Origin of the sequence: Anaerocolumna sp. AGMB13020 (assembly GCF_033100115.1) — a bacterium.
GTDB lineage: Bacteria > Bacillota > Clostridia > Lachnospirales > Lachnospiraceae > Anaerocolumna.
Window position 1 is genome coordinate 2,935,172 of the sequence record NZ_CP136910.1, and the last position, 57,671, is coordinate 2,992,842.

The 57,671-nt window shown below is 38.3% G+C and carries 40 protein-coding genes and 1 pseudogene (2 of these 41 running past the window's edge); 16 read left to right on the forward strand and 25 right to left on the reverse strand.

Annotated features, from left to right (window positions below; all coding sequences use genetic code 11):
- The 10 genes from R2R35_RS11930 to R2R35_RS11975 form a co-directional block, all read right to left on the reverse strand.
- Positions 1-605, reverse strand: the start of a protein-coding gene (locus R2R35_RS11930) for a glycoside hydrolase family 13 protein (protein WP_317730045.1). 1,015 nt of this gene lie to the left of the window's left edge; 605 of the gene's 1,620 nt are visible here — the first part of the coding sequence; it begins with the start codon at positions 603-605; its stop codon lies beyond the left edge, outside the window.
- A 255-nt stretch (positions 606-860) separates the two neighbouring features.
- Positions 861-2,810 (reverse strand): amylo-alpha-1,6-glucosidase, encoded by a 1,950-nt coding sequence (locus tag R2R35_RS11935; RefSeq protein WP_317730046.1) that lies wholly within the window; start codon positions 2,808-2,810, stop codon positions 861-863.
- Between the two features lie 82 nt (positions 2,811-2,892).
- Positions 2,893-4,620, reverse strand: coding sequence for an alpha-amylase family glycosyl hydrolase (locus tag R2R35_RS11940; protein WP_317730047.1), 1,728 nt, complete (start codon positions 4,618-4,620; stop codon positions 2,893-2,895).
- Positions 4,621-4,771: 151 nt separating this feature from the next.
- Complete coding sequence (locus R2R35_RS11945; protein ID WP_317730048.1) at positions 4,772-5,647, reverse strand: sugar ABC transporter permease; 876 nt, start codon at positions 5,645-5,647, stop codon at positions 4,772-4,774.
- The gene (locus R2R35_RS11950; RefSeq protein WP_317730049.1) at positions 5,647-7,041 is read right to left on the reverse strand and encodes a carbohydrate ABC transporter permease; all 1,395 of its coding nucleotides are present in this window, start codon (positions 7,039-7,041) and stop codon (positions 5,647-5,649) included. The genes R2R35_RS11945 and R2R35_RS11950 overlap by 1 nt, the downstream gene beginning before the upstream one ends.
- Before the next feature lie 450 nt (positions 7,042-7,491).
- Positions 7,492-8,781: an extracellular solute-binding protein gene (locus R2R35_RS11955; RefSeq protein WP_317730050.1), complete on the reverse strand. Its 1,290-nt coding sequence runs from the start codon at positions 8,779-8,781 to the stop codon at positions 7,492-7,494.
- Positions 8,782-8,912: 131 nt separating this feature from the next.
- Positions 8,913-11,162 carry a glycogen/starch/alpha-glucan phosphorylase gene (locus R2R35_RS11960; RefSeq protein WP_317730052.1) on the reverse strand — a complete coding sequence of 750 codons (2,250 nt, stop codon included), beginning with the start codon at positions 11,160-11,162 and terminating at the stop codon, positions 8,913-8,915.
- Positions 11,163-11,197: 35 nt separating this feature from the next.
- Positions 11,198-12,649 carry a 4-alpha-glucanotransferase gene (gene malQ, locus R2R35_RS11965; RefSeq protein WP_317730053.1) on the reverse strand — a complete coding sequence of 484 codons (1,452 nt, stop codon included), beginning with the start codon at positions 12,647-12,649 and terminating at the stop codon, positions 11,198-11,200.
- Between the two features lie 44 nt (positions 12,650-12,693).
- The gene (locus R2R35_RS11970) at positions 12,694-14,445 is read right to left on the reverse strand and encodes a glycoside hydrolase family 13 protein (RefSeq protein ID WP_317730054.1); all 1,752 of its coding nucleotides are present in this window, start codon (positions 14,443-14,445) and stop codon (positions 12,694-12,696) included.
- Between the two features lie 135 nt (positions 14,446-14,580).
- Positions 14,581-15,576 carry a LacI family DNA-binding transcriptional regulator gene (locus R2R35_RS11975; RefSeq protein ID WP_317730055.1) on the reverse strand — a complete coding sequence of 332 codons (996 nt, stop codon included), beginning with the start codon at positions 15,574-15,576 and terminating at the stop codon, positions 14,581-14,583.
- Between the two features lie 666 nt (positions 15,577-16,242).
- Here R2R35_RS11975 and R2R35_RS11980 point away from each other — a divergent pair.
- Entirely contained in the window at positions 16,243-17,256 is a 1,014-nt protein-coding gene (locus R2R35_RS11980; RefSeq protein WP_317730056.1) for a LacI family DNA-binding transcriptional regulator, read from the forward strand.
- A 57-nt stretch (positions 17,257-17,313) separates the two neighbouring features.
- Here R2R35_RS11980 and R2R35_RS11985 read toward each other — a convergent pair whose 3' ends face one another.
- From R2R35_RS11985 to R2R35_RS12000, 4 genes are all read right to left on the reverse strand, one after another.
- Complete coding sequence (locus R2R35_RS11985) at positions 17,314-17,793, reverse strand: flagellar export chaperone FliS (protein WP_317730057.1); 480 nt, start codon at positions 17,791-17,793, stop codon at positions 17,314-17,316.
- Positions 17,794-18,049: 256 nt separating this feature from the next.
- Positions 18,050-19,444 carry a flagellin N-terminal helical domain-containing protein gene (locus R2R35_RS11990; RefSeq protein ID WP_317730058.1) on the reverse strand — a complete coding sequence of 465 codons (1,395 nt, stop codon included), beginning with the start codon at positions 19,442-19,444 and terminating at the stop codon, positions 18,050-18,052.
- A gap of 16 nt (positions 19,445-19,460) precedes the next feature.
- Positions 19,461-22,676, reverse strand: coding sequence for a DUF6240 domain-containing protein (locus tag R2R35_RS11995; RefSeq protein WP_317730059.1), 3,216 nt, complete (start codon positions 22,674-22,676; stop codon positions 19,461-19,463).
- 883 nt (positions 22,677-23,559) lie between these two features.
- Positions 23,560-24,855, reverse strand: a complete 1,296-nt coding sequence (locus R2R35_RS12000; protein WP_317730060.1) for a M18 family aminopeptidase — start codon at positions 24,853-24,855, stop codon at positions 23,560-23,562.
- 138 nt (positions 24,856-24,993) lie between these two features.
- Between R2R35_RS12000 and R2R35_RS12005 the strand changes: the two genes are divergently transcribed.
- Complete coding sequence (locus tag R2R35_RS12005) at positions 24,994-25,731, forward strand: hypothetical protein (protein WP_317730061.1); 738 nt, start codon at positions 24,994-24,996, stop codon at positions 25,729-25,731.
- Between the two features lie 397 nt (positions 25,732-26,128).
- Positions 26,129-26,560, forward strand: a complete 432-nt coding sequence (locus R2R35_RS12010; protein ID WP_317730062.1) for a DUF3862 domain-containing protein — start codon at positions 26,129-26,131, stop codon at positions 26,558-26,560.
- Between the two features lie 336 nt (positions 26,561-26,896).
- Here R2R35_RS12010 and R2R35_RS12015 read toward each other — a convergent pair whose 3' ends face one another.
- Complete coding sequence (locus R2R35_RS12015; RefSeq protein WP_317730063.1) at positions 26,897-28,057, reverse strand: DUF3810 domain-containing protein; 1,161 nt, start codon at positions 28,055-28,057, stop codon at positions 26,897-26,899.
- Between the two features lie 21 nt (positions 28,058-28,078).
- A complete protein-coding gene (locus R2R35_RS12020) occupies positions 28,079-28,936 on the reverse strand; it encodes a sigma-70 domain-containing protein (protein ID WP_317730064.1) in 858 nt (285 codons plus the stop codon).
- A gap of 387 nt (positions 28,937-29,323) precedes the next feature.
- On the opposite strand from R2R35_RS12020, the gene R2R35_RS12025 reads away from it, so the two are divergent.
- Together R2R35_RS12025 and R2R35_RS12030 are read left to right on the forward strand one after the other, a co-directional pair.
- Complete coding sequence (locus R2R35_RS12025) at positions 29,324-30,301, forward strand: S1 RNA-binding domain-containing protein (RefSeq protein WP_317730065.1); 978 nt, start codon at positions 29,324-29,326, stop codon at positions 30,299-30,301.
- A gap of 129 nt (positions 30,302-30,430) precedes the next feature.
- Positions 30,431-31,444, forward strand: a complete 1,014-nt coding sequence (locus tag R2R35_RS12030; protein ID WP_317730066.1) for a substrate-binding domain-containing protein — start codon at positions 30,431-30,433, stop codon at positions 31,442-31,444.
- A gap of 3 nt (positions 31,445-31,447) precedes the next feature.
- On the opposite strand, the gene R2R35_RS12035 is transcribed toward R2R35_RS12030, so the two are convergent.
- Positions 31,448-32,335 (reverse strand): AraC family transcriptional regulator, encoded by an 888-nt coding sequence (locus R2R35_RS12035; RefSeq protein ID WP_317730068.1) that lies wholly within the window; start codon positions 32,333-32,335, stop codon positions 31,448-31,450.
- Positions 32,336-32,808: 473 nt separating this feature from the next.
- Between R2R35_RS12035 and R2R35_RS12040 the strand changes: the two genes are divergently transcribed.
- The 5 genes from R2R35_RS12040 to R2R35_RS12060 all read left to right on the forward strand — a co-directional run bounded on the left by R2R35_RS12040 (position 32,809) and on the right by R2R35_RS12060 (position 37,936).
- Positions 32,809-34,257: an ABC transporter substrate-binding protein gene (locus R2R35_RS12040; RefSeq protein ID WP_317730070.1), complete on the forward strand. Its 1,449-nt coding sequence runs from the start codon at positions 32,809-32,811 to the stop codon at positions 34,255-34,257.
- A 157-nt stretch (positions 34,258-34,414) separates the two neighbouring features.
- Positions 34,415-35,284, forward strand: coding sequence for a carbohydrate ABC transporter permease (locus R2R35_RS12045; protein ID WP_317730071.1), 870 nt, complete (start codon positions 34,415-34,417; stop codon positions 35,282-35,284).
- A complete protein-coding gene (locus R2R35_RS12050; protein ID WP_317730072.1) occupies positions 35,281-36,108 on the forward strand; it encodes a carbohydrate ABC transporter permease in 828 nt (275 codons plus the stop codon). The genes R2R35_RS12045 and R2R35_RS12050 overlap by 4 nt, the downstream gene beginning before the upstream one ends.
- Complete coding sequence (locus tag R2R35_RS12055; protein ID WP_317730073.1) at positions 36,105-36,755, forward strand: hypothetical protein; 651 nt, start codon at positions 36,105-36,107, stop codon at positions 36,753-36,755. Before R2R35_RS12050 ends, R2R35_RS12055 begins: the two co-directional genes overlap by 4 nt.
- Positions 36,756-36,913: 158 nt before the next feature.
- Positions 36,914-37,936 (forward strand): glycoside hydrolase family 130 protein, encoded by a 1,023-nt coding sequence (locus R2R35_RS12060; RefSeq protein ID WP_317730074.1) that lies wholly within the window; start codon positions 36,914-36,916, stop codon positions 37,934-37,936.
- 425 nt (positions 37,937-38,361) lie between these two features.
- Here R2R35_RS12060 and R2R35_RS12065 read toward each other — a convergent pair.
- The 3 genes and pseudogenes from R2R35_RS12065 to R2R35_RS12075 form a co-directional block, all read right to left on the reverse strand.
- A pseudogene (locus R2R35_RS12065) lies at positions 38,362-38,997 on the reverse strand (GTP pyrophosphokinase); the annotation flags it as partial.
- Between the two features lie 334 nt (positions 38,998-39,331).
- Positions 39,332-41,704 (reverse strand): YhgE/Pip domain-containing protein, encoded by a 2,373-nt coding sequence (locus R2R35_RS12070; protein WP_317730075.1) that lies wholly within the window; start codon positions 41,702-41,704, stop codon positions 39,332-39,334.
- On the reverse strand, positions 41,695-42,222 hold the full coding sequence (locus R2R35_RS12075; protein ID WP_317730076.1) for an Rrf2 family transcriptional regulator: 528 nt from the start codon (positions 42,220-42,222) through the stop codon (positions 41,695-41,697). Before R2R35_RS12075 ends, R2R35_RS12070 begins: the two co-directional genes overlap by 10 nt.
- 798 nt (positions 42,223-43,020) lie before the next feature.
- Here R2R35_RS12075 and R2R35_RS12080 point away from each other — a divergent pair.
- The 6 genes from R2R35_RS12080 (at position 43,021) to R2R35_RS12105 (ending at position 51,283) form a co-directional block, all read left to right on the forward strand.
- Positions 43,021-44,781 carry an ABC transporter ATP-binding protein gene (locus tag R2R35_RS12080; RefSeq protein ID WP_317730077.1) on the forward strand — a complete coding sequence of 587 codons (1,761 nt, stop codon included), beginning with the start codon at positions 43,021-43,023 and terminating at the stop codon, positions 44,779-44,781.
- 170 nt (positions 44,782-44,951) lie between these two features.
- Positions 44,952-46,727: an ABC transporter ATP-binding protein gene (locus tag R2R35_RS12085; protein WP_317730078.1), complete on the forward strand. Its 1,776-nt coding sequence runs from the start codon at positions 44,952-44,954 to the stop codon at positions 46,725-46,727.
- A gap of 361 nt (positions 46,728-47,088) precedes the next feature.
- Positions 47,089-47,766, forward strand: a complete 678-nt coding sequence (locus tag R2R35_RS12090; RefSeq protein ID WP_317730080.1) for a response regulator transcription factor — start codon at positions 47,089-47,091, stop codon at positions 47,764-47,766.
- Positions 47,767-47,774: 8 nt separating this feature from the next.
- Complete coding sequence (locus R2R35_RS12095) at positions 47,775-49,331, forward strand: HAMP domain-containing sensor histidine kinase (RefSeq protein WP_317730081.1); 1,557 nt, start codon at positions 47,775-47,777, stop codon at positions 49,329-49,331.
- 131 nt (positions 49,332-49,462) lie between these two features.
- Positions 49,463-50,329 carry an ABC transporter ATP-binding protein gene (locus R2R35_RS12100; RefSeq protein ID WP_317730082.1) on the forward strand — a complete coding sequence of 289 codons (867 nt, stop codon included), beginning with the start codon at positions 49,463-49,465 and terminating at the stop codon, positions 50,327-50,329.
- A gap of 177 nt (positions 50,330-50,506) precedes the next feature.
- Positions 50,507-51,283: an ABC transporter permease gene (locus R2R35_RS12105; protein WP_317730084.1), complete on the forward strand. Its 777-nt coding sequence runs from the start codon at positions 50,507-50,509 to the stop codon at positions 51,281-51,283.
- 195 nt (positions 51,284-51,478) lie between these two features.
- Here R2R35_RS12105 and R2R35_RS12110 read toward each other — a convergent pair whose 3' ends face one another.
- The 5 genes from R2R35_RS12110 to namA form a co-directional block, all read right to left on the reverse strand.
- Positions 51,479-52,924, reverse strand: coding sequence for a sensor histidine kinase (locus R2R35_RS12110; RefSeq protein WP_317730085.1), 1,446 nt, complete (start codon positions 52,922-52,924; stop codon positions 51,479-51,481).
- Positions 52,914-53,597: a response regulator transcription factor gene (locus R2R35_RS12115; protein ID WP_317730086.1), complete on the reverse strand. Its 684-nt coding sequence runs from the start codon at positions 53,595-53,597 to the stop codon at positions 52,914-52,916. The genes R2R35_RS12110 and R2R35_RS12115 overlap by 11 nt, the downstream gene beginning before the upstream one ends.
- Positions 53,598-54,010: 413 nt before the next feature.
- The gene (gene tkt / locus R2R35_RS12120; protein ID WP_317730087.1) at positions 54,011-55,996 is read right to left on the reverse strand and encodes a transketolase; all 1,986 of its coding nucleotides are present in this window, start codon (positions 55,994-55,996) and stop codon (positions 54,011-54,013) included.
- Between the two features lie 112 nt (positions 55,997-56,108).
- Positions 56,109-56,762: a fructose-6-phosphate aldolase gene (gene fsa, locus R2R35_RS12125; RefSeq protein WP_317730089.1), complete on the reverse strand. Its 654-nt coding sequence runs from the start codon at positions 56,760-56,762 to the stop codon at positions 56,109-56,111.
- A gap of 323 nt (positions 56,763-57,085) precedes the next feature.
- A protein-coding gene (gene namA / locus R2R35_RS12130; protein WP_317730090.1) for an NADPH dehydrogenase NamA crosses the window boundary here: on the reverse strand, positions 57,086-57,671 show its 3' portion. The gene runs 437 nt beyond the window's last position; the window shows 586 of its 1,023 coding nt (coding positions 438-1,023); the start codon falls outside the window, past its right edge; it ends in the stop codon at positions 57,086-57,088.

The following is a 57,671-nucleotide window of genomic DNA, read 5'->3' on the forward strand; positions in this document are numbered from 1 at the left end:
TCAATTACATCCATACGGAAGCCTCCAATTCCTTTCTCAATCCAGAAATTCATAAAGCTGTATACTTCTTGTCTTACCTTGGGATTCTCCCAATTTAAGTCCGGCTGCTTTTTACTGAATAAATGTAAATAATATTGCTTTGTTGACTCATCCCATTCCCAGGCACTTCCTGAGAAGATGGACCCTAAATCGTTAGGTTCCCCACCATTTGCTGCATCTCTCCATACATAATAGTCTCTGTAAGCATTATCCTTTGATTTCTTTGATTCAATAAACCATTTATGCTCATCAGAGGTATGATTCGCCACCAGGTCCATAAGAATCTTGATATTTCTTTTATTTCCTTCCTCCAGCAGCTTTTCCATATCAGAAAGTGTCCCAAAGTCTTCCATGATATCCTCATAATCACTTATATCATAGCCGTTATCATCATTGGGTGATTTAAATACAGGGCTTAACCATATAACATCAATTCCCAAATCAGATAAATAGTCCAATTTTTCTATGATACCTTGAATATCTCCTATTCCATCACCATTGGTATCATAGAAGCTTCTTGGATATATTTGATAAACAACTGAATTGTGCCACCATTTTTTATTCATACTGAATTCCTCATACTGTTTCGGTTTTATTATTTATAGTTACTCTTTTATTTGGGGTATATAAGACAACTTCTTATACCAGACTTATTTTCCTTTTACGTAAGTGAAAAGGAAAAGAGCCTTCCTATATTCCCTGTAATTATTCTTATATTTTCTACAACTGACAGCTTTCTAATTACAACTTTCTAATTACAGCTTTCTAATTACAACTTTCTAATTACAGCTTTCTATTTACAACTTTCTAATTACAGCTTTCTATTTACAGCTTTCTAGTTTTGCAAATACTCTTAAAAGCTCACTTACACTCCATGCTTGTGCAAAACACCCCTGTGAAATCGTGGGATTTAAACCATCATAGATTTCAGCTATTTGTCCGACACAGCCCTCCCTCATACAAGACTCTAACACCTCCAACTGTTCCCTTACTCTTGTCACCGCACTATCACTATACTCATTTACTTTTAGATAAGCCAGATAGTATGCCCCCAGGGGAAATGCCCAAACAGTACCCTGATGATAAGCCATATCCCTGTTAAAATGTGAACCACCGTAAACCGGTTTAAAGTCCTTATCATATTTGCTTAAGCTTCTTAAGCCATAAGGAGTATAGAGGGTTTCATAGACTTTATTTACTACCTGCTTCTCCTGCTCCTTCTCCAAAATAGAAAAGGGTTGTGATACGGCCCATATCTGATTACAACGTATCTGATAATCAGCCGCTTCACCTGATACAAGATCTTTCAGACAATTTTCTTTCTTATTCCAGAACTGTTCCGCAAAGCTTCTGCTTACCTGTTTGGCAAGCTCTTCATATGGGATGTCTTCCTTCTCTAAAAGCCTTGCGAAAACCCCCATAATCCTTAAGTCATTATACCAATAGGCATTGATTTCAACCGGTTTACCATGCCTTGGGGTAGGCAGAATCTCACCAAAGCGCACATCCATCCAGGTTACTTGTTCCAAGCCGCTGCCTGCCATGATCAGTCCATCCGTATCCATTTTAATATGATAATCCGTACCCTGTTTATACCACTTAATGATATCTTCCATAACAGGGTATGCTTCTTTTACAAAGTCAAGATCACCACTCTCCTGATAGTACTCATATACAGCAGCTATAAATAAAAGGGAGGCATCCACAGTATTATATAAGGGATCGTTTCCTCCTTCCGGAAACATATTTGGCATTAAACCATTTTTACTGTATAACATAAAGGTGCGGAATATACTCTTCGCTTCCTCAAACCGTTTAGTAGAAATACAGCATCCCACCATAGATATCATGGTATCCCGTCCCCAGTCTGCAAAGAAAGGATAACCAGCCATGAGGGTTCTACCTTTCGTAGATTCCCTGTTTACCAGATATTGATCAGCACTCTTTACCAGTTGTTTTCCTAACTCGTCTTTCATCTGAGACTGCTCTACAAGCTTGGTTTGCCTTGCCCTTTCTGTAGCCATTAGCTCCTCTATGGTATGGTTCGTATTTTCCAGACTATATATTAGGTCAAGGACCTTTTCTTCCTTTCCCTTCACTGTTATGGAAATATTATGATTATGGGCTGTTACGCCTATTGCATCTCTGCCATCTCTTGCATCATAGCTATAATATAGATCACTGATATATTCTGTAGCATAACTGCTCACCTTGCCGCTGGTTGCATATTGGAGGGTAATTCCATTGCTAATAATTTCCTTATCAGTAATGGAAAAAATCTGATTCTTATTTAAAATTTCACCTTTTTGAACAAATTGCAGCATAGGTGTAATGCTTAATTTTACGTTTTTACTGCCACTGTTGGTTATAAAATAGCGTATACCAATCGTATTTTCTCCATGAGCCATTACTGCTGACTTTCTAATCTCAACAGCATCAGCCTGATAAGTCCATACAGGATAATGCTCAAAGAAAAATTGATTCAGATATTTAAAACCGGTCTGGTCTTTAGCTTGATTAACATATGTTTGACTGGATAACTCTATTTTGTCTTCTTCTCCGATTTCAAGCTGCTCATCCAACCTTGTAACGAGATGATATCTGTGATTGGGTGCTATGGTGCATGCCATCAACAAAGCATGGTCATTACGAGTATTAGAACCAATAGCTGTTAACGAGGAATATCCTCCTAACCCGTTTGTTATAAGATAACAATTCTCCTGACCTCTCTCTAAGGTTTTCCAATCATTTTTACCATATATAAATTTCATTTCGTCCTCCTGCTAAACCGGTATCATTTCGTAATAAATTTCCTGCAAAAAATTGTGCTTACCTTTAGATATCTATCATTCTTTATTTTAATATAACGATAGAATACTTTGGCATGGTAACTTTATTTTCAGCCAGTGTAACTTCACTTCCATCCACAGATAAATATCCTCTGATAGTAAGGCCCTCAAGGCCGGCATCCCCTAAAGCTACTGTCTTTTCTTCCTTACTGATGTTATAAAGCAGCACTATTTCACTACCTTCATACACTTTTCTGACTGCACATATATCCGCACTGCCAAGCTCGTCAATTACGCTGACCTTGCCCCTTGCAAGCTCAGGATTCTCATTCCGAATTCTAACTGCTCTCTTATAATAATTATATATGGATAAAGGGTCCTTTCTTTGTTCATCTGCAGGAGGAAATTTCTGTGTCACTTTCTCTGCTGCTTCCGGTGCATCCGGCATTCCCGTTGTATCCGTTACCGACCATAGCATTGGCAATCGTTTGTTTTCATCCTTGCTGCCCATACTGTTCATACCGATCTCTTCCCCATAATATACATAAGGGCTTCCATTCATGGTGAGCAAAATACCTGCTGCCATTTTCATCTGGTCTTCGTTGTTTACACATTGGGCAGAAATTCTTGTGGTATCATGATTGCTTATAAAAGGTGCATCTATAAAGTCTTTATTACCTTCACTATATTTATCATAAAGACTTACCAGGGACCTGGCAAAGCTTTTAGCAGTTGAAGTACCTAATTTTCGAACGGTGGACGTAATGAGTCCATTATGCTGAGACAGGGGGAAGTTAAACAAACTGGGAATACCGCTTTCATAATAAGTACTGATGGCAGCCTCTTCTTCCCATACCTCTGCTACTATATAAGCATCTTCTTTCTCACTCTTTACATAATCCGTGAACCAGTTTAAAACCTCCACATTACGTTGCTTTTCACCGGAATAGAATTCCTTGGCGGCATCCAGCCTGAACCCGTCTACACCAAGGTCTAACCAAAACTTTGCAATATCTTCAATTTCTTTTCTGACTTGTTGGTTTCCTAAATTTAAATCTGGCATCTGATCCCAGAAAACACCCTCGTAATACCAATCCGAGTTGCCTGCCTTATAATAGGAACTGCTTCCATTGTTTTCTTTTGTGAAATTGTAATAACCAACATAAGGGCATACCTTAAGATCCGGCTCTTCACCTTCTTTTAAACCCTCCAGATATTTTACAGCCTGTGTAAACCAGGGATGCTTTGCTGAGGTATGATTAAACACAAGGTCTATGATTAATTTGATATCACGAGCTTTACATTCTTTTATAAGCTCTTTAAAGTCCTCCAAGGTACCGTACTGAGGATCAATATTATAGTAGTCTGTTACGTCATATTTATGATAGGTGGTAGAAGGCATAATAGGCATTAACCAGATTCCATTAAAGCCCAGGTCTGAATCCGTAGCATTATCCCCATCGTTGATATAATCTAATTTGGATATAATCCCATTGATATCGCCAATACCATCACCATCACTGTCATAAAAGCTATAGACGAAGATTTCATAAAAATTCCGGTAGTTATCATCAATTATATTTAACTCCTGAACATAATTATAAGGTACTTCCGTTATGGTTTCATTCCTTCCATCAGATTCCTCATTATCGCTTTCTTCCTTTGCATCCGTACCGGTATTTTCTTCCTTCACAACTTCCGGTTTCGTTTTGTTCGTTTCAGCCTTATTGCAGCCACCCATGACAAGCATCAATACCAGATAACTTATTAACACGATTATTTTTTTCTTCATACAGGCTCCCCTCTCCTTTACTGACAATAACTATTGAATTTTATTACTTCATTTATGTTTTATATTAAAAGAAGTACTGAAACGTAAGATTCCAGTACTTCTTTTATATAAATTTCAAAGTGAACTGAACATCCCTTTGATAAAGCTCACCTTAACCCTTTACCGCACCAGATACTCCTTCAACATAGAATCTCTGCAGGATTAAGAAAAGAATGGAAATTGGTATAGAAATAAGTACACAGCCGGCAAAGAACTGTGTATAGTAATATTCCACAAATTCTTTCTCAAGCATAGTCCATAATCCAATGGCTATTGTATAATACTTTCTGTCCTGTCCAAGGATTACCTTTGCAAAGATATAATCCACCCAGGGAGACATAAAGGACTGTAATAAAGTGATAACGATGATAGGTTTTGATAATGGAATCGTAATTTTTCGAAACACATCCCATTTCGTGGCCCCATCAATAAAGGCCGCTTCGTCAATCGTCTTAGGTATGGTATCAAAGAAGCCCTTCGCCACCAGAAATCCCAAACCGGCACCTCCGGAATAAACCATGACCAGCGCCACTAATTTTAAAGGTCCGGCCTCTAACATACCAAAGCCTTTTAAGATATAGTAAACTGCGTACATGGACATAAAGCCCGGAAACATTCCCAGAATCATGGCAATATTTATCATCTTTTTACGCATTTTAAATCTCAATCTGGACATTACATAGGATACACTCAAAACAAAGAACGCTGATAAAAGACAGGTAGCAATTGCGACAATAAGTGTATTAAAAAACCAATTTGTAAAAGTCAGACTGGTAGAACCATCAAATAGTTTTTTATAATTATCCAGCGTATAACCTCTTGGCAAAACGTAACTTTTATAACTTCCGCCTTCTGCGCGAAAGGAAGTCAGTATTACAAAAAATATAGGTAAAACCCATATGAAACCAAGAACAGCTAACATCACATGAACAAAGGAATTAGTAATAAATTTTCTAACTCTCATAGAAGAAGTGTTTTGTTTTTTCATTATTGGAAAGTCTCCTCATCTTTGTAAGATCCTGTTTTTCGGTAGGTTAACAAGGATAATGTTGCGAGTATGATAAACACTATGATACCTATAACGGCACCTAAATTGTAGTCTTTATTTGTCATGGTTAACTTGTATAACCAGGTAACCAGCAGGTCTGTTTTTCCCGCATAATAATATTCCAGGGATTCCGGACCGCCACCTGATAATAAGAAGATAACATTAAAGTTATTGATATTACCAACAAAGGAAGTAATCAGGGTGGGTGTGGTTACAAATAACATATATGGCATGGTTATTTTAAAATAAGTAACAAATGCATTGGCACCATCTACTTTTGCCGCTTCATATAAATCTTTGGGTATGTTCTGAAGGATACCGGTAGTAGTCAGCATGGTAAAAGGAACACCAATCCAGATATTGATACATATAATTGTAATCTTAGCGATTGTCGGGTCCGTAAAAAATGGTACTGACTGACTGGCACCAATGATTCCAATATCACGAAGTATCGCATTGACTGCACCATTGGTATTAAAGATTGTTCTCATGGTAAGTAAGGATACAAATTGAGGAACGGCAACTGATAATACAAACAAAAATCTCCAGAAGCCTTTAAATCTTGTACCTTCTCGGTTAATAACAATGGCTAACAGCATACCTAAAATATAGCAGGTAAAGGTAGCAAAGATAGCCCATACAATTGTCCAGCCAAGTACCGGCCAAAATGTATTAGCAAGCACACCGTTTCCAGAAAACATAGATATAAAGTTATCAAAACCTACCCAGTCGAATAAATTACCGGGGGTCTGGTGATTCCTGTCATAATTCGTAAAAGCTATTAAGATCATGAACACGATTGGTACAATCGTAAAGCATAAAATACCTGTCACCGGTATAAATAATAATGTTTTGTGCAGGTTCTGTTCTAAGAGAGAGCTTAAATCATCCTTAAACTTTGGAACGGGTTTGCCTGCTTCCACCTTTTTCTGCGTAATATATGCACTTTTTACGGAGGTGACTAAAAACAGAATAAAACCAAGAGTCAGAAATATGGTTACAACACCATATAGTAGGCATAACATGGAATTATCACCGGTTACATATTCATAAATCTGCTTCGTTTCATTAAAGACCTCTTCCTGTACTCTGGTTCCTAATGTTATAAAATCTTTGATGGAATTCAAGCCAAAGGTTACCATGTAATAAATATAAGCAAGCTCAAAGGCCAACATAATGAAGCCGCGCATTACCTGCTTATGAAGAAAATTACCTAACCCGAAGATAAGTGCAGACAATTTCGTAATTCCATTTCCTTGTGTAAAAGCAGTACCAAAACCGACATCACGTAAGGGTGCGTAGATCTTTGACTTTTTTTGCTTTTTGTGTGCCATAATCCAACTCCTTTTCTTAAGATAGATAGAAGGAGAACTGTTTTAACAGCCTCCTCAAATTTAATTTCGTGTACTGCCTTCCATAAACTCCGCTTATTAACAATGCCTGATAATTTCCCTGAGACAAATGAGCAATGAGGCGTACTCATTGCCAATAACGCTAAATCAGGTTAACAGCCAGTGGCGTATTAAGTGAAATTTATGCAAGGCAGTACCAGGTTTAGGGCATCAAAAGACATCTTAAATATTAATTATAGTTATGTCAGCTCCTATTATATACTGCGAATATTCTATTCTTAATAGTAAACTGGCTTTTGATACTCTAAACTTATCCGGGCAACTGTTCTATGAACAGGACCATTGTTCACAAGTTGCCCAGATATAATTAGGTATAATAGATTAACTCTTTATACAATATTTTATTAGAATCTTGTTGTAACTTCCACTTTTTTATTCAACAGCTAAAGTGCCGACAAAGGTATCTAATTTTTCTTTTACATTGTCTTTATTTAAATCACCGCTTTTAATTTCAGTTGCAATTGCTCCGGCATTTGCCCAGTATCTGGAACTGAATTCTGCGGAAGTAGGCTGCATTACAGATGCAGTGTTAGCTTCTTCAACAATAACCTTAGCTACTTCATCTGCCTGAACAGCTTCGGATTCACCAGCCGTAAGGTTGGTAGGAACCTGACCAGTTTCTTCAAAACGCTGTACCTGCATTTCTTCACTTCCAAGGTAAGCTGCAAATGCTACTGCTACAGCAGGGAAAGCAGCTTGTGAGTTAACACCGATTGCTTTTGAGCCATAGAAACCTTTTAACTGATAATCTTTTCCGTCTGGATTAAAGGTAGGAATAACAGCTACTCCTAAATCATCACCTAAAGCATCTTTGTATAAATTATAGTTCCAGGAACCGTCAAACCAAGCACCAATTCTGTGGTCTGCAGTTAATTCTGAGAGAGAAACATCATCAGCAAATGCAGTTTTGGGATTATTGATTAAGTCGATTAAGTAATTTGTAACAGCAACTCCGGTTTCGTTATTCCAGTTTGCACCGGCAGCGAAATCTGTCTGGCTTTCACCATAGATTGTTAAACCGGCTCCATAATACCAAGCACCTAATTTCCAGCCGCCTGCTGAATCAAAGCAGAAATTGTAAACATTATCAGCTGTTTCTTTTGCCATAATACTTTCAACAGATTTGATATCATCAGCTGTTAAAAGAGATTTGTCATAGTACATAAAGAAGGTGTTATGTGTAAAAGGAATACCATAGATAGCGTCATCTTTTGTTACAGTATTTACAACTTCCTGAGACATTGTTGTCTTAACCATTTCTTCAGTGGAACCGCCAAGTCTTGCAATTGCACCGGCATTGATTAATTCATTTAACTGGTCATTTGCGAAGAAGAATACATCTCCGGCTGCAGTAACATCTTTCAGGATTTCATCCTTTAAAGTATCTTCACCCTGTGTTTCAACAGTGAAGGTTATATTCCATTCCGGGTGTAAGGCCTGGAAGGATTTTGTCATGGAATCCATGGTTCCATCTTTAATCTGATTTTCAGGTGCCCATACTTTCAAAGTAACATCTTCTACTTCTGCAGGAGCTTCTGTAGTTGCAGGAGTGTTCGTTGCTTCTGTTCCTGGATTTGTAGGTGTTTCATTTTTTTTGCCACAACCAGCTAAGGATACTACTAATGTGGTTGCCAATAGTAATGCAAATAATTTCTTTTTCATAAATCTACCTCTCCTTAAAATTTGATAAATTGATATGACACTTGTCATATTAGTTTCTATCATAAAATGTCCTGGATATCATTGCTTACCATAAAATGTCCTGACATTTTATTTCACTTTGAATAAAAATTTTATACCTTCCAGATCTCTTTGTTGTACTCTGCTATGGTTCTGTCAGAAGAAAAATATCCGGCCCTGCCGATGTTTTCAATCATCATTTTTGCCCACTTCTCTCTGTCTTCGTAATCAGCTATGATCTCTTCTTTTTTTGCGATATATTCTTTAATGTCTAGCAGAGTCATAAACCAGTCTTTATTAAGAATTTCCTTGTACAAACGTTCCAGATTTTCTTTTTTACCGATTTTCATAAGTATATCGCTTACAATAAAGTCAACCATCTCCTGAATTTCTTTATCAGCTTCATAATAGTCTTTGGAAATATAATCTCTGTTTTCATAATGAGCGATTACTTCCTCACTGGATTCGCCAAAGATATAGATATTGTCTTTCCCTACAAGCTCAGCAATCTCAACGTTTGCACCATCCATCGTGCCCAGTGTTATTGCACCGTTTAACATGAATTTCATGTTACCGGTACCGCTGGCCTCTTTGGAAGCTAAAGATATCTGCTCTGATATATCACATGCAGGAATCAATTTTTCAGCTAAGGTCACATTATAATTTTCAACCATAACTACCTTCAGATAAGGGCTGACATCTTTATCCTTATTAATTAATTCCTGTAAACAAAGAATTAAGTGGATAATATCTTTTGCTATGGTATAAGCAGGTGCTGCCTTGGCTCCGAATATCAGTGTAATTGGCGTTACCGGTAGTATACCCTTCTTGATTTCAAGGTATTTATGAATGATATATAAAGCATTCATCTGTTGTCTCTTATACTCGTGTAAACGCTTGATCTGTATATCGAAGATGGAATTCTCATTAATTTCGATACCTTGTGTTTTTAATAAATGTTCTTTCAAGGCAACTTTATTCTCATGTTTGATATGTAATAAAGTGGCCTGTACCTTGCTGTCTTCTTTCAAAGCTAAAAGTTTCTCTAACTGATCCGCATCCCTTTTGAAGCCGTCACCGATAACTTCAGTTAAATATTTTGTAAGGGGATAATTACAGTGCATCAGCCATCTGCGGAAGGTAATACCATTGGTTTTGTTGTTGAACTTTTCAGGATAAAGCTTATAAAAGTTATTTAACTCATTCTGCTTTAAAATCTCTGTATGAAGGGCCGCAACTCCGTTTACACTGAATCCGTAATGGATATCAATATGAGCCATATGGACTCTGTCATCTTTATCAATGATAGCAACAGAAGGATCTTCAAATTTTCTTCTGACCTTGTTATCCAGAACTTCTATAATTGGCAGCAGCTGAGGAACAACTTTCTTTAAATATTTGATGGGCCATTTCTCTAATGCTTCTGATAATATTGTGTGATTTGTATATGCACAGGTCTTAGATACGATTTCTATTGCCTCATCCATCTCTATCCCTCTTAATACCATTAAACGGATTAACTCAGGTATTACCATTGTCGGATGTGTATCATTAATCTGGATCACTGCATAATCATAGAGGTCATATAGATTACTGCCCTTCTTCTCACACTCCTCCAAAATCATCTGCGCTGCGTTGCTTACCATAAAATATTGCTGATAAATTCTTAAGAGCTCACCCTTTTCATCACTGTCATCAGGGTATAGGAATAAGGTAAGGTTTTTGGCAATATCCTCTTTTTCAAAAGAAATACCAGTCTTAACAATAGACTCATCGATCGTCTCGATATCAAATAAATGAAGCCAGTTCGTGCGATTATCATATCCCGTAACTGCAATATCATAGAGCTTTGATTTTACGGTTAAATCCTTAAACTGTACGGTATAGGATTTGTCACTTTTTACAAGCCAGCTGTCATTTGTAATCCATGGATTCTTTTCCTCTTTTTGAAGGTTTTCCTCAAATACCTGTCGGAATAATCCAAAATGATAATTTAATCCAATGCCTGCTCCGTTAAGTCCAAGTGATGCAATGGAATCCATGAAACATGCTGCCAGTCTTCCAAGTCCGCCATTTCCAAGGGAGGGCTCCAGTTCTACACTCTCTACCTCTGTTAGGGATTTCCCATTCTCTTTTAATATTTCTCTTATTTCATCATAAATTCCTAAGTTGATAAGATTATTGGATAACAGCTTACCGATTAAAAATTCTGCTGAAATGTAATAAACCTTCTTCTTACCCTTCTCTGTGTACTTCTCTTTTGCCATGTCTTTTGACATTTCCAAGAGGCCGAAATATATTTCTTCCTTGCTGCACTCTGCTATGGATTTGCCATATCTTTTCTGTAATATCTTTTCTAACATTCTAACTCCTTCCTTGCGCCGCTTTTTATACCTGTCTATCTGTTACTTGCCTGGATTAGTTCCTTTAGGCTGCTGATTTCTTTCTTAAGACTTTTAAAGCTGTTTAATTTCCATTCCCAGTTTGGTGAACCTAAGGTTCCGGGAGTATTGATTCTTGCTTCATCCCCCAGGTTTATTAAGTCCTGAACCGGTAAGATTGCCATGTCTGCAATACTGTCAAGAGTCAGCTTTACAAATCTTTTCGAAATAACCCGGTCCTCATATCCTGACCTTTTCAAGGCTTTTCTGATAGCGTACTGGTTTTTTTTATCCTGTGACAGATACCAGCCTTTCATGGTCTGATTATCATGGCTTCCTGTATAGATAACCATGTTCTTTACATCTTCAAAATTATTGTTATTTTCCCTGGGGTCAAAGGTAAACTGAACAATCTTCATGCCCTTTAGACCAAAATGATTTTTTAAGACATGAACTTCTTCTCTTAAATCACCTAAATCCTCGGCAACAATTTCAACCTGGGGATACTTTTTAGCAATCAGGTTAAACACATCATATCCCGGAGCCTCTAACCACTCACCCTCTACGGCGGTTTCACAGGAGGAAGGAATTTTCCAATAGGTGTCAAAAGCACGGAAATGATCAATTCGGATAATATCAAATAATTTACTGTTATAATCAATTCTATCTAACCAGAACTCAAAATTTTGCTCTTTTAGATACTCCCAGTCATAGATTGGATTCCCCCATCTTTGACCTGTGGCACTGAAATAATCCGGCGGAACACCAGCAATAAATGTAGGTTTTCCATCTGCTCCCAGCAAAAAGCATTCCTGATTTGCCCAGACGTCCAGGGAATCTATTCCTACATAAAAAGGGATATCACCCATTATTCTGATGCCGTTTTCATTTGCATAAGCCTTTACTTTCATCCACTGTTTATAGAATTGGTACTGTACGAACATTTCATAACGGATATCTTCCTCATAGACAGAAACATCAAATTCCTTTGTTTTTATCCATTCCTTTTGTTCTGTATCCCATTCATTCCAGCATTTTAGATCATTTTTCTTTTTTAAGGTAAGGAAGACACCATATAAATAAACCCAGGGCTGTTCCGCAAAGACTTTATAGTCCTCATCGGGAATGAAATTTGAAAAGGCCTGTTTCAGATAGTGCTCCTTAAAGCTCCTTACCTTTTCATAATCAACCGTCTGTGCCTTCTGCCCAAACTTCGGTGCCTTATTCTTAAGCAGACCTTCACGGAAAAGTTCCTCCAGACTTATATAAATCTCATCACCTGCAAAGGAGGAGTATGGCTGGTAAGGTGAATTCCCATAACCCAAAGGATTCAGAGGTAATATCTGCCATATATGAAATCCTGCCTGTTTTAATAAATCAATCAATTCATAACTATATTGCCCCAAATCACCGATTCCATGATTCGACGGCAGTGATGCTATGGGTAATAGTATTCCCGCTTCTCTCATAACACTTATTCTCCTTAAAATAGCTCGCTGATGAGTATATCAATTTATATTTGCTGTATATAAACACCTTTCGGTTTTAATATAGTATCTACTGCCAACAGACTAAATAATTCATTACCTTTTCTTTCAATTTTATGTTCCTGTTCCGAGCAGTTTAGAATCACTTCCACCTGTTTGTGATCCTCATCTGTTTTTATAAGATGTATAATTCTTTTATCTTTCTTGTCTTCTATAAAATGAAAATGTTTACTTTTAAATGCATTATTTGATTTTCTTAAGTTGATTAGTGATTTTGTTTTTTCTATTTTTTCAGCAAATAATCCGGAAGCTATTTCTTCCCACGGCATGCATCTTCTGCAATCCGGATCGTAACTGCCCTCCATTGCAAATTCTGTCCCATAATAAATACACGGGCTGCCCGGCATGGTAAATAACAACGCCAATTGCTGATAAAAAATGTCGATATCCTTCACTTTATCAATTAAACGGTTCGTATCATGGGAATCCAGCAAATTAAACAAAACATTATTGGTCTGCTGCATATACATAGTAAAATTATGATTGATGCTGCATTCAAAATCATAGCTGGTCTTTTCAGGATACAGCCAGAAATCTGTTATGGAAGTAGCAAGAGGATAATTCATAACTGCATCGAATTCATCTCCTGTAAGCCAGGTCATGGCATCATGCCAGATCTCACCTAATAAATAAAAATCAGGTTTTATCGCTTTGGTCAGTCTCCTCAGCTCCTTACAAAATCTATGAGACACTTCATTGGCCACATCTAATCTCAGGCCGTCTATATCAAAGTTTTTCACCCAGTATTCCACGATATCCAACAGATATTGATTAACCTCAGTGTTATTGGTGTTCAACTTAGGCATCCGGGGTGTAAATGCAAAGGAATAAAAGGAGCCGTCCTTTGTGTTATGCACCCCTTTATCAAAAGGCCATTTGTTAATCATAAACCAGTTATAATATTTCGATTCGGGACCATGTTCTAATACATCAAGCCATGGTGCGAAGCTTTTACCACAATGGTTAAATACACCATCCAGCATAATCCGGATTCCCTTTTCATGGGCTTTATCAACAAGGGTTTTGAATACCTTCTCATCGCCAAAATGAGGATCGATTCTCTTATAATCTGTTGTATCGTACTTATGACTGCTTCCTGCCTCAAAAATAGGGGTTAGATATATTCCATTGATTCCCAGGTCCTGCAAATAATCCAGACGATCAATGATACCCTGTAAATCACCGCCATAGTATTCTTCGTTGGTAACCCGGTGAAACCCCCAAGGTTTTGTACCTTCTGGATCGTTGCCTGTATCCCCATTGCAAAAGCGCTCGGGGAATATCTGATACCATACAGTATTATTTACCCAGTCAGGCGTTGTGTTAATATCAATTGCATTCATCCATGGAAAGGTAAAGTAAGACAGGCTTTTTCCCTGGTGATTCATCTCATGTTCCGTATAAAAACCATCTTCAAAATAATAAATAGATTGGTTACCGCTGACTAATTTGAAATAATATTTGCATCTTTTATACTGTGGTTTTACGGTTGTGGTCCACCAGATATGACGGGTTAAATTTTTCCTGTATATAATTTCTTCCTCTACGCCGCTCCACTTCCAGTTTCCTCCGAGAATTCCATTTTCAAAAGGATCGCCGTAATAGATATAAACTTTTTCGATATCATGACCAGTTTTTAAATTAATAATAAGGTCTTCTTCATTTAAAGGATAGCTGTAGTTATCTGAGGTTCTATGGTAAACTGCTTCTAATTTCATCTAATCTCCTTTGTCACTTACAACACCAAAGTCAAATCGGGTTATATTATTAGCTTTCATATGAATTGACTGTTGAAGCAAATCACAGAAAACGGTTTCCGTAAAACGATGAAAAAATTATATAGATATTACTCTTTATTTTTGAATGACATCCATATAATCGATTCTACATACCTCATAAGGTATTTCTGTATGCTGGCCTATTTCGCCATCTAATAATTTCTTTAACTCATCAAATGCCTGTTTGGATTTCAGATTAAAATTCTGCTTCACTGTATTCATGGCTATCTTGGTGTAACCCATTAATCTTATTCCGTCAAATCCGCTGACCGGCCTGAATATATCCAGCTCTGTAAGTGCAAATACAGCTCCAATAGCCATAAGATCAGAGGCACATACGATAGCATTTATTTTCCTGGCATGTTGTAATGTAATTTCTCTGGCTTTGTATTCATTAAAATCTCCGTATTTTACAATCAGCTCAAAGCCATACTCTTCTTTCAGCTTCTTCATGGCATCCAGCCTTTGATTGGTAATATACCCGCCTGCTCCGCCTGCTATATATAAAACTTTGTCAATGTATTCATTCTCATCGAAAGTCTTTTTCGCAACATCATATTGGGCTGAGAATTGGTCTATGGACACGGAGGAGGTCCTGTCATTTATAATCGGTGAATCAACTAAGACAGAGAAAAATTCTTGTTTCTCTATAATTTTATATAAATTCTTATTCTCTATTGATAAATTGTAAATAATTAAGCAATTAATTCTCTGAGACTTAAGATAAGCTGTTACTTGTTTGTAATTCATTTCATCAAACTGGGAACTGAAAAAGGTTACCACTTCCAGATGATACTCTTTCGCTTTTTCAAAAGCACCCGTCAGGTATTGCATGCTGATTTCATCGACAAACTGGCTATTGTGGCGAATATCAACAATTAAACCCACTCGATTAAATTCTTTCTTAGACAGCGAAATTGCTACTGAATTTGGAACATAGCCCAACTCCTCTACTGCCTTCTCAACTTTTAATCTAGTTTCATTACTAACAAGGCTATAATTGTTTAAAACTTTAGATACCGTTGATTTTGCTACTCCGGCTCTTTTTGCCACATCATTTATCGATACCATCAATTTGCCTCCTGCGGAAAACGGTTTCTGTACTATTACTATATAACTCTTTTTCTCTTCTGTCAATGGATTTTTATAATTTTATATACTTTCTATTTGTTTTAACTTACTTTTTTTAGTAAATATTGATATATCCATAATATATGGATGCTATAATTAAAGGTTATTCTTTACTGCTGCCCACCACATGGGTCACCTGGAGCTGATTTCCGTGTGAGCTTTCATATTGTATCAGTATCGCGAAAAGTCACTTTTAAAACTTGGGATTTCGCAAGGCTAGGGATACTGCCGGACTCATTGCACTTATCATGGTGTTCAAATGAGAATTTACCTATTGTAATGTAGATTTTTTCGGTTTATAATTTTTGTTATGTTATGCATGCGTTTACAGTTATCGTACGAGAAGTTATTACAAGAAATAAACACGATAAAGAGATTTCTTACGTTTAGCTTAATAAATTTGAGCAATTATAAGGTTACGATACTTGAAAATATATATGGACAGAAAATTTAATTAGATTTAAGGTTTTTTGTTAAGTTTTAGTTCTCTATTATTTTTTTGGGTCTTTCTTAAGCTACTGGGTCTTCTTAAATTACAGGGTCCTTATTTCGTTAATCGGAGCAATCAGCAATTACAAAAAGAGAACCAGGGGAGACATATAATTCATGGCTACTATAAAAGATATTGCAAACAAACTTGGTATAGCAGTCAGTACCGTATCCAAGGGTTTAAATGGTGCTAGCGACATCAGCAATGATATGCGCCAGCTGGTATTGGACACTGCTGTGGAAATGGGCTATGCGTCAAAAAAAATGCGTACCACTACCACACGTAAGGTATGTATTTTTATTGAAAATATGGACTATGAGAACATCGATCAGTTTGGCTATGACATAATTGTAGGATTTAAGTTATCTGCTGCCAGGAGGCATTGGGAGGTAACTGTAATTCCCGCAAGCCTTACTCTTCAGACAGACGAAAAATATGATACGTATATGCTGAAGAATGGATACAGCGGAGCGTTTTTTCTGGGTTTTGCCCTTCACGACGACTGGGTGGTACAGCTAAACAAAACCACGGTGCCTACCGTTCTTCTTGATAATTATATAGAAGGAAACAATCATGTTGGTTATGTGGGAACGGACAGTGAAGAAGGGATTGACTGTGCAGTTGTCCATCTAAAAGAATTGGGGCATAAAAAAATTGCATTTCTCAACGGCTCCAAGAACTCCATGGTATCCAATCAGCGTTATGCTGCATTTGTAAACAGTATGAATAAGCACAACCTCCTTCTGGAAGAAAGCCTTATAGAATATGGATATTATGTTCCTGACTGTGCCAAATACCATGTTCCCTCCTTTCTAAAAAATGGTGCTACTGCGATAATCTGCGCCAGTGACCTTATCGCTTCCGGAGTTATCACTGAAATTATGGAACAGGGTCTTAAAGTACCGGAGGATATCAGTGTTATAGGTTTTGATGACCTTCCTCTTGCCACTCAGCTCTCGCCGGCATTGACCACTATCAGACAGGACAGGGTGGATTTGGGGAAGAGTGCCTTCCTGCTGCTGGACGGGCTTATACACAATATAACCACCAGCAAACTGCTACTCAGAGCCAAATTTATCAAACGCCAATCCACTGCCATCTGCAAAGAAAGAACCCGTGAGGAGAAATAAGTTTTTCTCCCAACGGGTTCTTTTACAAGTCTTCTGTTTTGCCTATCTTTCTATTAATTACGCCTTAAAACCTCTGTTTACCTGGTTTGGATCGACATACGTCTCGTTTAATACGCCTCTGCCATAGGTGAGTCCAGCATAGATCTGCCCGGTATTTCGCATAACCGGACCGGATTTATCTTCTTTCGCAATTCCTTCAAAGCCTTTCATCAATATCTGAAGGACTTCTTCCGCATCCTGTAAAGGTTTTCTCTCCATCTGGTACTGTGCATCTACCAAAGCTTTATTAATAAAAATATAGAGACTCATTAAGTTCAGTGATATATCATAGGTATAATCAAGGGATGACATCAGTTCGTTCAGGAACTTCTGCCCATGTTTGATATCATGTCTAAAGCCTTCTGTTTCACCCTTACTCAGCTTTTCCTTTGCTGATTGAATATCTGATAATATGACCTCATACATAATTACAATCAGTTCTGTTTTGGATGCCTGCGTAATTCTGGCTGCAAAGGATTTTGCTAGTTCCTTTTCCATTCCTGTTACTGCTCCTTTCTGGGGCGCAAGTAAAAACTTCCTATACTGTAATAGTAAGTTTTTAAAAGTGATAACCAAGACGTATCCTGGGTACTGAAACCTATTGTACCAAGCTGGAAGTTCCACTTTGTAGAAGGCAAGGTACCATCCTTGGGTCGCAGATTTTTTACGTTCCTTTATTGCTTTCTCGAGAACCGCAAAATGGCACATTCAGAACACTGCAATAAGTTTCATATACCTATAAATTATTAGGTTATTAGCCCTGAAGCAGAGATAAAACTGTCTGTGGTCTTTCATTTGCTTGAGCAAGCATAGAGGTTCCCGCCTGAGCAAGAACATTCATCTGGGTATATGTCGCCATTTCCTTTGCCATATCTACATCTGCAATACGCGAAAGAGCTTCTGTCATATTTTCTGAAGTTGTATCCAGATTTGATATGGAGTGCTCCAGACGATTCTGATAAGCACCTAATTTCGCACGTATAGATGTTACCAGATTATTGGCATCATCAAAAATTGTAATAGCTGCTTCTGCCCCTTCCTGTGTACAGATGTTAACCATACTGATACCCAGTGTGTCAGGATTAACCTTCGGCAGTCTTACTTCCATCGTCTGACTCTCATTGGCACCTATCTGTAATTTCATAGGGCCGGAATCCAGTACGGTTGCTGTTGTACTTCCTGTTGCTTTTACATCAAAGGTCATCTCAAAACCATTTGTATCAGAAATAGTCACAAAGTTTCCTTTGGAGGAAACAGTGGCCGTTGAAGCAAAATTGGTTCCCCAGGTAGCTGCCATAACCGTATCTTTGCCTTGGGCCTGCGTATGGGTACTGGGCTTTACACTGGCATCAATATTAAGATATGAGGCGAGTGCGGCATTTCCTACATTAATCTCAATCTTCTTATCACTGCCATATTCCTTTGTAGTGAAAATAAGCTCACCGGAAGCACCTTTTTTACACTCTATATTAGCATTGTCGCTGAGATCCCTGATTTTTTCGTATACCATATCAGGTGTATCCCCTTCTTCAATCTTAACTTCATTTCCATTAATATTAAATACACCAGCCTGTGCAGCTGTAATATTAGTTGCCCCCATAGCTGCGGAGCCGGAATAAGTTGCTTGTGTAGCGACTGCAGAAACATTAATTGTATAGGTCTTACTTGGAACGGTGTCAGAGACAGATACCAGCTGTACATTTTGATTGCTTGTAAAGGACTGTCTGTCAATACTTCCATCCAGCAAAGTTTTTGTATTAAATTCAGTGGTATCAGAAATTCTCTGTATTTCCTCTTTTAACTGGTCAATTTCTGCCTGTATGGATTTTCTGTCATCAATGGTGTTCGTACCATTGGAGGCCTGAACAGATAGTTCTCTCATTCTTTGCAGCATGGAATTCACTTCACTTAAGGCACCTTCTGCTGTCTGAATAATAGAAATACCATCAGATGCATTTCTGGAGGCCTGTTCAAGTCCTGCTATCTGAGTCTTCATTTTTTGGGAAATGGCCATACCGGCAGCATCGTCAGCAGCTTTATTAATACGATATCCGGAAGAGAGCTTCTCCAGACTCTTATCAAGACTCTTGTTTGTTCTATTCAGCATGTTGTTTGCTTTTAAAGCTGAAATATTATGATTAATTCTCATTGATTTCTCCTTTTCCTTAAAGTTGATTATCTATCTCTTTCACTTGTAGTATGAATGCCTTGGAAAGTTTTAACAGCGTTCCGGTATCTGCGGGGGTATCTCCGGTATTGATATCGCCTTCTTCTTTTGGCTTATAGTTGTTATATCGACCGCTTTCCCCAAAATTATTACCTATCCCGTAACTGATTTGTTTGATTTTTGTATCTTTTATGGTAAATGCCTCTGCAATTTCTGCTTCCTTTTTCTTTACGGCTTCCAATCCTTCTCTTGTTTCACAGACAATAAAGGCACTTACTTCGTTATTCTTAACCGTAAGATTCAGCTCGATCTGTCCCAGCTTACCTGTAGGTATCTTAATGGCAGCTTTACCGGTGTCACCTGTATTTTTAAGCAGTGTTACATTAACATTGGTTATACCTTCTATAGTTACCAGTGGTATCTGATAACTTTCCCTTAAAGCCATCTGGGTAATAAACTGCATTCCGTTACCGATTCTTCGAATATCTTCCATATCTTTTACAGTCAGATTACCCTTTTCATAATAACTTTTAAGAATGTCCTGAACCTCAGTCTCAATTTCCTGATAGGCGTTCTTTATCTGACTGTCACTCTCAAGATTGTCCAGCAACTTATCCGATATGCCTTCAAGGTTTAAGCTGTTCTCTGTTCCTTCTGCTACTTCCAGGGTAACATGTTCTTCTATTGCGTCTGCTGCTTCCCTCTGGCTATCACTTCTCTGCAATAAGTTATTTAGCTTATGAAATGCTGTGTTCTCCTTTTGCAGATAATCATTTGCCGCCATTACGTTTGAAAGGGTAACAGGAAGCTTATTGTTATCCAGCAGAACTTGAGCCTCTTTGGTAACAGCTTCTTTAAAATCCTTAAGTTTCTCATTATAATAAGCTTTATCTGTATCTTTATTCTGCTCGTTCAGAGCTTCGGCCACCTGCTCTAAGGTCATGTCTGCAACGTCCTTTGTATTTCCAAGGCCACTTAATGCTTCTGGTGAAAGATTATCCTTGATTTCTCTGACCAGTTCTTTTCCATAGGCGGCTTTTGTGTACTCCGAAGAAGTTGAGGTCTCCTCGAAATAGGCTGTATTTATCTGGTCGGTGATGGATTCACCTTTCTTTGTATAATTAGAAAGCGTCCCGAAGTTGTCATCTACAGAAGTTTCAATACCGCCACCTCGCCTTGTCCTTACAGCCGTAAGAAGATTCTTAAGGGTCAGCTCCTGATTTGCTTTAACAACTGCACCCAGGGCTGCTCCATCTGTTTTATCAACGGCACCTAAAAGTCTGTATAAGCCGATAAAGGATTTTCTTTCATCTTCTGTGATTTCCTTGTTCTTATCCAGCTTCCATAAGAAACGGCTGAAGCGTTCCTCTTCTGTAACTCCAAGCTCCTCTTTCATAGCATTTATCTGATTATTCAATTCCTCTACAGGCAGTTCTACGGGGTTGATACCTTTTCGGATGAACTCCACCGCAACTGCCGGATGGAAGTTCTTCATTACATTATTCACCTGCGTATCATGAAGCTTAACAAGATCTATATTCTCAGCTGTCAATGGCATATTGTTATAACCTAAAATGCGAAGTGCTCTTTTATTTGCCTCTGTGGCCTCCAGTCCCAGCTCCTCTAACAGACTGCCTGTATTTTGAAAGGCCTTGGAAATAGAATCACCCATATCAGCTCTTGGTTTGGTCATTAAAGTCTCGTAACTGTCCGCTGCATGATTTCTTTTATAGTCATTTCCAGCTGCCGTAAGGCTTTCCATCGTTTCCTGTGACCAAGAGAGAAGCGTATTGGAAAGCAGTGCTGCCGGTGCACTCTTTAATTCCTCAACCTGTAAAAGACTTGCTTTCACAGTGCTGATATTATCCTGACTGACATTAACATTGCCTTCTTTTAGAAGATTTCGATAATAGTTATCCTCGATTTCTTTTAAGCCTTCAACCACTTTTACAAGAGAATCGGTCTCAAGATGGAACCCTTTCTTTAACAGCTCACCGCTTGCATCAGACGTCATCTTTAAGCGAATTTCCTCCAGTCGTCTTCTTACGGTTATGGTCCGTATATCGATTTCCTCCTGGCTGACAGCTGTCTGTGCCGTATTTTCTATATGCGCTTTCGTATTATTATCAATATTTCTATCATCCGTTATCTGCTGTCTCTGCTGCTTATACAGATCCCTGATAGACAGGTTGTCCACTTCCTTGTCCGAGCGGACTGACACCATAGTTCGAATAGTATCATCACTAATATCCAAATCTGCCCTTGCTGCTCTGTACCCCTGACCTTCCGCCAGAAAACTAAGCGAGGGAGAATTTGTATTTCCCCATGCAAGTGATGTAATCAACTTATCCGTAATCTTATCTGTTGTCATATCAGATTTAATCTTATCCAAATCCCATGTGGCCCAGAGATTATTTTCTGTTATACCAAGGTTATGAGAATAAAGCCATCTGGCATTGCTTAAGCTTTGCTCATTCACTTCAAAACCGGAATCTTCAATAATTTTTGCAGCCTGAGGTTTTATCTCCTCCCACTGGCTGTCGTTTACAGGTGTTTCCTTCACATGAGCAGCACTGTAACTAGCTTTATAAATATTATCAAGAGTTGGTTCCATACGGTTCTTAATCAGATAATATTTCGCCTGGTCAGACATGTTCTCCACCGACCTTGCTTTATCTGTTCCTGTGGAAATACGATCCAAATTGGCTTTTGTAACGGGTATATTTGCAGAATCCAACCTCTCGATCAGATGCTTATTTTTGCTATAATCAAGTCCAAGGTATTGTTGCTGCAGAATTTTCTCCGTTAATTTAGCTCTTTGGTCTACAAGGCTATTCTCCTGCAATTCCCTTTGCTGCTTTATTCTTGCCAGCATCCTGTCAAGACGCTCCAGTTCAAACTTTTCAAGTGAAATACCTTCCTGTTCAAGAGCTATGTAATCACTTTCGGTTATTTGTGAGGAAGTCTTTGATACATCACCACCAGCTGATTCTTCCTGCTTATATACCGTATCTTCTGCTGCCTCTTCTTGTTTTTCCTCATAAACAGGAGAACTCTTCTCGGACCCTTCCGTGTACACGGCGACCGCTGATTGCGCCTGTACCTCATTGGTGCCTTTGACTTCATCTTTTTTTACGTCCTGAAGCGGTACCGAGGTATCCGCAGTGCCTGCTGCGCCTGTTGTTTTATATTCTGAAATAACATTTATATTCATTTCAACCTCTTTTCTGCCTGTGTAAGGTAGTCCTGTAGCAATTTTAAATCTATTAACTATATTTTTTCAGTACTTCAACCAATAAGGGGTTATTTAATTATATTTCGGACAAGACTTCAATTTTCTTAAGTAAAATCGAAGAAAGAAAAGCAGAGGAATGCATTCAGGAATCAAGAAAAATACAATTAACGCAAAATAGCAACCCTGCTATCCAATAACCATCTAAAAAAATAATATAATTACTGAGCCTAACCAGCAATAAAATTATTTAACGAAGTAATCAATCTACTCATAAAACTTTATCATCTATAACTCCAAACCCAAACAATAAAAGACCTAAATAATAAGGATATCCATTGAAAGCAACAGAGGAGTTTGGCTTACCGTTAGGAATCTTACATTGAAGGGTACCTAATGACACTTAAATGTCCACAGTTGTTACTAGGAGAAAGGATACCACTGTCTGAGCGCTTTTTGCGAGTTTGGTATCCTTTCTCCTGCCAGTAACAACTGCGGACATTTTAGTGGAATTTGGAACCCTGAACAGGAAAATTCCTAACGGTAAGCCAAACTCCTCGTCCGTTCCCCAAAACCTATTACTCCCCACCATAATAATAATAATAAGTCTATATGTAAAATTACCATCCGAAATTTCCATAAACTAAAATAAGACCAATCAAACCTGTACCTTATCACTCCTGTACACGTATCTGACCAGTCTTACTCCATTATAGCTTTTGCCCTCTCACGTTCCCCAACGCGCTTCCAACCTCTAGTACAATACCTTCTCGTATTGACTTAATTAAGTATAACACTTTTTGTGTGTTTTGTCAATATAAGCTTTAATATTTAAATTCTGTTGGCTATTTTCACAACAATGGTACTAAAATCCAAAATATGTTTCCATTAATTTATCCAGATATGCCTGATCCTTGGTGCCCATTAGTTCCCTGGAGGAATGCATGGCCAATAAAGGTATTCCGATATCCACCGTTTTCACAGGAAGCCAGGAGGATATGATGGGGCCTAAAGTACCGCCCCCCGGCATGTCTGAACGATTAACAAATTTCTGATATTTCACATCTGCTGCCTCACAAAGCTGCTGAACAATAGCGATAGCTTCTGTATCAAAGGTATATCTTTGATTGCTGTCTATCTTAAATACAATTCCTTCGTTTAGAGCTGTGTAGTTAGTAGGATCATATTTTTCCGGGCGATTAGGATGAACGCCGTGGGCTACGTCTACGGATAACAGAAAGCTGTCTGTTACCTGGGAATACAAATTCTCTTCCTTTAGAGATAACCCCCGCATAATTTTTTCCAGCAGAAGATTTAATAAGGCAGAATCTGCACCCTGCTTGGTCTTGCTGCCAATTTCCTCGTTATCGAATAGTGCTATCAGATTAATGCCTTCTTTTCTTCTTCCTCCATTAATTCCCTTTAACAGTGACCATACAGAAGTAAGATTATCAAGTCTCGGGCAGGATACAAAATCCTCTGAAGTGCCAATGAAGCAGCCATCTTCCTTATTGTAAATATACATATCATAGTCAAGAATCTTTGATTTATCAATTCCAAGTTCCCTTGCTAAGAAGCTTAAGAAAAACTTCTCCTCTGATATATCTTCATTTACCATAGAAAACAAAGGCAGGGTGTCTGTCTGTCTGTTTATCTCCACTCCTTTGTTCACTTCTTTATTTACATGAATGGCCAGATTGGGGATGGTAAGTACCGGTTTCTTGATATCCAGGATTCTTAATTCAGGATGAAAAGGGTCCTCACTTCTTAAAGCAACTCTGCCGGCCAGCGACAAAGGACGGTCCATCCAGGTATTTAATATCGGACCTCCATAAACCTCTGTATTTAATTTACGATAAGCTCCGCTCCTGATATCTGCATTGGGTTTTACGCGAAAACCCGGGTGGTCTGTATGAGCTGCAGCAATTCGGAAATTCTGTCCCTTTTCAAAGTTCTCTCCTACTGTAAAAGCAAAGAGGGATGTAGCATAAGGTTTGATATAATAACCTGCTCCCTTCGTAAGCTCCCAATCCTCTTTAAAGTCCAGGCCGGTAAATCCTGCTTTTTCTAAATACTTAATACCTTCCTCCACTGCGTGGTAAGGTGATGTTGCTTCCTGTATAAATGAAAGTAGCTCTTTCGCACTCTCTTTCTCTTTCATGATTGCTCCTCCTTAGATGTAAATTTATATGAATTAATTATAGCCCACCTTATTTTAATAAACAAGCAGGATTTATGCTTGACCTGCTCCCCCCGGTGTTTTATTCTTTTACTTATAGTAAGAAGAAAAGAGGGTTTTATGAATACATTATTGTTTGAGCAAGCTATCGATACTGTTATAAATAACCCAAGAATGGAAAGTGGTATCGGAACCCTGAGCGAAAAGACTGTCCATGCCGTTTTGAAAAACTATCTTGCTCCAAATCAATCCTGCCATGAAATTAAATATCAGAACTATTATGCCGACATTGTTACCCCTGAGGGTATTATAGAAATACAAACACAGAACTTTGACCGCCTGAGAAAGAAGCTTCCTGTATTCTTAAAAGAAGCCCCCGTCACAATCGTATATCCCATCCCTCATATTAAATGGCTTCGATGGGTAGACAAGGAATCAGGAGAAGTCAGCCCCCGAAGAAAGTCCCCAAAGATAGGAAAAGCCTCTCTTATCCTTCCGGAGTTGTATAAGATAAAGGATTACCTTAATGATCCGGGGCTTAAGCTCCACCTAGTCTTTATCGACCTCGAAGAATATAAATTCCTGGATGGTTGGGGAAAAGACAGGAAAAACCACGCGGGAAAAGCAGACCGTATTCCTGTAGGTCTTGCCAAGGAGATATTTATAAACTCTCCTGCTGATTATCAGCTGCTATTTCCGGAAGCTCTTAATGATACCTTTGTGGCAAAAGAATTTTCAAAAGCAGCCGGATACGGCAGTATTGCATTAAGCTCTGCCCTTAAAGTTCTAAAGCAAATGGAGGTAATCGAGCAAACCGGAAAAAAAGGACGTGCCTTTTTATATACCAGAAAGAATTAGCCTTTTGTATTTGAGGACGTATGATTGTAGGTATGCGTTAATTTTACTACATTTTTCTTATTTGCCGCTTTGTATTTGCTTGTATATAATAGTTGAATTTAGTCATTGTATTTACCATATAGTTATCATGGTAACCTCTAATAGGTTTAATACCTGTGCAACATTTACCGTTTACAAGACTGCAAAGTATGCCGGTTGCAACTATAGACGATCTCTGCCGATCAGACGATGGCCAAAGCATAGACCTTATGTTCTTCAAAGTGGGTAATAAAATTTTAATATTTACCAAAATATTTAATATAATATCCCCCAGACTATCTCCCTGAGGGATTTTTAATTTGACAAAATAGGTATTATATCCCATAATAGTTACACAATATTACACATGGAGGAAATTATGGGAGAAACTAAAAAGTGCAAACACTGTCAAACTGAGATTGACAAAAAGGCTAAAATTTGTCCAAATTGCAGAAGATCGCAGAAAAAGGCAGGTTGTCTAACCTTTATTATTGCTTTTATTATTGTAGTAGGGGCAGGTGGAATTATAGCATCTATTCAAAACAATGCCATTCAGAAAAATGTATCCGGAGTATCAAATGATTCAGAATATATTACTCTTGATGAATATAATGCTATCGAAAACGATATGTCTTATGAAGAGGTAGTTAAATTAATCGGGAGTGAAGGGACATCTACAACCGAATCTTCCGTCGGGGATATTACGGTAAAGATAATTACTTGGTATGGAAATGGGATGGCAGGTTCTAATGCAAATGTTACATTTACTAATGACAAGGTAACTGGTAAAGCTCAAATTGGTTTAAAATAGCTAAGAGAAATACCCCTCCAGAATTAATGGATTAGACGCAACCGTCCATTTACCATTTTATGAACTATGCTATGTTTATTTTAGAGGGGATTGCCCCGGGTCCTAAGTTATATGGACCCGGGGCTTTTCTTATTTCTTCCTGCCCGCTGCCAGTATCGTCTTTGTATTAGCTCCTACTCCCCAACTGGTTCCAGGTTTCCAATCTAACTGCTTCCAATATAAAAGCACTTCTGCTCTTGTTTTACTCCGTGGTCTCTATCCACCACCAACAGTACAAACAATTAAGGAGGTGTCTTTCCATATATCAGAAAGACACCTCCTTTGGTTTAAATCCCTTTATTCTCCTGCCTTGAACTCCGCCAGCAAAAGATCTACCATTCTTCCGTAGCTCTTCACTCCGTCACTCTGTTTATTGGCCTTTAGATAAGTATCATTCAGAGTACTTGATGCAGTACTGATGACAGTATCCTCAAATTGTACCCAATAATAATAGTTTTCTCTTAAATCAGCTTTCATTTCCTCACTATAGAGTGCCCTTGCCTGTTCATAATATTCCGTAGACTGTTGATAAAGCTGATTCCCCACATAAGCCAGGGCCAGCATTAATCCGCTGTATTTTAAGACATTGTCATCTGAATTGCTGCATACAAGATAAGAAATAAAATTAGCTTCGTCTTCTCTCATAAAACCTCGAAGATGTGCCAATTCATGAAGCATTGTAGCAGGAATCGTATAATCCGGTACATCAATGTTTACATTTGCTTCCATTGTAAAAGGCCAGAATATGCCGGTAATCTCCATGGCAGACATAACCCTGGAAGAGGATACCGCTTTTACAGATTTATAATTTCCTTCCAGCTGCGGGTATTTTGTGCCGATTTTCTCATAGGCTGCTGCAGCTGCATTAACCAGGTCTGTCCAGTTACTTTTGTCAATAATGATGGCTCCGTCCTGCGTGAAGGCTCCCCCCTCTTCCGTTATGAGTTTGCGAACCTCTGCAGCTCTTACCGCAAGGCTCTTATTCAGCTCATAAAGGTCCTGGACGGAAGATTTCTCTAAGGTATAGCCGCTGATTTGCGCAAAAGAATATCTGTTGTAATTTATGCCAGCTGTAATTACATAAAGAAAAAAGATTACACTGGCAATACATCCTATATTAATCAAAGAAAGCATAAAAATATATGCTGCTGTCTTTTCTTTTTGTCTTCTTTTTAGAAGTTGAAATATAAGGTACACGAAACCTGCAAGAACTACCGGCAGGAAAAGTTTAATTATAACTTCCATTATGGAGAAAGGAATCTTATCCGTCAAAAAACTGACAGCATAGGCTATCCCTTTGTAAATTTTACGCGCAAAAATCATCTCCGCAAAATAAGAGCTTTTTTGTGATATCAAAAGTAAGATATAGGCTAGCGGAGCTAATAAAATTATAAATATCCTTTTCTTACGAAAAGCCATGTACCATTTATTTGAATTCAGTGTCTTTGTTTCCTTCAATTAGCTCCTCCCTTTTCAAGGCTACTTATCTTCATGTTCCATACTTAATTTTACACCATCAGCAGACATATTAATAATGTCAATTAATTCCTCTTCAGACATCTTTACATATCTTGCCAGCTCGTGCAGATTGCCCTCCCTGCCGAGTTCTTCCGCCAATTCCTCAGAAGCACTCTTTATATGGCTGATCTTATTGATAATATCCTTTTCAAAACTGCTGCTCTCCGTGTTTTCATAGACTGCCTGCTCCAGCGCATTCTTGATATAACCCTCTAAGAAACTGATCTCACTCTCTAAGACCGTCTCGCTGTACAGTGCTTCTACCCCGCACAAAAGTCCAATATTTCCCTCCTGTATCAGATCCTCCAGGGTTACCCCCCTGTTCTGATAATTTTTTGCCAATTCCACAACCTTATGAAGGTTTACTTCAATAAACCTTTCCTTAACCTCTTCTTTTTTCCCTCTTATGGACATCAGCAAGGTTCCATACTCCGCTTCATCCGCCCTTTTTACCGCTGAAATATCCTCAAGGTACATCTTTAAATATTGGGAATCTTCTCCTGTCTGCTTCACGACACTTTCTAAGCTTTGGGTATCGTCCTCCTTAGAGGCCTCCTCCTTCTCCTGGGAGCCTTCTTCCGCTTTTTCGCTTTCCTCGACTGCTTCTTTGTATTCATCAAAAGCCTTTGTATTTACATATCCCTTAACCTTTATATGATTTGCTGCGAGGTAAGCGAAAATATGCTCATATTGACTTTCATTGAGCCCCATACCGCCAAAGAACTCTTTTATCTCATTCATCCCCAGCTCATTCCCCTGTACTCTTGCAACCTCTAAGACGTCCTTTAACATGTCCTGAAATTTATTCTTATCTTCCATATATACCTCTTTTCCTGCAACTACTGAGAGAGATTATACTCTCTGCTTCTTTTCTTATTTTATCATATCTTAATACTTCCCGCAAATGCCATATGTAAACACCATAACGCCTTCCCTGCTTCGTTGGGTAAAAGGGAATTTTATGTCGGAATTACTTATGAGTAACAGATGAGATGAGGTTGGCGCAACAGATATTTTCCAGTAAATAGTTCTTAATGACACCAAGCAGAATGTAGCCCTAATGATCAATGATATAAATATTCCTTAATCTCGTAGGACGTTTAAAGATAAGACTGCCATGCACATACACACAACATATCTTGCTTAGATTCCATTAATAGGCTATACTATTATATAACGAACCACAAACAAGAGAGGAGCACCAAAATGAGCGATGAATTAGAAGTGAAAGCGGAAGAGGCTGTTTCTGTGCCGGAAACCACGCCTCAGGAAGCAATTCCGTCCATGGAAGAATTTGAAGAGCAAATTAGCCTATCCCTTCATAAAATTGAAGAAGGCGAACTGGTAAAAGGTACTGTAATCGGTATCTCGGAAACAGAGGTTACACTGGACCTGGGTTATTATGCTGAAGGCATTATCCCTTTAGAAGAACTTAGCAACGATCCCAGATTCTCTATTAAAGGGGATGTGACAATCGGAGAAGAATTTTCCGCTGTAGTTATTAGAGAAGATGATGGAAAAGGAAATATCCTTTTATCCAAAAAAGAAGCTGACAACCTCCTGTCCTGGACTGCTTTAAAAGAGTATCTGGAAAACAAAACGGTGCTAAAGGTTAAGATAGCGCAGGAAGTAAACGGAGGCGTTACTACTTATCTGTTAGGAATCCGAGGCTTTATACCTGCCTCTCAGCTTTCTCTTACCTACGTGGAGGATCTGAGCTCCTGGGTTAATAAAGAGGTAGATGTACAGGTAATTACAGTGGAAGAAGATAAAAAGAAACTGGTGCTTTCTGCAAAAGAAGTAGAAAAGGAACAGGTTAAGGAAGAAAAATTAAGTAAGATCTCTCATCTGCCTATCGGCCTTGTTACCAATGGAACTGTGGATAAATTAGCTCCTTATGGTGCCTTTGTAAGTTTAGGAAATGGTCTGTCCGGTCTGGTTCATATTTCTCAAATTGCCAACAAACGCCTTAAAACTCCCGGAGAAGTTTTAAAAGAAGGACAAGAAGTAACCGTTAAGATTATTGAAGTAAAGGATGGCAAGATCAGTCTTAGCATAAAAGCTGTTGAGGAAAAAGCAGAGATTTCAGAAAACGTTGAAGCAGCTCCTTTTGAATATTCCTCCGGTGAAGAAGCTTCCACAGGTCTGGCAGGACTGCTTTCGAAATTTAAGCTCCCCGAATAACCAACCGAACAAAACGCTTCCCAGTACAACCTTATCAGTATTTAAAGTTGACAAACAAAATTCTGTACATTAAAATACTAGAGTAAAAAGAAAGTAAATTAAGTTAAAAAGTTGATTAAGAGGGTAAATATGGACAGGAAAGTCAAAATGGAAGATATAGCCAACTCTTTGGGCGTGAGCATTGTCACTGTATCAAAGGCACTTTCAGGTAAAAAAGGTGTAAGTGAGGAAATGCGGGAGAAAATAAAAGACCTTGCAAAAGAAATGGGATATCAACAATCCAATTCTTCCAAAGGCCTTAAAGAGGGCAGAAGTTATAATATCGGTATAGTTGTGCCTGGGCGTTATTTTGGCAAATATGTCTCTTTTTACTGGCAGCTATACCAGGAGGTAACAGCAAATGCCACCGCTAACCAATGCTTCACCATGCTGGAGGTTATCAGCCCTGAAGCAGAAGATAATCCAGAAATCCCCCTGCTTATCCGTGAGAAAAAGGTGGATGGTATTATACTGATGGGTCAGCCAAAAAGCAAGTATTTATTAAAGCTGAAAGACGGATTAAATATTCCATTGATATGCCTTGACTTTTATGATAAGGACCTGGACTGCGACGCTGTTGTATCCAACGGTTTTTACGGAACCTACGTCCTTACCAATCTGCTGTTTAGCAGAGGCCATCAGGATATCGCTTACGTGGGAACACTTCTGTATACAAGCAGTATTACAGACCGTTATTTAGGCTATTATAAATCCATGTTAGAGCACGGGCTTTCCGTTACAGAGGATAGGCTCTTAGATGACAGAGACTGGAAAACCGGCGATGTAGTAGGTTTCCCTTTTGTATTTCCTGACAAAATGCCAACCGCTTTCGTATGTAACAGCGATCTGACTGCCTGCTCCCTTATCAAAGCCCTTCAGAAAAAGGGGTATGAAGTACCAAAGGATATCTCGGTAGTTGGCTTTGATAATTATCTTTATCCGGGCTTATGCAATATCGGCATAACAACCTATGATGTCAATGTCAGGGAAATGGCATTAAGAAGTATCAACAATCTTATTGAAAAAATAAATAATCCTTCCAGGAATTTTGGGATTTCTATTGTTGAAGGTAATATCGTCCACAAAGACAGTGTGGCGTACTAATTATTATGGAGCAGCTCTTTTACGGTAGTTAAGAGGAGTTGCTCCTGTTTTTTGTCTGAAAATCCGGATGAAATTATTGGTATTATCAAAACCCACCATTCTCCCGATTTCGTTTACCCGCTTATCCGTACTTATTAAGGCTTCCTTTGCCACCTTAATTCGAATGTCATTCAGATACTGCATGGGGGAACAACCATAAGCAGCAGAAAATTCTCTGCATATCTGATATTTGCTGATTTGATACTTTGCAGAGAGATTATCAAGGGTATATCTGGCTTTACAATCTTCTTCAAAACTTAACTTGATTTTTCTGATATATTCTGGCAGAAGTTTATCCCCTTCTCCCTTTTTCTCTTTCTCTGCTGCCATACCTAATAAAATATCCAGAATCAGCTTAGACTGGAGCATATAATTGCCATACTCCTTTGACAGCTGCTCGTAAAGTTCATTGATTCCATGGGGAATTAAAGATCCCTCCGGGACCTTGTGTAGCAGCTCAATATCCCACCTGCCTGCTTCATAGAGAAAAGGAAGGAGGCTTCCCTGTATATAAAAAGCTGTATGGTACCAGGTCTTTGGAACTTTAATCTGATATTTCATACGACAGTTAATAAAACAAAGCGTTCCTTCTGTAAGCTCATAGGTACCTGATTTTACAGACAGCTGCCCCAAACCGCTGTGAGTATAGATAAGGCAATAGGCATCCAGATAGTTTATGTCAAGTGAATAAGAATCCTTTGCTTTAACCTCAAGGAACGCTTCTGCAAATGGAAGATTATCCTTAACTGTCTGAGGAACACTGACAGCAGTAGGCACATACTTATCAGCCAGAGTCTTGCCATAATAAGCATAAGATGAAATTGCATTACTAAATCTTTGACCAAAATCCACGTTCTTTTCACTCTCCTTTCAAGGCAAAGGTAATCTGTTTTTTTTACCATAATACCTTTTATCTGGGTACTTATGCACAAAATAGTTTCAAAAGCTTGTCTTCCTATAATAATAAGGTATAAAATAGTTTATAGCAATATGATTTTATAACCTGTTAAGTTAATTTTTTTATATTAATAACTCTATATAAATCAGTTAAAGTAAGATTAACTCAGTTAACTTATGCAATTTATTAGGTGGTTGTATGAATGTACGTTTTTTTCCTTTAGCATAAGTGCACAATTATTCTAGTTTTATATATCCAAAAAGTATATTTTGCATAGTTTTCGCAAGATTCGACTTAATTTTGCAAGATTGGTAGATGACTAAATGTGAAAGTAAATATACAATTAAATTCAAGATTAAAAACCTAGTTTTTTTAAGAAGTTTTTAGTCTAATGTTTACTTAAAACAAATATTTAAGGAGGAATTTTATGAAACTAAAAAAAGTTTTGGCAGTTGTTCTTGCATCTATGATGGTAGTTTCCATGGTTGGATGCTCCTCAAACAGCAACAACACAAACAAGACAAATGAGCCTGCAGCAACTGAAGGAGCATCCTCTTCTGAAGGCACAGGATCTGAAGGTACTGATTTATCATCATTAAAAGGAACTACCATTAGTGTATATACACATGGCGGAAACAGAGTTTTAGGTGAAGAGAAGAAAGACAAAGATGGTAATACATATCGTGATGAGTCTACTGCTTACTTAAAACAGTTAGCTGAGAAGTTTACAGCAGAAACCGGTATCAATGTTGATCTTAACGTTATCTCTAATGAAGATGAATTAAGACCTCTGTTCCAGGTACAGGATGAATCCGTTGACATCTTTACAGCTCCCAACTGGAGCCTTGAAGAGTGGGCACAGTATTCAGAGCCTTACTTTACAATAGAAGAAGGTAAAGAATTATATGGCGACTATGCAATGGCAATGCCTAATGACGGTACAACCATCTACAGCGTAATGCCCGGCAGAGCCTACAACCAGGCTGTAGTATACAATGAAGAAGTTATCAAAGCAGCTGGATATGATGAGATTCCTGCTACGCTTGAAGAGTTCAACAAAATGTGCGAAGCTATCAAAGCAAACGGCGTAACACCTATCTCTTTACACAGAATTGAGAATTGGCCTCTTGCAACGGTACAGGATTTCGCATCCTATGTTGCTGGTGATGCTAACGTATTTGCTGAGACATTAAAAACTGAGAATCCTTTCAGTGAAACTGCTCCTTTTGGTAAAACAATCAAAATGTACACAGAGTGGAAAGCAAAAGGATACTTTGAGCCTGAAGTTTATACTGATTTCGGTGTAGCTATGGACAGCGTTGCTTATGGAAAAGCTGGTATGATGCTTTTCGGTTCATGGGTTGTTCCTCAGATCCAGGGACGTGTTCCTGAAGGAAAAGATCCTTCCATTATCAAATTTGCTCCCGCTCCTGATTTCGGTGCAGGAAGATATGTCCTTGCAGCTCCTGCTGACAACTGGGCAATCAGCAAATTCTCCAAGAACAAAGAAGCAGCCAGAGCTTTCATTGAGTATGTTTCTGAAGATGCACAGTTTATCGCAGACAGCGGATATATCGCTAACAAAAAAGGTGTGACTCCTATTGTTCCTGAACTGTACTCCATCATTGATAAAATGGTTGAAAGCGGAGACTGCAAAGTTCTTCTCTCCCCTGCTACTGATGCAAACACTCTTGCTAATCAGGATGTTTTAACAGAAGCTGGTTTATATGCAGATTACAAATATGTTGGACTTTTATTCGATGCTCTTGATACAACAAAACCTGATGACTGGACAGCTTACAACAAGCAGGTAGATGTACAGAACAAAGCTTACAAAGAATACAAAGAAGAACTCGGACTTGAGTGGGTAGACTAATCTAACACTACCGATTTACCGCAATGTAAGAGCCAGTCACAGGCCGTTGCCCTACGGCCTGTGAGGGCTCTTTGGCGGTTTCACAAAGACAACAATCACAAATGTAACATTAGCAGTCTGGACTTCCCCATTCAGGCCTGCAGTGAAAGAGGTTGAAATGAAACAAACAAAAAGCAGCAAAATCATTATTTTTGCATTTTTAGTGATACCGGTCATTCAGTTACTGGTATTCTCCTATATTCCTATCTTAACTAATGTTTATCTGAGTTTTACCAACTATAAAGGTGTTGGAGCTCCCAGATGGATTGGACTTAAGAATTACGAAAGATTGCTGACTGATCCACAGTATATCATGGTTTTCAAGAACTGCCTCTGGTATATGATTGTTGCCATACCACAGCTGGTATTTGCATTTTTCCTTGCAATCTTTGTAAACGGAAAGTTCAGAGGTTTAAACCTGTTTAAAGGAATTCTGATTATTCCTTATTTATTAAATGGTGTTATCGTATCAACAATTTTCATCATATTCTTTAATAACTCCGGTACTCTTAACCTGATACTTGATACAATTGGTCTTGGAGCATTAAAACAGCAATGGCTTCAGAACCTGAATTTAGTTAACCCCTCTATTGCTTCCATCAGTATCTGGCGTTATTATGGTATGAACTTTATTATGTTCTTTGGTGCTCTTCAGACGATTTCAACCGATTTATTTGAAGCAGCTGCCGTAGATGGCTGTACAAAATGGCAGGAAATTCTCTACATATCCATTCCTTCCATCCGTAACGTATTGTTTATTAATATATTACTAAGTGTTTCCGGTTCCATTCAGGTATTTGAAATCCCTTATATTATGATGAACGGTTCTAATGGAACAGTAACACCTGTTATTCAGATTCAGCAGAGTGCCTTTATGGAGAACCGTGTTGGTTTTGCTGCTGCATTGTCCATAATGGTATTCGTTATCGTTGTTTTAGCTGTTGGTTTACAGAGTATCTTTAACAAGAAAGGAGAAAGTGCAAGATGATAAAGGAAAGTAAAGTATACAAGATACTGCGCTATATATTCCTGTTTGCAGCATGTATTTTTGTAATAATCCCTATAATTCCTCTTATATTCATGGCCTTTAAAACCGGTGCAGAATATTCTGCTACAGGTGTACTGACTCCTCCTAAGAACTGGCTGAACGGCTATAACTTCAATTATGCCATTCGTGTAGGTAACCTTGGAAAGGCTTTGTTAAATACTGCAATTATCCTTGGTATCTCTCTGTCTCTTCAGATTATGTTTACTACCATGGTATCTTATGTGCTTCATCGTTTTAAATTCAGAGGCAGAAAGATCATCATGACCTTATTCACATTAACTATGTTTATACCGGTTGTTACAACCCAGACCGTTGTATTTCAGATAATTTACCGTATGCACCTGGTTAATAAAATGGCCAGTGTAATCCTATTATACTCCGGTGTTGGTATTATCGGTATCTATATCATGTTTAACCTGCTGGATTCCATCTCCAAGGAACTTGACGAATCCGCTTTGTTAGACGGTGCCGGCTACTTTACGATTTACCGAAAGATTATTCTTCCTCTTTTAAAGCCTGCCTGCACAACTTTACTCATCTTAAACGGAATTGGTTATTACAATGATTTCTATATTCCGAACCTTTACTTAAGAAAAGACGTACAGACCTTTACTGTGGCCCTTTATAAATTCTTCGGTAGTATGTCAACTCCTTTTGAGATTGTAGCAGCGGCAATTCTATTGGGAATCATACCGATTGGTCTTGTATATATCTTCCTGCAGAAATATATTTTCTACGGATTAGCAGGTGCCATTAAGTCATGACAAGAGAATCCTTGTTCTACAAGATCTTGTCCGCTGTCCATATCGTGTTTTTTACCAGTATCTTATTCTTCCTGACAGTCCTTTTATCCTTAGGCTTTTTACTTCTGCCTGCACTTGGAGCAATCTTTCTGATTGGGAAGGACGTAATATACAAAGAGATAAACATCACTGACAGCATTGTTAAAACCTATTTTGTGAATTTGAAACATTCCCTCCCTTTAATGAAATATATTCCCGTTCATTTGATCATGCTTCTCAATCTCGCAGGTATCTACCTGTGGGCGGGAGCTGATAAAATGATCTATTCTGTGTTATGCCTTGCTATGGCCTCTATATTACTGGTATTTATGCTTTATATAGCCGGCTATCGCACTTTTATTGGAAATAATATCGATTTGATAGAAATAACCTGTATCTTATTTATCAAACTCCCTTACTTTATACTTCTCTTTGTAGGGGTTGTTTGCCTGTTATATTTTTTCTCTGATATTATAATGTTTATACTAATACCGACCAGCACTTTTTTCATCTTTGTATTGGAAGCGGTCATCTTTATTCAGATATTACTCTACCGCAAGACTCTGGGTACCTTAAGCGAAGAGGATGAATTTTATTATCTTACGGAAAGTCTTTTTCGCAGAAAATAAGTTGTAGCTCTCTGGTAACAGTACAAAAATAAAACCTGTTAAGGAATCGCTTCAATAAGTTTAAGAAACCTTAATCTTGGGTAGAACTAACTATAGAATCTTTGGGTTTTACGAGAAAATATTAGAAAGGGGCTTCCATTACGGAAGCATTTGAGATTATGAGTAAAATTAAAATGATAAGTCCCGCAGTTAAGAACATTCCCTGGCAGGAAAGACCTGAGAACCTTAGTGGAGCACCTGTATGGAGATATAATGAGAACCCTATTATCGGAAGAAACCCTGTAGAAGGCGTTGCAAGAATCTTCAACAGTGCGGTTATGCCTTATGGTGATGAGTTCATCGGAGTGTTCCGTGGTGAGCAGACAGACGGAATCCCTTACATTTACATGGGAAGAAGTAAAGATGCTATCCATTGGGATATCGAGCCGAATAAGATTCCTTTTGAAGATGAGAATGGTGAGCCTTTTATGCCTTTATATGCATACGATCCCCGTCTTGTAAAGGTTGAGGATACTTATTATATCATCTGGTGCCAGGATTTTTATGGTGCGGCAATCGGTATGGCTAAAACAACTGATTTCAAGAAATTCGTAAGACTTGAAAATCCCTTCATTCCTTACAACCGTAATGCAGTATTATTCCCTCGTAAAATTAACGGTAACTTCGTAATGCTCAGCCGTCCAAGCGACAGCGGACACACTCCTTTCGGTGATATCTTTATCAGTGAAAGCCCTGATATGGTGTACTGGGGCAAACACAGACATGTAATGGAAAAAGGTAAGAGCTGGTGGGAGAGCGTTAAGATCGGCGGAGGTGCCACTCCTATTGAGACCTCTGAAGGCTGGTTGATGTTCTATCACGGAGTAAGCAGTACCTGCAATGGTTTTGTATACAGCATAGGCGGTGCAATCCTTGATATTGACAATCCTTCCATTGTTAAATATCGTTGCAGCAAATTCATCTTAACTCCTGAAGAGTGGTATGAGGAAAGAGGTTTCGTTCCTAATGTATGCTTCCCTTGTGCAACAATCCATGATCCTGAATCAGGAAAGATCGCTATTTACTACGGAGCTGCTGACAGCTATGTAGCACTTGCTTTTACAGAAGTTGATGATATTGTTGCCTATATCAAAGAAAACAGCAAATTAACTGAAACAGATACCGAGATCGGAAAAAGATAATTAATATTACTAGGAAGCTATAAAAACAGCCTGAGGATGAACCAACCTCCCCAAAGTTAAACTTAATAATTTAACTTTGAGAGGCAGATTCATCCTCAGGCCGTTTTATCTATCCGTTATTACATTTTATCCATTTCTTCGCTTATGACATTGTGTTTGAAGAATCGAAAGAATTTGCTTTTTTCCTTGACCTCGTCTTTTCCGGTATCAGGGGAAGCATCCGCTACAGTTGCTGCATCCTTGTCTACTTCAACCTCCTCAAACAATTCCTCATACATTTCATGTTTCTCTTCATACTCTGCGCTATCTTTTAAGTTGCCCTGGTGATCCTCCTGAATAATATCATCCTCGTCTATGACGGTGCCGTAGGATTCTCTGATCATATTCTGAAAGGATTCAGATACAACTTCCCTGTAGTGATCCATTTCGCTGTCCGGATTGTACATTCTGATTTCTTCATTCAGGGACAGCATCTTGTGATCCAAAAAGGATACAATTTCCGCACATTCCTTTAATTCTTTGCTGATCCTCTCAGGTGCATTCCCTTCGAACTTATAATATATCTTATGTTCCAGGCTGGCCCAGAAATCCATTGCAATGGTACGAATCTGTATCTCTGCTTTTACATTGACCATGGTCTCAGAGAGATAGATGGGTACTGATATTATCATATGGTAACTTGTATATCCGTTAGGCTTTGGACACATCATATAATCCTTTACCTTCAGGACATTAACATCACTCTGTGCTGCAATAAGATCTGCAATACGGTAGATATCAGAAGTAAAAGAACAAATTATACGTATTCCTGCCACGTCATTTATATATTTAACAATATTCTCTACGGTTAATTCCCGGTTATTATGCCTTAGCTTTTTCGCTATACTTTGTGGTGATTTCATTCTGGAAGTTATGTGTTCTATGGGATTGTATTGATGATTCAGTTTAAATTCATTGTTCAGTATTTCAAGCTTTGTATTGATTTCCTTCAAAGCCGAGTCATACATGAGCATTACTTTTTTCCACTCGTCTTCTTCACTATAAAAAATAGGTAAATCCATTTCCGTCCTCCTTAAACAAGGAAAAGTCAATCCCGCGTTGTTATCCCATGTTTAAAATATTTTCCGATTAGTTGTATCTTACTGCAACTCCGCTTCACCAATCATTTTACATTATAGCATAGAAATATGAACAATTTTTGAATATAGTGAAAATTAATAAAAACTTTATCATTTTTATATGTTTTTCTAACAATCTGAATGATTTTTATAGGAAATATGCATTATATAGGGATATTTAGTGTTCTTAACCATACGCTTTTTAAACAGAAGGAAAGCTCCATGGCTTTTAAAACCCCTTAAAAGTCATGAAGCTTTCTTAACTAAAAATATGGCGTTACAGACTGGAATTTACATAAGAGTAATCTGTATCCATAAGTTTCTGGTTATCGTCTAACTGTGATACGCCATCCTTGCTAATCTTTTTTAATACTGTCATGGATACCAGTAAGAGAAGCGCTGATACCAATGCAATAAGCAGTAATATAAATAAGCTGGTAACTAAAGTTCCTTCGCCTAAACCTCCGCTGATAGCCTGACGGAAAGCATAAATCGAGTATGTCATAGGAAGAACCGGGTGTATTGCCTGGAAGAACTTATCCGTTAACTGCATAGGGAAGGTTCCGCCAGCACCGGCAAGCTGAAGTACTAAAAGTATCATAGCCACAAAACGTCCGGGATTATCAAAGGCTACAGATAACAGCATAATCAGGAGCATATAGGCATAGGCTGTTATTATGGCTGTTATATAGTAATGTCCGGTCTCTACTGTGGTTACCCCCAGAAGTTGCATGAAGCCTGCATCGATGACTGCCATTGCTGTTGCCGCAACGATACCTACGGATAATTTGGCAAGCCACCATTGTACTACAGGTTTACCTTTCATGGCAACTTTTCTGATAGGATAGATGAAGTTAAAGAGCATACATCCTACATACAGGGAAAGTGATAATACATAAGGAGCAAGCGCATGACCATAATTGGGCACATCACTGTATAAAGTCTCCTCTGAAGTACTTGGTGCTGCTATCATATCGATGGAATCATCCGATACCGCAAAGGAGTCTATGGTATCAGCACCCTCCTGTAAACCGTCGGACAGTTTTCCAGCACCGTCGGATAAGTCTGTCAGACCATCACCTAACTGTTTGGAACCGTCTGCTAATTTAGCTGCACCGTCATGGATATCTTCTGCACCTTTTGCTATTTTATCCATACCTGTTGATAATTTATCATTATTTTCTGCAAGTTTATTAAGACCTGCTGTTAATTCCTTGCTGCCTCCGGCTATTTTATCAATACCATTGTTCAAATCTGCTGCTTTGGTATCTAACTGATCTAAGCCCTTTGTTAACTGATCCACTCCTTCGGTATAAGAGGTAACACCAGTTTCCAGGCTTTTTGCTCCGGTAGCTAACTTACTGAGTCCCTCTGTCAAAGCAGGTGCCTGGGTAGAAATAGAACCAAAAGCTGTATCTAGCTTAGAAGTGCCCTCCACCAGTGCAGGCGTTTTTTCTGCAAGCTGACCTAAACCACCGGATATCTGACTGGCTGCTGTTCCAACCGTTTCATATCCTGCCAGAAGTTTTGCCGCACTCTGAAGGAGAACTGCCTGCTGCTCCTTGGGTAATTGACTGAAAGTGCTGTAATCAAGATACTTTGATACTCCGTTTACCTGATCCTTTGAAGGTATTCCTGCTGCCAGTGCTTTTGCTCCGGTATTAAGGGTTGACACTGCGCTGTTAACTGCTGTCATACCGTCAGCAAGCTGCTTCACACCTTCTGCATTTGAGCTTAAGGAACCAATGGTGGTACCAAGCTTTGTGTTTAACTCTGTGACACCATCCGATACCAGTTTGGCGCCATTCTTTAAATCTTCTGAATTCTCATTTAAGGTATCTGCTCCTTTTGCAGCTTTCTTAACGCCATTGGTATAGGTCTCAACACCGGTCTGGTATTGTGCCAGACCCTCCTTTAAGGTAGCTGCTCCCTTATTAGCTGAGAGGACACCGTCCAGGTAAGTACTCAGTCCAAGGCTCAGGGTATCCACACCATCACTGAAAGTTAAGCTGGCTTTGGACAACTTATCAAGGTTGCTGTAAATTGTTTCATTGCCTTCTTTCAACTTATCAGAACCATCTTTAATCTGCGAGGAAGCATCTGCAGCTTCCGTAATCTTACCACCCATATCTTCTACTTTATCAAAGATTGCAGATACATAAGCTTTTGTGACTTTCTCTGAAACCTTCGTCTGCAGTTCCTTGATTGCCTGAACACTTACGACTTTACCTAAATAATTCACACCGGCATTGGTTTCGTAATTAATAACCATCTGTGTAGGATCATCAGAAAGAACTGTCGCTGCATTGGCGGAAAAGTTCTCCGGGAAAGTTACTATCATATAGTACTTCTTATCCTTTAATCCCTGCAGGGCTTCCTTAGAGTTTACAAAATGCCACTCAAGGCTCTCATCCTCTTTTAACTCCTCCACTACATTATCACCAACGGATAAGGTCTGACCTTCAAAATCCACGGACTGATCCTCGTTCACAACCGCAATTGGAAGGTTCTCAGCCTTACCATAGGGATCCCACATTGATCTTAAGAAAAAAGAAGCATACAACAAAGGTATACAACATATTACGATAAAAGATACCAGCAGCAATTTATTTGCTTTAATCTTTTTCCATTCTGACTTTATCATTTCCATATATATTTATCCATCACCTTTCTGATCCATAAATCGAAGTCACTCCACTGTTCTGCCTTATTCCAGTTGATGGGCTGAATCTCCTTGCTGCCCAAGGTTTCCTGAAGTAGCTGGCTTACTGTTTTTGTTCTAAGTGCTTCCCTGTATAACATATCTGCTTCTGCAAAAGCATTTCGCATAACTACCGTACCCTGATTGGCAATGACCTGTATATCTTCAAATACCTGGTCAATAAGCCCGGAGTCCGGATAGGTCGTTATTGTTCCCTCCAATGCTTCTACTATCTCCAGCAGGTTTATGTCATCCGTATTTTTTGCCAGTGTAAATCCCCCATTATTACCAGATACTGAATTTACCAATTTTGCTACTACCAGTTTTCGTATGATTTTCTTCGTATAAGTCAGGGAACCTTTCAGTCGTTTATGGATTTCCTCCGATGCTACGGGTATGGAGTGTTCCTGTGTTGCTAGCAATGCTATAATACAAACGGCTTGCTCGATTCCTCTGGTTAATTTCATTCTCTCATCTCCTTTATTGATGTTTCATGTCCATTATAGACATTTCAAATCCACAATGGAATCATACTCTCCTTGAGCTAAAGTGTCAACAATCAATGTGACAAAAATTTTCATTAAAAATTGTATTTTTTATTCATTTTTTTATGCAACGTTTCCTTCACTCTCTCAGTACCTCAGCTGTGGGCTCCGCACACCGCTGACTTACTGTATATTTAAAGAGGTATTATTACAAGGGATCTCTATTATAAAAGTAATCTCATCAAGATATCCTTATCATAATTCTTGTTCTTGTACATAAAAGTTCTTATATTAATTAGACTATTCCCTATCCTCTTATTCTCTTAGACAACTTTTCGCCAGTACCTCCTTGTGCAGCCTTTTCTTAATATCACTACCTGATAAGCGGGTTGAGTTAAAGCTTAAGAATGAGCGTAGCAATCCAGTACCAGGTAGGAACATCTGTTGTTTATTTATAAGAAAATTAATTTGTCCATTAAAAATTCAATATTTTTTAAAATATATATTAAATTCATTCATTTTTTAGTTGACAAAAATTAGTAGTGTGTTATAATGTGAAAAGACTATAAAAGAAAGTGAGGTAAATAATATGTTTAATCGTAATTTTAATGCTGCAGCCAATAATACAAATAATAATTTAACTTTTATTACCTCAACGCATAATTCTTTTATATAGTGCAGTCCCAATTATAGACTACACATGTTAATATAATAATGAATTTTTAATGCCGTGGTAATGGACCACGGCTATTTTTTGCCCAAAAATAGGGAGGAGGATTTATGAAACTATCAAAATATATCAAACGATACTGGTACATCTACGCCATTGCCATTGTCTGTATGACGATAAGCATTGCCCTGGATATGTTATCACCACGAATATTAAAGCTTATTATTGATGATGTTATCGTTGCCGGTAAGGTGGAGCTTCTTACCAGACTTTTAATAACTATCTTTATGATTGGTGTAGGCAGAGCCCTGTTCGGCTACTTCAAAGAGGTTCTCTTCGATTCTGTCAGCTCTAAGATCGGTGCTGATATCAGAAGAAATCTGTTCCGTCATGTCCAGAGCCTGTCCCTGGATTACTTTGATAAGAACAATACCGGAGAACTTATGTCCCGCCTGAAGGATGATGTGGATAAAGTCTGGTCTGGTGTTGGCTTTATCGGAATGCTCGTAGTAGAGGTTATCCTGCACACCTCGCTGGTGCTCTACAGCATGTATACCCTAAGCCCCAAGCTTACTATCATACCGCTGATTGCAATGCCTATCGTTGCCTTTATTGCAATCAGGATGGAAAAGAAGCTGGATAATGTCTATGAAGAAATCAGCGAGGAAAATGCTAAGTTAAATCTGGTGGCCCAGGAAAACCTGGCCGGTGTCAGAACAGTGAAAGCTTTTGCAAGAGAAAAATTTGAAATTGGCAAATTTCTTTCTCACAACAAACGCTATTATGAACTAAACATGAGACAGTCCAAGGTACTTATAAAATACAATCCATTTTTTCAATTCATAACCAGGCTTCTTCCGGTTGTCATTATAGTAGCCGGTGGTTTTCTGGTAATTCAGGAAGACATAACCCTTGGTACCCTCGGTGCCTTTGCAGAATATGCCAACAATATAGTATGGCCTATGGAATTACTGGGCTGGCTCTTTAACGACATGGCCTCAGCTGCCGCATCAACTAAGAGAATCAACAAAATAATGATAGAAAAACCTACAGTTATTAACAAAGAGGATTCCACTCCCCTTGAAAAAGCTGCTGGTGATGTTGAATTTGAAAATGTCTCCTTTCATGTAAATGACACGACGGTTCTTAGAAATATAAGCTTCCACTTAGAACCAGGCAAGACCCTTGGTATCATGGGTGCCACTGGCTCAGGTAAGACTTCTGTTATCAATCTGCTGCAGCGCTTTTATGAAACAACAGAAGGTAATATTAAGCTGGATGGTATCAATGTAAAGGATCTGTCCCTTTATGATTTAAGAAAGAATATGGCACTGGTTATGCAGGATGTATTCTTATTCTCTGATACTGTAAATGAAAATGTAAAGATGGGTCAGCGTCCTCTGTTAACGGACCAGGAAGTTATACATGCCACTATACAGGCACAGGCTTCCGACTTTATTGAGAAAATGGATGATCAGTATGATACTGTAATTGGTGAACGAGGTGTTGGTCTTTCCGGCGGTCAGAAACAGCGAATCAGTATTGCAAGAGCACTTGCAAAGAAAACACCGATTCTTATTATGGATGATTCAACCTCTGCCCTGGATATGGAAACAGAGCATCTTATACAGAAGAATTTAAATGATCTGGAGCAAACGACTAAAATTGTTATCGCTCACAGAATTTCAGCCGTCAGAAACGCTGATGAAATTATCTTCTTAGAAGACGGTGCAATTGCAGAAAGAGGCACCCACGAATCTCTCCTTGAGAAGAAGGGCTTATATTATCAGACTTATATGGCTCAGTATGGGGATTATTTAACTGATAATTCTTTAAAGAGCTTGAAGAAGGATGTATCCCTCGTCCTATAAAATCAATTTATTGCAACACCTCTCAGCTCTTTCATATACAGGGTAAAGAGGTACAAAACCTGTAAAACGTATCAATTTTTAACTTAAATTATAGCAGTTAATCAATAATAGTTATCAGACAGGTTTATGTTAAACTCGCATGCGCCATAAAGCGCAGAAACGGAGGACTTATGTCAGTTAATGCAGTCAGGGTTGATGAGAATCTGGTCGGCCCCGGTAAAATAAATACTCTTTTAAGGCTCTTTCGCTATTTGTTAGCTTATAAAAGAGAAATTATTTCCGTGCTGTTGATTATGGGTGGTACTGTAACCATCAGTCTTTTAAACCCACTTATAATTGAGCACGCAATCAATGTCAACATAGCAGGTAAGGATGTTAACGGCCTCATAAAGCTTGGTATAGCTGCTGCTGCCTTGAACATTACCTATATACTGTTAGTAAAGCTTCGTATGTTTATAATGGCAAAGATAAGCAACACTGTTTTGCTTTCTATAAGACAGGAGCTTTACACCCACATCCAGAAGCTTAGTTTCAGCTTCTTTGACAGCCGCCCTACGGGTAAGATACTGGCACGTGTTATTGGTGATGTCAACTCCTTAAAGGACGTACTCACCAACAGTGTAACCACTCTGATCCCGGATTTTATAACCATAGTGGCAGTTGTCGTAATCATGATGGCAAAAGATTATAAGCTGGCTTTTGCAGCTTTAATAAGCCTTCCCTTACTTATTGTTGGTATGTGGCTTATTCAGGTTTACTCCCATGTCAGATGGCAGACATATCGAAAGAAGAATTCCAACCTGAATGCTTTTATCCATGAAGATTTATCCGGTATGCGTATTATCCAGAGCTTTACAGCTGAAAAGGAAACTTCCGATGCTTTTGACAGTATGCTCAATGAGCACAGAGGCTCCTTTATAAAAGCAATTCTCTTAAGTGATGCTTTTGGTCCTATTATCGATTTCTGCTGGGGTATTGGTACTGTTTCTCTTTTCTTCTTCGGAATAAAGATGACAGGAGACAATGTTACTCCCATCGGTACATTGATTGCCTTCAGTTCCTATATCTCCATGTTCTGGAGGCCAATTATGAATCTGAGCAACTTTTATAACCAGCTGGTAACCAATATATCCGGTGCAGAACGTATCTTTGAGATTATGGACACCGATCCTGATATCAACGATGAGAATGATTCCAAAGAACTTCCCCAAATCAAAGGTGAAGTATATTTTGATCATGTAACTTTTGCTTATGATAAAGATACTCAGGTCTTAAATGATGTAAGCTTTCATATCAAACCCGGTGAGACCATCGCTTTGGTTGGACCTACTGGTGCCGGTAAAACAACTGTGGTTAACCTGATCAGCCGTTTTTATGATATACAAGAAGGTAATATCTATATCGACGGTAATAATATCCGTAATGTATCCATTGAAAGCTTACGTATGCAGATGGGTATCATGACACAGGATAACTTCCTGTTCTCCGGTACTATAAAGGATAATCTGAAGTATGGTAAGCTAGATGCAACCGATGAAGAAATCATCGCTGCTGCCAAAGCAGTCAATGCCCATGACTTCATTATCAAAATGGAAAAAGGTTATGATACGGAATTAAAAGAAAGAGGAGCCGGGCTATCTGCCGGACAAAAGCAGCTCTTAGCCTTTGCCAGAACTATGGTATCCATGCCTAAAATTCTTATACTTGACGAGGCAACCTCAAGTATTGATACACATACAGAATTACTGGTACAGCAAGGTATCGAAGTTCTCCTAAAGGGACGTACCTCCTTCGTTATCGCCCATCGCTTGTCCACAATACAGAAAGCTGACAGAATCTTTTACATCGACAATGGAGGCATTGTTGAAGAAGGCAGCCCGAAAGAGTTACTGGAAAAGAAAGGCGCTTATTACGAGCTCTATATGGCTCAGTTTAAGAACCTTTAATTACGCTAAAAGCAACGGCTACCGAATTGATTATCTCCTACGATGCAGCTTTTCATCAATTCAAAATACCGTTGAGAATAAATCATAGTGATATCGTTTCTGATATCACAGGAATGGCTGATTTATACTGCTGTTCCATTCTTTAAGAGTTTTAATTCTTATAAAACGAAAGCAGGAAGCAGCCTATACGTGTTGCTTCCTGCTTTCGTTTACCTTCTTTTATTTACCTTCTTTTATTTACCTTCTTTTATTTACCTTCTTTCGTTTAACTTGTCCCCTGCTGCCTCCTTCTGATATAATGAAGCAATCAACATAGATCTAAGCAATTATGAATACCTATAACCGGAATGAGGAGTTAAGAATGGTAAGAATACTATTTTTAGAAGATGAGCCTACAATAAAAGAGGTTTTGATGGAATATATGAAAATGAAGCAATATGATGTCACACCTGCGGAAGATGGAAATGAAGCAATCCAGTTGCTGGAAGAGCAGGACTTCGATCTGGCCGTACTTGATATAATGGTTCCAGGTAAAAATGGACTCGAAGTACTACGCCACATCAGGGACAGAAAACCTTCCATGGCAGCTATCATGCTTACTGCTATTGATGACGAACCAACACAGGTAAAGGCTTTTAATCTCTATGCAGATGATTATGTAGTAAAACCTGTCTCACCTATAATATTACTGAAAAGAATAGAAACCATATTAAGAAGAACAGCTGTAGCAGATAAGAAAGCCGTAATAACAAAAGGACTTTACCTGAATGAAGAAGCCTATCAGGCCTTTTACGATAATGTATCCCTGCAGCTTACCTTAAGCGAGTTCCTGCTATTACATACTCTTAAAAAGGAAGCCATGCGTGCTTTTACAAGAGAACAGCTTATACTTAGAATATTTAACGAAGATTATATCGGCAATGACCGTATCATAGATGCACATATAAAGAATTTACGCAAGAAACTGCCTAAAAATTATATTCGCACGGTAATTGGTGTGGGTTATCAATTTAAGGAAGTTACAGCAGAAGCAGAATGAGGTGTTCCATGAATCTATCCAGAAAAACATTGATTTACAGCAGTATTATTTCATTGATAATTATGACGCTCTTAGTTGGCTATTTCATACTCATGGTACCATCACTTTATGTAGCTTACATGCAGGATAGAAATTATGCCTCAATCGTAAGCCTGCAGAAGGGTTATATGAAGACCGGCAGTTACGATAACCTTGAAGTGAAGAACCCCAGCGGTACGCTTACCGTTGAAATTCCGCTGACAGGGGATTACTTCTATGCGGTTAATCAGTTCTTTAAACTTACCGTTCACATAGATAATGAAGAGCTGCTTAAAATCCTTGATAAGCTGAGATACTATGCCAGAAATACGGATGAGATAAAGGACATACAGGAAGAGGATATCTCTTTTGATAAGTTTAAAGAACTGCTGACTCTTGATAAGTTCATTCCTGCGGATTACCCACTGCAATTTGACTTTAATTTTCATGAGTATAAAGAGGCCTATCAGCTAATTTCTTCAAAATTCCATAAGGAATCCTCAGAATTGTTGATATATGAATCTAATATAACGGACGGAAGCAATTTCTATACCAGTTATATAGCTTTAGGTTTGACGGATGCTTCCATTGATATTACCCTGCTGCCGGTTATGACTCCACGAATTGATGAGATAAAACCGGTTATACTTCAAAGTCTCCCAATGCTAATTGCTGTGTCGTTGCTGCTAATACTGATATCCTCCCAGCTCTTTTCAAGGCTTATCATAAATCCAATTATAAGATTGTCTAACCATGCGAGGCGAATGAAGTATTCTGAGGAATTGTATCTGAAACCAATACCGGTAACCGGAAACGACGAAATCAGCAGCCTCGCTGAAAGTCTGAATGAGCTGTACCTAAAGATTCAGAAAAGCTATCAGGAATTAGAAGAGAAAAATCAATATCTTGCAGAAGAAAATAAGAGGCAGGAGGTATTCTTACGTGCTTCCTCTCATCAGCTTAAGACTCCAATAGCTGCCGCCCTGCTCCTGGTAGAAGGCATGATTAATGAAATCGGAAAATACAAGGATACCAAAGCATATCTCCCCCAGGTAAAGGGGCAGCTTCAGTCCATGAAGAAGATTGTAGAGGATATCCTGTATCTGAACCACTGCTCTCCGGCAATACAAACAGATCCACTCTCATTGGATGACCTTATAATTGAGTGTATCAGCTATTACCAGGTTCAGTTGGACGAGAAAGCAATTCAAATAAGCACAACAGGACAGAGTAAAAGTCTTTACACCGATCCCGAATTGCTTAAAAAAATCCTTGATAACCTGCTATCCAATGCAATTAGCTTTACGCCGAAAGCAGGTAAGATAACCATATTATACGAAAGCAACCGATTATGTATCATAAACTCCAATGCTGCAATTGATGAGGAATTGCTTCCCCATGTGTTTGAACCCTTTGTATCCAGCATAACCAAGTCCCGGGCACATGGGCTTGGACTATATGTGGTATCTTATTATGCGAAATTACTGAAATTCCATGTAAAGCTCAGCAATATAAAAGAAGGCGTTATGGCTGAATTATATTTTTAATCTATTATATCAAACTTATACGATAGTAATATGTGCATTACACCTACATAGAATCTTCATTTCAAATTCATATGTTTTTGTTAAAATATATCCATCAGCAGAAAGCAGCTGGCGAAAGGATCAGAAATATCATGATGACAATCAATCAGGTAAAAGTTAGTTATGGTAATCAAATAGCCCTAACAATAAATAACCCTATAAGTTTTAAAGCCGGTGACCGTATCGGGATCATCGGCTCAAACGGTGCAGGGAAATCAACCTTTGTAAAAACCATTCTGGGTTTAACAAATTATCAGGGAAGTATTACAACCGACCTCCAACCAGAGGAAATGGCTGTGCATATGCAATACAATAATTATGCGAATACCATGGCCGTAAAGCATATAATAGAAGCCGTTCTGTATACCAGAATAAAAAAGAACAAACTCCTGCAGGATTTAATAACCTTTTTTGATTTTGAAGATTGTTTGAATAAGAAATACGCAGCTCTCTCAGGAGGTCAAAAACAGAGGCTTACCATCATACTTGTATTGATTCAAGACTCACCTCTGGTATTTTTTGATGAGGTAACCTCAGGCCTGGATTTCGAAACAAGACAAAAGCTTATGTCCAAGTTGGTGGATTGGTACAGTAATAAAAATACTACTTTGTGCGTAGTTTCACATTACTATGAGGAACTGGAACAACTGGTAAATAAGCTGTTAATATTAGAGCAAGGGCAAGTTGTAGATTTCGGCAGCAAAGAGGAGCTATTTCGTAAATATTGCGGAAAGACCGTAATAACACTTGATAATACGGAGCAAAACCAAAGAATTATGAGTAACTTCCCAAAACTTGCAGCACCTGCTCACTTAATCGCTCTCTCCTGTCATAATAATGAGGAAGAAAAACAGATAGCGGAAATTCTCATTAAAGAAGACATTAACTTTAAACGCAGTAATGATAATATTGAAATTATGTCCATCAATGCAAAATTGAGCTTTCAGAATAAAAAATAGATTATACCTATCAATAATTTAAAAGCAAGTATTTAAATAATAAATTTCATTTATAGTAACTTGCATCCACAGTAACTTATATTTACATTATCTTTCATTAATTATAACATTCATAATGACATCTATTAATAAAAGATGTCGACAAAAATTATATCTGTTTGAAAAGAGGTTTGTATTATGAATAAAAAAAGGCTCAATTGGTATTTAATCAGCTATGAACTACGAAATATAATCGGCAATATCTTTGTTATTTTTTTCGGTGTTTTCTTCCCAATTATTATGTCAGCCCTGTTCTCAGTCATGTTGAAATCGCAAATACCGGAAAATATGTATTCAGAAACCGTAACCGGTCTTTTTATAACCATGAGTATGATTATTCCAATGGCGGTCCTTCTTATTGGTTATGCAGCAAACTATTCACAGGAGTTGGAAAAGGATGTACCCTTACGCCTAAATCTCTTCGGTTTTACAGAAAAAACAATGCTGCTTGCAAAAATGGTATCCTATCTTATTTTTACAACCGCAGCCTTTATCATTTATGCAATAGTTGACTTATTCATACTTGATTTACAGACACCTAAAATCAGTTCTGCTGTCTTCTTTGTCCTATCCCTATACGCACTTTCTATAATATTTTTTATGCTGGCTCATGGATTGGCAACTATATTACGCAAATTCGGTCCCACCTACGCGGTATGCATGTTCCTCTATTTTGGCTTCATGATCTTATGCGGAATGATGGGTATTACTGTTGACCAGCTTCCTTCTGGTGTAAAGACCGTAGCAAAAGTATTTCCTATGTCCTATATAAGCAGTGACTTTATAACCTTCTGGCAGGGTGGTGAATATAACTTTGCACCTTTCGTCCAATCCCTCCTGTTCTTTGGAGCGGTTTCAGCTATCATACTAATCTTTAGTATTCGTAAAAACCAGAGAGTTCTAAAAGCAAATTAAGACCACTAAATAATTTTTCCTGAATCTGGCGTTTCCATTCTATAAAGAAACACTCTTCCTTAAGCATTTTAGGCACCGCCAACAAGCAAGCTTTACTCCAGGAAACAGAATCTTATTTATACAAAAAAACTGCCGGCAGGCCCTTCGATACACCTGCCGGCAACTTTTTATCATTTAAAATAGTGCCGTATAACATTAAAATCTTCTAGGCAGTGTTATGGTAAAGGTGGTCCCCTTCGTAAATTGTGATCGTACTTTTATTTTACCCGTATGACCAAGTACAATCAGTTTTGCAATAGATAATCCCAGGCCATGGCCTCCTATCTTTGCACCTCTGACCTGATCGGAACGATAGAATCGTTCAAATATATGCTCAACATCTTTTCTTGTCATACCCAGTCCGGTATCACTTACATTAATTACACAATCTCCGTCATCATCCTGGCAGGTTATTGTAATGGTATCCCCTTCCTCAGAATATTTAACAGCATTGTCGATAAATATACGAATAGCCTGCTTCAGAGCCTGTTTGTCACCATATACCTCTACATCCTGCAGAACAGATGCTTCTATAACACGGTCTTTTACAACAATCTTTGTCTCCTTTACCATTTCTTCCACAACATCGCACATGTTAAATCTATGTTTGTCCAGCTTTAGGGTTTTCTTATCATGCCTTGAAAGAAAAAGTAATTTCTCTACCAGATCCTGCATTGCTTTCGCTTCATTATTAATGGCGTCTATGGATTCCAGCATAACTTCTTTATTACTTGTTCCCCATCTGTTTAAGAGATTGGCATAACCCTGTATGACTGCTATAGGCGTACGAAGCTCATGAGAGGCATCGGATACAAATTGCTTCTGACTTTCATAGGAAATTTCCAAACGATCCAGCATATTGTTTATTACAGCTGCAAGATCCTTTAATTCATTTTTTGTACCTTCCACATTAAGCCGCCTGCTCCCAAGATTATTAACAGTAAGACGATTTGCAGTCTCTGACATCTCAAATATAGGCTCCAGCAAAGTCCTGTCACTCTTTTTTCCAAAATGGGTAATAACATATACCAAAAATAAATACAATAAACCAACGCAAAGCAAGAGCATATTTAATTCTTTAAGACTGGCGGCAAGGTCATACTGAAATAGGATATCAACTAAAGCTCCATTAACCACTACCTCCTTATGTTCTTCTACTATAACGGCCAGGTCGCTTTCATCAAAAACTCCACTGATATAAATTGAATCAAAGAGCTTTTTCTCTCCGGTAAGATCCTTTTCCAGGTTGTTAAAAAGAATAACTCCGGTATTATTATCCACTGCTTTATAATGAATGCCAAGCAAAGCAAAAGTACTGTCATTATTACTGGCGTTTTCCTCCGGAAAACCTTCTTCTACAGCTTCCTCCAATATTACCTCTGCGCTGTCATGCATCTGTAGCTTCTCACCCCACAAAAACAGAAGGGAGAAGAAACATAAAAACAGGACACCGTTTATTATTAGCAGCTTCAGATAATGAAGGGAAATTCGAAAAGCGATAGAAAAACGAAAATTTCCCAGCCAGACTTCCCGCTTCTTTCGGAAAGGAAGTACAATCCTTATAAGGAACTGCCTTAAGGATTCTTTAAAATTAACCTTCATCTTTAATAATGTAACCTACCCCTCTCACTGTGTTGATAAGGCGTATACCATACTTATCATCAATTTTCTGTCTCAGGTAGCGGATATATACATCTACTACATTGGTATCTCCCAGGTATTCATAATCCCAAACATTATTCAATAACTGCTCTCTGGTAATGGCAATGTTCTTATTTCTGATAAGATACTCTAATAATTCATATTCCTTTTTGGTCAGTACCAGCTCATCGTCTCCATAAAAAGCACTGTGGCCGGATAAATTAAGCTTTAGTTTTCCAATCTTGAGTATATCCTGTTTGGGCTGTACCTGCTTTGTATGGCGATTTAAGGCTACTCTTATTCTAGCCAGGAGTTCCTCAATGGCAAATGGCTTCGTCATATAGTCATCAGCCCCTATATCAAGCCCTGCTACCTTATCTGTAACATCATCCTTGGCAGTAAGCATTATAACCGGAACATCTGATTCCATACGAATTCTTCTGCACACCTCAATACCGCTGATACCAGGAAGCATTATATCCAGCAGTACCAGGCTTACCTCCTTTTGAAGAGCCTTCTCAAGACCTGTCCTGCCATCAGCAGCAATCTCTACCTCATAACCTTCATATTTTAATTCAAGCTCAACAAAGCGGGCTATTTTACTTTCATCTTCAACTATCAATATTTTAGGCATATACTACCCTCCTGTATATTATTCCATCTAAACTCATTCTATCTGCAAAAATAGCTATTTGCAATAACTTAATATTAAAATTCTATTAGAATTGAATACTTACAAGTATTAATATACAACAGAAGAAATAGGAATATAACTACTTATAAGGAACTAATGATTAGACTTTCCAGACATAAAGAAGGACATCCATAATTTATACATTATCATGGATGCCCTGCTATTGATACTAAACTATTATTTCAAATATACAATCTCTCACTCACATACTATTCTAATAATTGGCAGCAACTGAATATGCTTGCTTGAAACCAAAGAACATTTTCTTTCCAGACAATGGCCCAGTAGATCGACCTATTTCCACTTCAGTATTACTTAATTATTATCTGTATATTCATGCTTTCTTTCTATCATTACAAGACTGATTTAACAGCTGCAACTACATTTTCGGTTGTAAAACCAAACTTCTTAAATAACAAGCCTGCTGGTGCAGAAGCACCAAAGCCTTTCATTGTAACAGTAGTACCGTCAAGACCTACATATTTACCCCAGCCAAAATCAATTGCTGCTTCAACGGCAACTCTTGCTCTGACATTCTTAGGCAGTATACTATCCTTATATTCCTTGCTCTGCTCTTCAAAAAGGTCAATTGAAGGAACACTTACAACTCTTACGTCAATTCCTTCTTTTTTCAGCTCTTCCTTCGCATTGATACTGATCTCAACTTCGGAACCACTTGCCATAATAATAGCATCCGGTACTTCCTTCTCAGAAGGAGCAATGATATAAGCACCCTTTAAGGCATCTTTACTGGAACCTTTATACTGCGGCAGGTTCTGACGTGTCAGCACAAGGGCAGTAGGGGTTTTCTTTGAGGTAACTGCATAATACCATCCAGCTATTGTCTCTGTAGCATCTGCCGGTCTGAAAACAGTAAAGTTAGGCATAGCACGAAGCATTGCAAGCTGTTCGATAGGTTCATGTGTAGGTCCGTCTTCTCCAACACCAATACTGTCATGTGTAAGTACGAAAGTTAATGGAAGTCCCATTAAAGAAGAAAGCCTAGCCATAGGTTTTACATAATCGCTGAATACAAAGAATGTTGATACATAAGCCTTTAAACCGCCATGAAGTGCAAGACCGTTACCGATAGCTGCCATTGCAAGCTCTCTAACTCCAAAATGCAGGTTCCGTCCGGAATAATCCTCACTGGAGAAATCTCCTGCATCCTTCATATATGTCTTAGTAGAAGGAGCTAAATCTGCAGAACCTCCAATAAAACCAGGTATAATATCTTTCAAGCGGTTAATAACCATACCAGATAAGTTTCTGGTAGCATCCGGCTTATCAGGATATGACCAGAACTCCTCATTCTCTAAAAGCTCCTCAGCAATAGCCTCATTGTGGTACTTATCCCAGAGTTCTTTTAATTCAGGGTAAGCTTTCGCATAACTGCTAAAAAGTTCGTTCCAGTCAGCCTCTGCTTTTTCACTCTTTTTATTAACTTCCTCTATGTGCTTATATACTTCTGCAGGAACGTGGAAATCCTTATCTGCAGGGAATCCTAATTTTTCTTTTAATGCCTTGACATTATCTGCTCCAAGAGGTTCACCATGAGCACTAGCCATTCCTTCTCTGGGAGAACCATAACCAATCTTGGTCTTAACTGTGATTAAGGTGGGTCTGGTAGTATCCGCCTTAGCTGCTGTAATAGCCGCACCTATCTCTTCAAGATTATTACCATCTTCTACAACCAGTGTCTGGAAACCAAATGCTTCAAATCTCTTAGACACATCTTCTCTAAATGCTATATCCGTGTCACCCTCTATCGATATCTTATTAGAATCATAAAGAACAATTAACTTGCTCAGACCTAATGTTCCTGCTAAGGACATGGACTCATAGGAGATACCTTCCATCATACAGCCGTCGCCGCCTAAAACATAAGTATAGTGGTCAACTATCGGATAGTTTTCTTTATTAAATTTAGCTGACAGATGAGCTTCAGCCATTGCCATACCAACTGCCATTGCCATACCAGCGCCAAGAGGTCCTGTAGTAGCCTCTATACCAACAGTATGACCATATTCAGGATGGCCCGGTGTAAGGGAATCCAACTGTCTGAAGGATGCCAGATCTTCAACAGATAAACCGCCATATCCGAATAAATGGAGCAGAGAGTAAAGAAGTGCAGAACCATGTCCACCTGACAGGACAAAACGGTCCCTGTTTGTCCACTTAGGGTTCTTGGGATTGTGATTCATGTGATTCGCCCATACCTCATATGCCATAGCTGCTGCGCCAAGTGGCAGACCAGGATGTCCTGAATTTGCTTTCTGTACTGCATCCGCTGCTAATACGCGCAGTGAATTAACTGACAATGTATCAATATTACTCATTTTTGTCCTCCTAAATCCTTGTTAATCTCCAAAACCTATTTATCTTTTTGGAAATTTTATTATATTCAAAAGACTATTATTTAGTCCCTATTGAATTACCTCTTGATCTTTTTTATTCACCAAAAACTGCTCTATAATCCTTCTGAAACTTTTCAATTCCCTGATCTGTTAAGGGATGCTTTGTACACTGCTCAATAACACTGTAAGGTACTGTAGCTATGTGTGCACCAGCCAGTGCGCAATCAGTAACATGAATAGGGTTTCTGACGCTGGCAGCAATAATTTCTGACTGAAGATTATAGATTTCAAATATATCTGCGATAATTCTTATCAAATCAATACCAGGTGATGAAATATCATCCAAACGTCCCAGAAAAGGTGATACATATGTTGCACCCGCTCTGGCTGCCAGTAATGCCTGGTTTGCAGTAAAAATAAGAGTTACGTTTGTTTTGATTCCTTCGGAAGAAAGAACCTTTGTAGCTTTAAGACCTTCCACAGTCATTGGTATCTTAACAACCATGTTAGGATGAATCTTTGCAATCTCTCTGCCTTCTGCTATCATTCCTTCTGCATCTACAGTAGTAGCCTTTACTTCTCCGCTAATTGGTCCGTCTACGATTGCAGTAATTTCTTTAATAACCTCTACGAAATCTCTTCCTTCTTTTGCAATGAGTGATGGATTGGTAGTTACTCCACAAATTACACCCATTTCATTTGCTTTCTTAATGTCCTCAACATTCGCTGTGTCAATAAAAAATTTCATAAGACAATCCTCCGTTCAGTTTACCATTATAGGTATGTACTGATTTACTAAATTATTTTAGATACTTGTAAACAAATTAACTTAAACCGTTCTAAATCCAATCACATAGATAAATATACTATAATATAAGCAGTAATGCAATAGTTTAATGACAAAACTTTATCTGGATTTAAAAAACACAAATTTTCTTTGAGAAATATCTAAATTATTTTATATTTTATTGTCTTTTTCATATAAATATTTCATTGAGCTTCATAAAGCGATGTATATCTATTAAATAATTTATAAATAGAATTCTATATTACTATATAAAATAAAGGAATTTAGAATATGTTAAAACTCCTTAAATACTGTTTGGGATATTCATAAGGTATTCTCTTTTCTCTTGCAGTATTTAAAACCCAATAAGGATTTCTTAACAACTCTCTTCCAATAGCGATCAAATCTGCTCTTTTATTTGCTATAATCTCTTCTGCAATATCTGGAGTATTAATTAACCCGACAGCAATTACAGGAACCATACAACTTTCCCTTAGATATCTGGCGGCCTCTACCTGATAACCTGGATAGGAGTCTATCTCAGCATGTGCAACACCACCTGAACTAACATGTAAGATATCAAACAATGATTTAAAATCTTTCAGGATATCACTCATAAATTCTGGTGTCATTCCTCCTTGAAGGTAATCATCAGCTGAAACTCTTACGATAATGGGTTTTTCTTTAGGCCAGACCTCTTTTACTGCTTCCAGTATTTCCTTAAGAAAACGTCCATTATTAGCAGCATTACCGTTATATTCGTCCTTACGCTTATTCGATATAGGGGATAAAAACTCACTTATGAGATAACCATGTGCTCCATGTATTTCTATAGCATCGAATCCTGCTTTATCAGCTCTTATAGCAGCC

What these genes read in the sequence shown, in the direction of transcription:
- R2R35_RS12075 (WP_317730076.1), bottom strand. Translation starts at nt 42,222, where the DNA reads ATGAAATTAACCAGAGGAATCGAGCAAGCCGTTTGTATTATAGCATTG.
- R2R35_RS12000 (WP_317730060.1), bottom strand. Translation starts at nt 24,855, where the DNA reads ATGAAAGAGAAAGAGAGTGCGAAAGAGCTACTTTCATTTATACAGGAA.
- R2R35_RS11975 (WP_317730055.1), bottom strand. Translation starts at nt 15,576, where the DNA reads ATGGTATCGATAAATGATGTGGCAAAAAGAGCCGGAGTAGCAAAATCA.
- R2R35_RS12080 (WP_317730077.1), top strand. Translation starts at nt 43,021, where the DNA reads ATGAAACTATCAAAATATATCAAACGATACTGGTACATCTACGCCATT.
- R2R35_RS11985 (WP_317730057.1), bottom strand. Translation starts at nt 17,793, where the DNA reads ATGGAAAAGGAACTAGCAAAATCCTTTGCAGCCAGAATTACGCAGGCA.
- R2R35_RS12085 (WP_317730078.1), top strand. Translation starts at nt 44,952, where the DNA reads ATGTCAGTTAATGCAGTCAGGGTTGATGAGAATCTGGTCGGCCCCGGT.
- R2R35_RS12110 (WP_317730085.1), bottom strand. Translation starts at nt 52,924, where the DNA reads ATGAAGGTTAATTTTAAAGAATCCTTAAGGCAGTTCCTTATAAGGATT.
- R2R35_RS12040 (WP_317730070.1), top strand. Translation starts at nt 32,809, where the DNA reads ATGAAACTAAAAAAAGTTTTGGCAGTTGTTCTTGCATCTATGATGGTA.
- R2R35_RS12050 (WP_317730072.1), top strand. Translation starts at nt 35,281, where the DNA reads ATGATAAAGGAAAGTAAAGTATACAAGATACTGCGCTATATATTCCTG.
- R2R35_RS12105 (WP_317730084.1), top strand. Translation starts at nt 50,507, where the DNA reads ATGAATAAAAAAAGGCTCAATTGGTATTTAATCAGCTATGAACTACGA.
- R2R35_RS11940 (WP_317730047.1), bottom strand. Translation starts at nt 4,620, where the DNA reads ATGAAGAAAAAAATAATCGTGTTAATAAGTTATCTGGTATTGATGCTT.
- R2R35_RS12055 (WP_317730073.1), top strand. Translation starts at nt 36,105, where the DNA reads ATGACAAGAGAATCCTTGTTCTACAAGATCTTGTCCGCTGTCCATATC.
- R2R35_RS11990 (WP_317730058.1), bottom strand. Translation starts at nt 19,444, where the DNA reads ATGAGAATTAATCATAATATTTCAGCTTTAAAAGCAAACAACATGCTG.
- R2R35_RS11935 (WP_317730046.1), bottom strand. Translation starts at nt 2,810, where the DNA reads ATGAAATTTATATATGGTAAAAATGATTGGAAAACCTTAGAGAGAGGT.
- tkt (WP_317730087.1), bottom strand. Translation starts at nt 55,996, where the DNA reads ATGAGTAATATTGATACATTGTCAGTTAATTCACTGCGCGTATTAGCA.
- R2R35_RS11980 (WP_317730056.1), top strand. Translation starts at nt 16,243, where the DNA reads ATGGCTACTATAAAAGATATTGCAAACAAACTTGGTATAGCAGTCAGT.
- R2R35_RS12020 (WP_317730064.1), bottom strand. Translation starts at nt 28,936, where the DNA reads ATGGAAGATAAGAATAAATTTCAGGACATGTTAAAGGACGTCTTAGAG.
- malQ (WP_317730053.1), bottom strand. Translation starts at nt 12,649, where the DNA reads ATGAGAGAAGCGGGAATACTATTACCCATAGCATCACTGCCGTCGAAT.
- R2R35_RS11995 (WP_317730059.1), bottom strand. Translation starts at nt 22,676, where the DNA reads ATGAATATAAATGTTATTTCAGAATATAAAACAACAGGCGCAGCAGGC.
- R2R35_RS12115 (WP_317730086.1), bottom strand. Translation starts at nt 53,597, where the DNA reads ATGCCTAAAATATTGATAGTTGAAGATGAAAGTAAAATAGCCCGCTTT.
- fsa (WP_317730089.1), bottom strand. Translation starts at nt 56,762, where the DNA reads ATGAAATTTTTTATTGACACAGCGAATGTTGAGGACATTAAGAAAGCA.
- R2R35_RS11945 (WP_317730048.1), bottom strand. Translation starts at nt 5,647, where the DNA reads ATGAAAAAACAAAACACTTCTTCTATGAGAGTTAGAAAATTTATTACT.
- R2R35_RS11950 (WP_317730049.1), bottom strand. Translation starts at nt 7,041, where the DNA reads ATGGCACACAAAAAGCAAAAAAAGTCAAAGATCTACGCACCCTTACGT.
- R2R35_RS12005 (WP_317730061.1), top strand. Translation starts at nt 24,994, where the DNA reads ATGAATACATTATTGTTTGAGCAAGCTATCGATACTGTTATAAATAAC.
- R2R35_RS11970 (WP_317730054.1), bottom strand. Translation starts at nt 14,445, where the DNA reads ATGAAATTAGAAGCAGTTTACCATAGAACCTCAGATAACTACAGCTAT.
- R2R35_RS11955 (WP_317730050.1), bottom strand. Translation starts at nt 8,781, where the DNA reads ATGAAAAAGAAATTATTTGCATTACTATTGGCAACCACATTAGTAGTA.
- R2R35_RS12095 (WP_317730081.1), top strand. Translation starts at nt 47,775, where the DNA reads ATGAATCTATCCAGAAAAACATTGATTTACAGCAGTATTATTTCATTG.
- R2R35_RS12025 (WP_317730065.1), top strand. Translation starts at nt 29,324, where the DNA reads ATGAGCGATGAATTAGAAGTGAAAGCGGAAGAGGCTGTTTCTGTGCCG.
- R2R35_RS12030 (WP_317730066.1), top strand. Translation starts at nt 30,431, where the DNA reads ATGGACAGGAAAGTCAAAATGGAAGATATAGCCAACTCTTTGGGCGTG.
- R2R35_RS12100 (WP_317730082.1), top strand. Translation starts at nt 49,463, where the DNA reads ATGATGACAATCAATCAGGTAAAAGTTAGTTATGGTAATCAAATAGCC.
- R2R35_RS12045 (WP_317730071.1), top strand. Translation starts at nt 34,415, where the DNA reads ATGAAACAAACAAAAAGCAGCAAAATCATTATTTTTGCATTTTTAGTG.
- R2R35_RS12070 (WP_317730075.1), bottom strand. Translation starts at nt 41,704, where the DNA reads ATGGAAATGATAAAGTCAGAATGGAAAAAGATTAAAGCAAATAAATTG.
- R2R35_RS12090 (WP_317730080.1), top strand. Translation starts at nt 47,089, where the DNA reads ATGGTAAGAATACTATTTTTAGAAGATGAGCCTACAATAAAAGAGGTT.
- R2R35_RS11960 (WP_317730052.1), bottom strand. Translation starts at nt 11,162, where the DNA reads ATGTTAGAAAAGATATTACAGAAAAGATATGGCAAATCCATAGCAGAG.
- R2R35_RS12060 (WP_317730074.1), top strand. Translation starts at nt 36,914, where the DNA reads ATGAGTAAAATTAAAATGATAAGTCCCGCAGTTAAGAACATTCCCTGG.
- R2R35_RS12010 (WP_317730062.1), top strand. Translation starts at nt 26,129, where the DNA reads ATGGGAGAAACTAAAAAGTGCAAACACTGTCAAACTGAGATTGACAAA.